General features: G+C 65.5%; 55 protein-coding genes and 5 tRNA genes (1 of these 60 only partly in view). 39 read left to right on the top strand and 21 right to left on the bottom strand.

Translation table 11 applies throughout. The features are described 5' to 3' along the window. Positions 1–47 precede the first annotated feature (47 nt). A complete protein-coding gene (locus U5A52_RS21570; protein WP_321936118.1) occupies positions 48–2,306 on the top strand; it encodes an ATP-dependent helicase in 2,259 nt (752 codons plus the stop codon). Between the two features lie 37 nt (positions 2,307–2,343). Here U5A52_RS21570 and U5A52_RS21565 read toward each other — a convergent pair whose 3' ends face one another. The 8 genes from U5A52_RS21565 to fdxA form a co-directional block, all read right to left on the bottom strand. Further along, positions 2,344–3,105, bottom strand: a complete 762-nt coding sequence (locus U5A52_RS21565) for a DUF4088 family protein (protein ID WP_321936117.1) — start codon at positions 3,103–3,105, stop codon at positions 2,344–2,346. A gap of 134 nt (positions 3,106–3,239) precedes the next feature. Continuing rightward, positions 3,240–3,563: an AzlD domain-containing protein gene (locus tag U5A52_RS21560; RefSeq protein ID WP_158758285.1), complete on the bottom strand. Its 324-nt coding sequence runs from the start codon at positions 3,561–3,563 to the stop codon at positions 3,240–3,242. After that, the gene (locus U5A52_RS21555) at positions 3,560–4,279 is read right to left on the bottom strand and encodes an AzlC family ABC transporter permease (RefSeq protein WP_321912652.1); all 720 of its coding nucleotides are present in this window, start codon (positions 4,277–4,279) and stop codon (positions 3,560–3,562) included. Before U5A52_RS21555 ends, U5A52_RS21560 begins: the two co-directional genes overlap by 4 nt. 147 nt (positions 4,280–4,426) lie before the next feature. Further along, positions 4,427–5,335, bottom strand: a complete 909-nt coding sequence (locus U5A52_RS21550) for an AraC family transcriptional regulator (protein WP_321936116.1) — start codon at positions 5,333–5,335, stop codon at positions 4,427–4,429. 28 nt (positions 5,336–5,363) lie between these two features. Beyond that, positions 5,364–5,840 (bottom strand): CreA family protein, encoded by a 477-nt coding sequence (locus U5A52_RS21545; RefSeq protein WP_321936115.1) that lies wholly within the window; start codon positions 5,838–5,840, stop codon positions 5,364–5,366. Between the two features lie 166 nt (positions 5,841–6,006). Beyond that, positions 6,007–6,082: transfer RNA gene (locus U5A52_RS21540), tRNA-Asn, on the bottom strand. Between the two features lie 69 nt (positions 6,083–6,151). Next, a tRNA-Asn gene (locus U5A52_RS21535) sits at positions 6,152–6,227 on the bottom strand. 107 nt (positions 6,228–6,334) lie between these two features. Then, a complete protein-coding gene (fdxA, locus tag U5A52_RS21530) occupies positions 6,335–6,658 on the bottom strand; it encodes a ferredoxin FdxA (protein ID WP_321912568.1) in 324 nt (107 codons plus the stop codon). Between the two features lie 326 nt (positions 6,659–6,984). Between fdxA and pncB the strand changes: the two genes are divergently transcribed. The 5 genes from pncB (at position 6,985) to U5A52_RS21505 (ending at position 12,985) form a co-directional block, all read left to right on the top strand. Further along, the gene (pncB, locus tag U5A52_RS21525; protein WP_321912566.1) at positions 6,985–8,187 is read left to right on the top strand and encodes a nicotinate phosphoribosyltransferase; all 1,203 of its coding nucleotides are present in this window, start codon (positions 6,985–6,987) and stop codon (positions 8,185–8,187) included. Positions 8,188–8,280: 93 nt separating this feature from the next. Continuing rightward, complete coding sequence (locus U5A52_RS21520; RefSeq protein WP_321936114.1) at positions 8,281–8,943, top strand: lactate utilization protein C; 663 nt, start codon at positions 8,281–8,283, stop codon at positions 8,941–8,943. Next, positions 8,933–10,369, top strand: coding sequence for a sodium:proton antiporter (locus tag U5A52_RS21515; RefSeq protein WP_321936113.1), 1,437 nt, complete (start codon positions 8,933–8,935; stop codon positions 10,367–10,369). The genes U5A52_RS21520 and U5A52_RS21515 overlap by 11 nt, the downstream gene beginning before the upstream one ends. A gap of 103 nt (positions 10,370–10,472) precedes the next feature. Continuing rightward, positions 10,473–11,462: a D-glycerate dehydrogenase gene (locus U5A52_RS21510; protein WP_321912562.1), complete on the top strand. Its 990-nt coding sequence runs from the start codon at positions 10,473–10,475 to the stop codon at positions 11,460–11,462. After that, on the top strand, positions 11,459–12,985 hold the full coding sequence (locus U5A52_RS21505) for a DNA recombination protein RmuC (protein WP_415774033.1): 1,527 nt from the start codon (positions 11,459–11,461) through the stop codon (positions 12,983–12,985). The genes U5A52_RS21510 and U5A52_RS21505 overlap by 4 nt, the downstream gene beginning before the upstream one ends. Positions 12,986–13,064: 79 nt before the next feature. Here U5A52_RS21505 and U5A52_RS21500 read toward each other — a convergent pair whose 3' ends face one another. The 6 genes from U5A52_RS21500 to U5A52_RS21475 form a co-directional block, all read right to left on the bottom strand. After that, positions 13,065–13,562, bottom strand: coding sequence for a GNAT family N-acetyltransferase (locus U5A52_RS21500; RefSeq protein ID WP_321912561.1), 498 nt, complete (start codon positions 13,560–13,562; stop codon positions 13,065–13,067). Beyond that, positions 13,562–13,837 carry a hypothetical protein gene (locus U5A52_RS21495; protein WP_028212919.1) on the bottom strand — a complete coding sequence of 92 codons (276 nt, stop codon included), beginning with the start codon at positions 13,835–13,837 and terminating at the stop codon, positions 13,562–13,564. Before U5A52_RS21495 ends, U5A52_RS21500 begins: the two co-directional genes overlap by 1 nt. 67 nt (positions 13,838–13,904) lie before the next feature. Next, a complete protein-coding gene (gene glp, locus U5A52_RS21490; RefSeq protein ID WP_321936112.1) occupies positions 13,905–15,209 on the bottom strand; it encodes a gephyrin-like molybdotransferase Glp in 1,305 nt (434 codons plus the stop codon). A 101-nt stretch (positions 15,210–15,310) separates the two neighbouring features. After that, complete coding sequence (mobA, locus tag U5A52_RS21485; RefSeq protein WP_321912558.1) at positions 15,311–15,934, bottom strand: molybdenum cofactor guanylyltransferase MobA; 624 nt, start codon at positions 15,932–15,934, stop codon at positions 15,311–15,313. A 16-nt stretch (positions 15,935–15,950) separates the two neighbouring features. Further along, on the bottom strand, positions 15,951–17,072 hold the full coding sequence (gene moaA, locus U5A52_RS21480) for a GTP 3',8-cyclase MoaA (RefSeq protein ID WP_321936111.1): 1,122 nt from the start codon (positions 17,070–17,072) through the stop codon (positions 15,951–15,953). A gap of 162 nt (positions 17,073–17,234) precedes the next feature. Continuing rightward, positions 17,235–20,489 (bottom strand): Rne/Rng family ribonuclease, encoded by a 3,255-nt coding sequence (locus U5A52_RS21475; protein ID WP_321936110.1) that lies wholly within the window; start codon positions 20,487–20,489, stop codon positions 17,235–17,237. 860 nt (positions 20,490–21,349) lie between these two features. Here U5A52_RS21475 and U5A52_RS21470 point away from each other — a divergent pair. Genes U5A52_RS21470 through U5A52_RS21455 form a run of 4 tightly spaced genes read left to right on the top strand, consistent with a single transcriptional unit; the run spans position 21,350 to position 24,528 of the window. After that, positions 21,350–22,399: an RluA family pseudouridine synthase gene (locus tag U5A52_RS21470; protein ID WP_321936109.1), complete on the top strand. Its 1,050-nt coding sequence runs from the start codon at positions 21,350–21,352 to the stop codon at positions 22,397–22,399. 33 nt (positions 22,400–22,432) lie between these two features. Then, complete coding sequence (locus U5A52_RS21465; protein WP_321936108.1) at positions 22,433–23,092, top strand: HAD-IIIA family hydrolase; 660 nt, start codon at positions 22,433–22,435, stop codon at positions 23,090–23,092. Next, a complete protein-coding gene (locus tag U5A52_RS21460) occupies positions 23,089–23,493 on the top strand; it encodes a Rieske (2Fe-2S) protein (protein ID WP_321912552.1) in 405 nt (134 codons plus the stop codon). Before U5A52_RS21465 ends, U5A52_RS21460 begins: the two co-directional genes overlap by 4 nt. A 30-nt stretch (positions 23,494–23,523) precedes the next feature. After that, on the top strand, positions 23,524–24,528 hold the full coding sequence (locus tag U5A52_RS21455) for a S49 family peptidase (RefSeq protein WP_321912551.1): 1,005 nt from the start codon (positions 23,524–23,526) through the stop codon (positions 24,526–24,528). Between the two features lie 99 nt (positions 24,529–24,627). On the opposite strand, the gene U5A52_RS21450 is transcribed toward U5A52_RS21455, so the two are convergent. Both U5A52_RS21450 and U5A52_RS21445 read right to left on the bottom strand, forming a co-directional pair. Then, entirely contained in the window at positions 24,628–25,350 is a 723-nt protein-coding gene (locus U5A52_RS21450; RefSeq protein WP_321912549.1) for an SAM-dependent methyltransferase, read from the bottom strand. Further along, complete coding sequence (locus U5A52_RS21445; RefSeq protein WP_321912547.1) at positions 25,347–25,985, bottom strand: Maf-like protein; 639 nt, start codon at positions 25,983–25,985, stop codon at positions 25,347–25,349. Before U5A52_RS21445 ends, U5A52_RS21450 begins: the two co-directional genes overlap by 4 nt. Positions 25,986–26,352: 367 nt before the next feature. Here U5A52_RS21445 and U5A52_RS21440 point away from each other — a divergent pair, with 367 nt between their 5' ends. The 22 genes from U5A52_RS21440 (at position 26,353) to nagZ (ending at position 46,744) form a co-directional block, all read left to right on the top strand. After that, the gene (locus U5A52_RS21440) at positions 26,353–26,994 is read left to right on the top strand and encodes a DUF177 domain-containing protein (protein ID WP_321912545.1); all 642 of its coding nucleotides are present in this window, start codon (positions 26,353–26,355) and stop codon (positions 26,992–26,994) included. Between the two features lie 135 nt (positions 26,995–27,129). Next, positions 27,130–27,309 (top strand): 50S ribosomal protein L32, encoded by a 180-nt coding sequence (gene rpmF, locus U5A52_RS21435; protein WP_018441573.1) that lies wholly within the window; start codon positions 27,130–27,132, stop codon positions 27,307–27,309. 135 nt (positions 27,310–27,444) lie between these two features. Further along, positions 27,445–28,584: a phosphate acyltransferase PlsX gene (gene plsX / locus U5A52_RS21430; RefSeq protein WP_201698203.1), complete on the top strand. Its 1,140-nt coding sequence runs from the start codon at positions 27,445–27,447 to the stop codon at positions 28,582–28,584. After that, a complete protein-coding gene (locus U5A52_RS21425) occupies positions 28,584–29,573 on the top strand; it encodes a beta-ketoacyl-ACP synthase III (protein WP_321912544.1) in 990 nt (329 codons plus the stop codon). The genes plsX and U5A52_RS21425 overlap by 1 nt, the downstream gene beginning before the upstream one ends. Positions 29,574–29,697: 124 nt before the next feature. Beyond that, entirely contained in the window at positions 29,698–30,636 is a 939-nt protein-coding gene (gene fabD, locus U5A52_RS21420; protein WP_321912542.1) for an ACP S-malonyltransferase, read from the top strand. Positions 30,637–30,670: 34 nt separating this feature from the next. Then, positions 30,671–31,420: a 3-oxoacyl-ACP reductase FabG gene (gene fabG / locus U5A52_RS21415; RefSeq protein WP_321936107.1), complete on the top strand. Its 750-nt coding sequence runs from the start codon at positions 30,671–30,673 to the stop codon at positions 31,418–31,420. 167 nt (positions 31,421–31,587) lie between these two features. Further along, positions 31,588–31,827, top strand: coding sequence for an acyl carrier protein (acpP, locus tag U5A52_RS21410; RefSeq protein WP_004197638.1), 240 nt, complete (start codon positions 31,588–31,590; stop codon positions 31,825–31,827). Positions 31,828–32,017: 190 nt separating this feature from the next. Then, entirely contained in the window at positions 32,018–33,259 is a 1,242-nt protein-coding gene (gene fabF, locus U5A52_RS21405; protein ID WP_321936106.1) for a beta-ketoacyl-ACP synthase II, read from the top strand. Then, on the top strand, positions 33,256–33,750 hold the full coding sequence (locus U5A52_RS21400) for a protein YgfX (protein WP_321936105.1): 495 nt from the start codon (positions 33,256–33,258) through the stop codon (positions 33,748–33,750). The genes fabF and U5A52_RS21400 overlap by 4 nt, the downstream gene beginning before the upstream one ends. Positions 33,751–33,863: 113 nt before the next feature. Beyond that, on the top strand, positions 33,864–34,463 hold the full coding sequence (gene rpoE / locus U5A52_RS21395) for an RNA polymerase sigma factor RpoE (RefSeq protein WP_158758258.1): 600 nt from the start codon (positions 33,864–33,866) through the stop codon (positions 34,461–34,463). 91 nt (positions 34,464–34,554) lie between these two features. Continuing rightward, positions 34,555–35,196 (top strand): sigma-E factor negative regulatory protein, encoded by a 642-nt coding sequence (locus U5A52_RS21390; RefSeq protein WP_321936104.1) that lies wholly within the window; start codon positions 34,555–34,557, stop codon positions 35,194–35,196. Positions 35,197–35,201: 5 nt separating this feature from the next. Continuing rightward, positions 35,202–36,263 (top strand): MucB/RseB C-terminal domain-containing protein, encoded by a 1,062-nt coding sequence (locus U5A52_RS21385; protein ID WP_321936140.1) that lies wholly within the window; start codon positions 35,202–35,204, stop codon positions 36,261–36,263. 23 nt (positions 36,264–36,286) lie between these two features. Further along, on the top strand, positions 36,287–37,810 hold the full coding sequence (locus tag U5A52_RS21380) for a DegQ family serine endoprotease (RefSeq protein ID WP_321912533.1): 1,524 nt from the start codon (positions 36,287–36,289) through the stop codon (positions 37,808–37,810). An 18-nt stretch (positions 37,811–37,828) separates the two neighbouring features. Further along, entirely contained in the window at positions 37,829–38,152 is a 324-nt protein-coding gene (locus U5A52_RS21375; RefSeq protein ID WP_321912531.1) for a glutaredoxin family protein, read from the top strand. 174 nt (positions 38,153–38,326) lie between these two features. Next, the gene (gene lepA, locus U5A52_RS21370; protein WP_321912529.1) at positions 38,327–40,120 is read left to right on the top strand and encodes a translation elongation factor 4; all 1,794 of its coding nucleotides are present in this window, start codon (positions 38,327–38,329) and stop codon (positions 40,118–40,120) included. 33 nt (positions 40,121–40,153) lie between these two features. Beyond that, on the top strand, positions 40,154–41,050 hold the full coding sequence (lepB, locus tag U5A52_RS21365; RefSeq protein ID WP_321936103.1) for a signal peptidase I: 897 nt from the start codon (positions 40,154–40,156) through the stop codon (positions 41,048–41,050). A 221-nt stretch (positions 41,051–41,271) separates the two neighbouring features. Continuing rightward, positions 41,272–42,441 carry a ribonuclease III gene (gene rnc / locus U5A52_RS21360; RefSeq protein ID WP_321936102.1) on the top strand — a complete coding sequence of 390 codons (1,170 nt, stop codon included), beginning with the start codon at positions 41,272–41,274 and terminating at the stop codon, positions 42,439–42,441. 54 nt (positions 42,442–42,495) lie between these two features. After that, a complete protein-coding gene (gene era / locus U5A52_RS21355; RefSeq protein WP_321912524.1) occupies positions 42,496–43,401 on the top strand; it encodes a GTPase Era in 906 nt (301 codons plus the stop codon). An 18-nt stretch (positions 43,402–43,419) separates the two neighbouring features. Continuing rightward, positions 43,420–44,424 carry a DNA repair protein RecO gene (recO, locus tag U5A52_RS21350; protein WP_321912522.1) on the top strand — a complete coding sequence of 335 codons (1,005 nt, stop codon included), beginning with the start codon at positions 43,420–43,422 and terminating at the stop codon, positions 44,422–44,424. Further along, positions 44,421–45,185 carry a pyridoxine 5'-phosphate synthase gene (gene pdxJ, locus U5A52_RS21345; RefSeq protein ID WP_321912520.1) on the top strand — a complete coding sequence of 255 codons (765 nt, stop codon included), beginning with the start codon at positions 44,421–44,423 and terminating at the stop codon, positions 45,183–45,185. The genes recO and pdxJ overlap by 4 nt, the downstream gene beginning before the upstream one ends. Positions 45,186–45,238: 53 nt before the next feature. After that, positions 45,239–45,649, top strand: a complete 411-nt coding sequence (gene acpS, locus U5A52_RS21340; RefSeq protein WP_321912519.1) for a holo-ACP synthase — start codon at positions 45,239–45,241, stop codon at positions 45,647–45,649. Between the two features lie 54 nt (positions 45,650–45,703). Further along, entirely contained in the window at positions 45,704–46,744 is a 1,041-nt protein-coding gene (gene nagZ, locus U5A52_RS21335; protein ID WP_321936101.1) for a beta-N-acetylhexosaminidase, read from the top strand. A 101-nt stretch (positions 46,745–46,845) separates the two neighbouring features. On the opposite strand, the gene U5A52_RS21330 is transcribed toward nagZ, so the two are convergent. The 4 genes from U5A52_RS21330 to earP form a co-directional block, all read right to left on the bottom strand. After that, positions 46,846–48,231 (bottom strand): sigma-54 dependent transcriptional regulator, encoded by a 1,386-nt coding sequence (locus U5A52_RS21330; RefSeq protein WP_321936100.1) that lies wholly within the window; start codon positions 48,229–48,231, stop codon positions 46,846–46,848. Between the two features lie 329 nt (positions 48,232–48,560). After that, positions 48,561–48,770: a CsbD family protein gene (locus U5A52_RS21325; RefSeq protein ID WP_028206671.1), complete on the bottom strand. Its 210-nt coding sequence runs from the start codon at positions 48,768–48,770 to the stop codon at positions 48,561–48,563. A gap of 312 nt (positions 48,771–49,082) precedes the next feature. Further along, positions 49,083–49,640 carry an elongation factor P gene (gene efp / locus U5A52_RS21320; RefSeq protein ID WP_321912514.1) on the bottom strand — a complete coding sequence of 186 codons (558 nt, stop codon included), beginning with the start codon at positions 49,638–49,640 and terminating at the stop codon, positions 49,083–49,085. A 181-nt stretch (positions 49,641–49,821) separates the two neighbouring features. Beyond that, complete coding sequence (earP, locus tag U5A52_RS21315; protein WP_321936099.1) at positions 49,822–51,006, bottom strand: elongation factor P maturation arginine rhamnosyltransferase EarP; 1,185 nt, start codon at positions 51,004–51,006, stop codon at positions 49,822–49,824. Between the two features lie 212 nt (positions 51,007–51,218). Here earP and uvrC point away from each other — a divergent pair, with 212 nt between their 5' ends. The 7 genes from uvrC (at position 51,219) to U5A52_RS21280 (ending at position 55,739) form a co-directional block, all read left to right on the top strand. Beyond that, the gene (gene uvrC, locus U5A52_RS21310) at positions 51,219–53,459 is read left to right on the top strand and encodes an excinuclease ABC subunit UvrC (protein ID WP_321936098.1); all 2,241 of its coding nucleotides are present in this window, start codon (positions 51,219–51,221) and stop codon (positions 53,457–53,459) included. A gap of 123 nt (positions 53,460–53,582) precedes the next feature. Continuing rightward, positions 53,583–54,173 carry a CDP-diacylglycerol--glycerol-3-phosphate 3-phosphatidyltransferase gene (pgsA, locus tag U5A52_RS21305; RefSeq protein ID WP_042261239.1) on the top strand — a complete coding sequence of 197 codons (591 nt, stop codon included), beginning with the start codon at positions 53,583–53,585 and terminating at the stop codon, positions 54,171–54,173. A 178-nt stretch (positions 54,174–54,351) separates the two neighbouring features. Then, a tRNA-Gly gene (locus tag U5A52_RS21300) sits at positions 54,352–54,427 on the top strand. 76 nt (positions 54,428–54,503) lie between these two features. Continuing rightward, positions 54,504–54,579: transfer RNA gene (locus U5A52_RS21295), tRNA-Gly, on the top strand. Between the two features lie 137 nt (positions 54,580–54,716). Further along, a tRNA-Cys gene (locus U5A52_RS21290) sits at positions 54,717–54,790 on the top strand. A gap of 101 nt (positions 54,791–54,891) precedes the next feature. Then, the gene (locus U5A52_RS21285) at positions 54,892–55,164 is read left to right on the top strand and encodes a DUF2164 domain-containing protein (RefSeq protein ID WP_321936097.1); all 273 of its coding nucleotides are present in this window, start codon (positions 54,892–54,894) and stop codon (positions 55,162–55,164) included. A gap of 86 nt (positions 55,165–55,250) precedes the next feature. Continuing rightward, positions 55,251–55,739 (top strand): GNAT family N-acetyltransferase, encoded by a 489-nt coding sequence (locus U5A52_RS21280; RefSeq protein WP_321912507.1) that lies wholly within the window; start codon positions 55,251–55,253, stop codon positions 55,737–55,739. Here U5A52_RS21280 and U5A52_RS21275 read toward each other — a convergent pair. Further along, positions 55,715–55,923 carry the 3' end of a cytochrome c oxidase assembly protein gene (locus U5A52_RS21275; RefSeq protein ID WP_321912647.1) on the bottom strand. The gene runs 661 nt beyond the window's last position, so the window shows 209 of its 870 coding nt (coding positions 662–870); its start codon lies beyond the right edge, outside the window; the stop codon is at positions 55,715–55,717. The genes U5A52_RS21280 and U5A52_RS21275 overlap by 25 nt on opposite strands.

Raw genomic sequence — 55,923 nt, 5'->3', positions numbered from 1 at the left:
TGCTCGAAACGCGCCGCGGCGTTGTCGTTAAATCCCGCCAGATCGCCATGGAATCAGGCGCTTGCGGATGCGGGGTGTATGGATATACAGTATGCGTCGCCTCTTTCCGATTCGCCACGTCCATCGTCCCAGCGCCCGCCGTGTCCACAGTTTCCGTTGCCGATTCTTCTGTCTCCAACGCCAGCCAGGCGCGTGCCGACGCAGCCACTGCCGTTTCTTCGTGGCTCGCGAAACTCAACGACGCGCAGCGCGAGGCCGTCGAGCACGGCGGCGAAGCGGGCTACGCGCCGGGCTCGGCGCTGCCGGGCCCGCTGCTCGTGATCGCAGGGGCCGGGTCGGGCAAGACCAATACGCTCGCTCACCGCGTCGCGCATCTGATCGCGGGTGGCGCCGACCCTCACCGCATCCTGCTGCTTACGTTCTCGCGGCGCGCCGCGCAGGAAATGACGCGGCGCGTGGCGCGCATCGCCGCCAGCGCGCCCGGCGCGGCCGCAGTGCTCGCACAAGGGCTTGGCTGGGCGGGCACTTTTCACGGCGTGGGCGCACGGTTGTTGCGCGAGTACGCGGATCACATCGGCCTTTCGCCGGCGTTCACGATCAACGACCGCGAAGATTCCGCCGATCTCATGAACCTCGTGCGCCACGAACTCGGATTCTCGGCGAAGGAAAAGCGCTTCCCCTCGAAGTCGACGTGCCTTGCGATCTACTCGCGCGCGGTCAACACGGGCGACTCGCTCGCCAGCGTGCTCAATCGGTCGTTCTCGTGGTGCCTCGAATGGGAGCCGCAACTGCGCGCGCTGTTCGCGGCCTACGTGGACGCCAAGCAAAAGCAGAACGTCCTCGACTATGACGACCTGCTGCTCTACTGGGCGCACATGGCCGCGGAGCCGGCGATTGCCGCCGATCTTGCGGGCCGCTTCGACCACATCCTCGTCGACGAATACCAGGACACCAACCGCCTGCAGGCCTCGATCCTGCTCGCGCTCAAGCCCGACGGCCGCGGCCTGACCGTGGTCGGCGACGACGCCCAGGCGATCTATTCGTTTCGCGGCGCGACGGTGCGCAACATTCTCGACTTTCCGGCGCAGTTCGATCCGCCCGCGCGCCAGGTGACGCTCGAGCGCAACTACCGCTCGACGGCGCCGATCCTCGCCGCTTCGAACGCCGTGATCGACGCCGCCGCCGAGCGCTTCACCAAGAACCTGTGGACCGATCGCCCCTCGCAGCAGCGCCCGCGCCTCGTCACGGTGGCTGACGAGGCGACTCAGGCGCGCTACGTCGTCGAGCAGATTCTCGAGGCGCGTGAAGCGGGCATGAAGCTCAAGCAGCAGGCCGTGCTGTTTCGCGCGGCGCACCACAGCGCCACGCTCGAAATCGAACTGGCGCGGCGCAATATCCCGTTCGTGAAGTTTGGCGGCCTGCGTTTTCTCGACGCCGCGCACGTGAAGGACGTGCTGGCGGTGTTGCGCTGGGCCGAGAATCCGCTCGATCGCGTGGCGGGCTTTCGCGTGACGCAATTGCTGCCGGGCGTGGGGCCCGCCAACGCCGCGCGCCTGCTCGACCAGGTGGCCGCGTGCACGGGCGCGTATCGCGCCGCCGAGGCGCTCGCGGCCTTCGCGCCGCCGCCGCGCGCGGCTGAGGACTGGCCGGCGTTCGCGTCGCTCATCGACAGTCTCTCCATGCGCGCCACACCGTGGCCCGCCGAATTCGAGCGCGTGCGGCGCTGGTACGAGCCGCATCTCGAGCGCAATCACGAGGACGCCCAGGTGCGTCTGGCCGATTTGCTGCAAATGGAGAGCATTGCGAGCACTTACGCCTCGCGCGAGCGCTTTCTCACCGAACTCACGCTCGATCCGCCGGACGCCACGAGCGCCGAATCCGCCGATCCGCTGCTCGACGAGGACTATCTGATCCTCTCGACGATCCATTCGGCGAAAGGGCAGGAGTGGCGCAACGTGTTCGTGCTCAATGGCGTGGACGGCTGCATTCCGTCCGATCTCGGCGCGGGCAGCGACGAGGAGCTGGAGGAGGAGCGGCGGCTGCTCTATGTGGCGATGACGCGCGCGAAAGAGGATCTGCACATCGTCGTGCCGCAGCGCTTTTACGTGCACAACCAGGTGGCGTCGGGCGACCGGCACGTATGGGCCTCGCGCACGCGCTTCATCGCCGCGCCCATGCTGCCGCTATTCGAGTCGCGCGCATGGCCGCCCGCGCCCGTGGCGGGCGCGCCGAGCGCGGCGGGACTCGCCGCCGCCGCGCATGCGAAGGTCGAGATCGCCGCGAAACTCAGGAAGATGTGGGACTAATGAGCGCGCCTGGCGGGGCGTTCTCAGCGAGGCGCGTCTAGCGCCCCTGTTCGCGCGCGGTGCCACGCTGCGGCGGCATGAAGAAGTTGCGCAGCCACGCGGCGAAGCGCGTGAAGACGTCGTCGGGCTCCTCGACGAAAATCTCGGGCTTGAGCAAGCGCAGATATTCCATGATCTGTTGCGCTTCCTGCTTCTGGAACACGCCATGCGTGACGCCGAGCCTCAAGAGCCCGCGCAGTTCACCCAGGCGCTCGCGCGCCAGGCTGCCGCTAGCCTGCTCGCAGCCGATCTTCGCTTCGTACACCCGCTGACGCAGCGACTCGGTGAGCCGCCACGCGGGCGTCTGCATCGTCTCTTCGAGCGTCTGGATGTCCTGCACGCCCGATTTGATCTGCGCAGCCAGCGGATCGATCAGCGCTTCTTCGCCTTGGGCTTCGCTCACGATGGCGGCCGCCCAGTCGCGGCACTGCTTCGAGAGTTCGTCCGGTGTCCACTCGGGCCGCGACGCAAAGCCGAAACCGAATTCGCCCGCCTGACGCATCAGGATCGAGACGACCTCGGGGAACTCCTTGTCGAGCGTGCGCTTGGCCCATGCGTACTGGCCGCCTTGCAGGAGCCGCTGGACAGCGTGCTCCGTGAGCGGCGTCATGTTGTCGAGCAGCTTCGCACGCAGGTAGTCCTCGAATTCCGGCGTGGCGAACTGCGGGTCGAGTTTGAGCGAGACGCGCAGGAACGCGTCGAAATCCTTGCGCAGCGACGCAAGCGTTTCATCCTTCAGGTTAAGGGTGATATGCCCCATTGTGGTTGCCCCGGTGTAATCCTTATCGCTTCTCGCGTGCTCTCGCCGTTCGAGCAGTGGCCTGCCAGAGCAGGCCTTGACGGGTTTAACGGCGCGCCGGGGTGAAACTTGAGCGTAAGGGGCGAGGGGACGCTCTAGCGCAGCACGACGCCTTGCCAGAGGAAGAACACGCCGAGCCCGACCGCGATGGTGAGGAGCGGCCGCTTCGTGAGCGCGCTGACAACAATGGCCGCGAGCGCGCCGACGAGCTGCGGGTTGCGCCAGGTCAGCTCGGCGCCCTGGCCGTGGGGCGAGACCGCCATCGGCACGATGATGGCCGTGAGTACGGTAACGGGCACGAAGCCGAGCGCGGTGCGCACGAGCGGCGGGAACACGAGCCGGTCGCCGAGCACGAACACCGCCGTGCGAATGACGAGGGTGATGAGGGCCATGCCGAGAATCAGGACGACGTAGTTCATTGCCCGGCTCCTGCGGTGCGTTGGACGTTGGTGGGCTTGCGGGCGGAGTCGCTTGCGGCGCGGACGCCGCGCGAGGAACCCGGGCGCGAGAGGACGACGCCCACGACCACGCCTGCGAGCACGGCGCCGAGCAGCCCGAGCTTGTACGGCCAGCCCTGCCAGAAAAAGGCGAGCGCGCCCGCGGTCGCGGCAGCGGCGAGGTAGCGCACGGCAACCAACTGTGGCACGACGATGGCGATGAAGGTCGCGACCATCGCGAAGTCGAGGCCGAGCGACTGCAGGCCCGGAAACGCCGCGCCGAACAGCAGGCCGGCCGCGGTCCAGAGCTGCCAGTTCAGGTACATCGAGACGCCCGAACCGAGGAAATGCCACGGCGAGACGTCGTCGCCGGGCGGATGGCGGCGGAAATGCGCCCACGCGACCGCGAAGACCTCGTCGGTGAGCAGGCCGCCGAGCACGAGACGCCAGCGCAGCGGCAGATGCGAGACATAGGGCGCGAGCGTTGCGCTGTAGAGCACGTGCCGCAGGTTCACGATGAACGTGGTGGCAAGAATGACAGCGAAGCTCGCGTGCGAGGCGATCAGCCCGAGCGCGATGAACTGCGCGGAGCCGGCGAACACGGCGAGCGACATGAACTGGCCGTGCCAGAGCGAAAGCGGGCCCGAGGTGACGAGCGTGCCGAAGATCACGCCGAACGGCGCGGCGCCGATCATCATGGGGATCGTGTCGCGCGCGCCGGCGATGAATTCGGTGAAGCGGTTGGGATGCGTGGTCAAACTGTCCTCCTGATACAAGGGGACAGCATAACGGCCGCCCGTGCGGGTGGCTTGTACGTTCTTGCGGCGCGAGGCGGGCTTGCGCCTTCAGAACGACTGCCAGCGCCCCGGCGGCACGCCGAACATACGCCGGAAGTGCCGTGTGAAATGGCTCTGGTCGGTGAAGCCGCTCGCCGCGGCGACGTCGGCCACCGAGGCGCCTTCGCGCAACGGGCCGAGCGCGCGTTGCAGGCGCAACTGCGTGCGCCAGGCGTGCGGCGGCAGCCCGGTCGCCTGCGTGAAGAGCCGCGTGGCGTGAAAGGGCGAGAGGCCGACTGCGTGGGCGAGATCGGCCACGCGCAACGGCATGGCGAGATCGGCGGCGAGGAGCGCCTTCATCGTTTCCACACGCGGATCGTTCGGGCCGTGCCTGAGCGCCGCCTCGCGCGTGCGGCCGTAGCGCGTGAGCAGCGTCGAGAGCGCGTCGAGCAGTGCACCTTCTACGGCGAGCAGATCGGAGCGCTGCGCATCGGAAGCGGTGGGAAGCGCCGCCAAGCCGGCGCTCGTGCTGGATTGAGCTGCGGCGCGCCGCCAGTCGGCGTCGGCTTCGAGCAGACGGTGTGCGCGCGAGAGCCGATGCGCGAGATCGAGATCGTGGATCACCTCCGTGTCGAACCACGGCAGCGGCTGCGCGCGCCCCGCGATTTCGCCGGCGAGATCGTGCAGGAAGTCGATCGGCACGTACATCACCCGATAGCTCCAGCCTTCCTCGGCGGCGCGCGAGCCCGTGTGCAGCTCGCCGGGATTGATGACCGGCACGCTGCCCGTTTCGGCGACGTGCTGCGCGCCGCGATAGCGATAGCATTCGGCGCCGCCCTCGATTACGGGGATCGTGTACGCCTCGTGCCAGTGGGGCGCGAACGTATGTTCGTTGTATTCGGCCGTGACGAGATCCGCGCCGGGCAGAAGCGGCGTGCGCCAGTAGCGGGCGGAATCTCGAAAACGGGAATCGGTCATGGTGAGGGATCCGGCTCAGATCCCCAGTTTAGCGCAGCGGAATCGTCGTGCCCGCCGGCACCGGTACGGCCGTGACGCTGTTCTTGGCGCTGCCGCTCACCACCCGGTCGCTGTAGGTCAGATACACGAGCGCGTTGCGCTTCGCGTCGACCACGCGCACGACGTGCAACGTCTTGAACAGGAACGACATGCGCTCGTTGAAGACGTCGTCTTGCTGCTTGAGCGGGCCTGTGAACGAGATCGGCCCGACCTGCCGGCACGCGATCGACGCCTCGGTCGGATCTTCCGCAATGCCGAGCGTGCCCTTCACGCCGCCCGTGCGCGCGCGGGAGACATAGCAGGTGACGCCTTGCACCTGCGGATCGTCGTAGGCTTCGACGACGACTTTGTCGGAACCGGTCACGCGGAAGTTGGTGTTCACGCTGCCGATCTGTTCGGCGTGGGCAGCGGCCGAGGCGACGAGGCTCGCGCCGGCGAGGAGGGCGGTGAGGCGGTCGGATTTCATGCGGATTCCCGAAGATGACGAATCGACATTATCGGGGAGGGAGGGGAGTGTCAGGGTGAGACTGCGAAGACATTCGGCTGCACTGACGACGCAGCCTCGCTGTATGCACAACACGCGCAGCAAAAGAAAAAGGGGTTGCGTGCAAACACGCAACCCCTCGATATTTTGGCTCCCCGACCTGGGCTCGAACCAGGGACCTACGGATTAACAGTCCGGCGCTCTACCGACTGAGCTATCGGGGAACAGCAATACAGCTACAACTCTTTACGTCATAAAAAAGCCCGTTGTGATTAACGGGCTTTTGCGAATCTTGGCTCCCCGACCTGGGCTCGAACCAGGGACCTACGGATTAACAGTCCGGCGCTCTACCGACTGAGCTATCGGGGATCAACAAAAGCAGAGAACGAGATTCTATGGGGTATGGCTAGACCTGTCAATACCCCGTCGCTATCTCTTTAAGGGCAATCCGCGATCAGCGTGCGATTAACGTGCAATCAGCGTGCGAGCAGCGCGAGCTTGTCCTTCACGTCCTTGAATTCGTCGGCTTCCGGCAGCGGGGCCTTGGTCTTGGTGATGCTCGGCCAGTTCTTGGCGAGGTCGGCATTCAGCTCGATGAACGATTGCTGGTCGCCAGGCACGTCTTCCTCGGCGTAGATGGCGTTCACCGGGCATTCCGCAACGCACACGGCGCAGTCGATGCACTCGTCCGGGTCGATCGCGAGGAAGTTGGGACCTTCGCGAAAGCAGTCCACCGGGCACACATCGACGCAGTCGGTATAGCGGCACTTGATGCAGCTTTCGGTCACAACGTGAGTCATTCAGGCAGCTCCTGCAAGCTTTTTGTATCGGGGGATGGCGGTTCGCCAAAGGCGCTATTGTAACTGATGAGGAATTACCCCAACCACGGGCCCGTAACCGTCCTTATATCGTTTCGTGATTAGTTTATATGATGGGGTGATCCGCACCGTTTTACCCCTTGCGAACAAGGGGACGTGCCGGCGGGCACGCGGGGCGCGCAGGCATTCGGGTAACATGGGCGCACCGCTGGCGCTCGCCGCCCGGAGCCGCTGCGAGGCATCTGCCGCGCAGCGAGTCCGGTTCCCGCTTCGCGGGCGCTATCCGATTGCAGTCCGGCTGGCCCATCATGATCATTACTTCGCTGCTCGATACCGATCTGTACAAATTCACGATGATGCAGGTGGTGCTGCATCATTTCCCCGCGGCCAATGTGGAATACCGTTTCCGCTGCCGCACGCCGAACGTCGATCTCGTGCCCTACATCGACGAGATCCGCAGCGAGATCCAGAAGCTCTGCAGGCTGCGCTTCGCCGAGCCCGAGCTCGAGTATCTGCGCAAGATGCGCTTCATCAAGGGCGACTTCATCGACTTTCTCGCGCTCTTTCACCTCAACGAAAAGTACATCTCGATCACGCCGTCGCCCAAGGGCAACGGCGAAATCGACATCGAGATCAAGGGGCCGTGGCTGCACACGATCCTTTTCGAGATCCCGGTGCTCGCCATCGTCAACGAGGTGTATTTCCGCAACACGCAGCATCATCCGCAGTATGAGGAGGGGCGCGAGCGCCTGCGCCACAAGATCGAATTGCTCGGCGCGAAGCCTGAATTCGCCGACTGCAAGATCGCCGACTACGGCACGCGCCGCCGTTTCTCGAAGCGCTGGCACGAAGAAGTCATCCTCACGCTCAAGGACGATCTCGGCGAGCAGTTCACCGGCACGAGCAACGTCTACTACGCGATGAAGCACAACCTCACGCCGCTCGGCACGATGGCGCACGAGTACCTGCAGGCGTGTCAGGCGCTCGGACCGCGCCTGCGCGACTCGCAAATCTATGGCTTCGAGATGTGGGCGAAGGAGTATCGCGGCGACCTCGGCATCGCGCTCTCGGACGTCTACGGCATGCAGGCCTTCCTGCGCGACTTCGACATGTATTTCTGCAAGCTCTTCGACGGCGCGCGGCACGATTCTGGCGATCCGTTCGAGTGGGGCGAGCGCCTGCTCAAGCACTACGAGGACAACCGCTGCGACCCGCGCACGAAGACAATGATCTTCTCGGACGCGCTCGACATTCCCAAGGTGCTGCGCCTGTACGAGCGTTTCGGCGACCGCTGCCGCCTCGCGTTCGGCGTGGGCACGAATCTCACCAACGACCTCGGCTATCAGCCGCTGCAGATCGTCATCAAGATGGTTCGCTGCAACGGCCAGCCTGTTGCCAAGCTCTCCGATTCGCCGGGCAAGAACATGTGCGACGACAAGGCGTATCTCGCCTATCTGCGCCAGGTGTTCGGCATCGAGCAGCCCGTGGAAGAGGAGTGCGCGGGCAAATAGGCGCGTAAAGAAGCGCACACGGAACCCGTCAATCACAAGGCGACGCCCCGGTATAATCGGCGCGTCGCTTTTCTTCATTTGACGAGGACGTTCATGGACACGACGGCCGCCCGCCGCAGCATACTCGCGCGCATTCGCGCGGCGCAGGGACGCGAGGCTACGCCCGCGGCGCACGAACGCGAAGCCGTGGCCGACTACCTCGCGCAGCATCCCGAAGGTCCGCGTCCGCCGCTCGAAGGCGACCTCGTTGCGCGCTTCGTTGGCGAGGCGCGCAAGATGTCGAGCACCGTCGACGAAGTCCAGCAGATGGCCGACGTGCCCGCCGCCGCGCAACGTTATCTCGCCGAGCGCAGCCTGCCGATGCAGGCTGTCGCGTGGCAAACGCTCGAAACCTTCGACTGGGCCGGCGCGGGTCTCGCGGTTCAATTCCGCAAGCCGGAAGACCGCGATCTCGTCGGCCTCACAGGGTGTTTTTGCGCCACGGCCGAAACTGGCACGCTGGTGCTGCTCTCCAGCCCGCAAACCTGGGCCTCGGGCGCGCTGTTGCCCGAAACGCACATCGCTGTCGTGCCCGCTTCGCGCATCGTCGCGGGCCACGAGGACGCCTTCGCGCTCATGCGCGCCGAGCGCGGAGAACTGCCGCGTGCGGTCAATTTCGTTTCGGGGCCCTCGCGCACCGGCGACATCGAGCAGACCATCATTCTTGGCGCGCACGGGCCGTATCGCGTGCATGTGATCGTCGTGCATGGCGCGTAAGCGCAACGCGGCGAGCGCCTGCGCGGGAGCGCTCTTCGCTGCACTCACACTGTTCAGCACGAGCGCACACGCTGCGACGTTCGACGGAGCCTCGCTTGGCGCGGCCTGGGCGCTGCCGTTCGCCGGCATGCTTCTGTCGATCGCGTTCTTCCCCATGTTCGCGGCCACGTTCTGGCATCACCATTTCGGCAAGATCTCGGCGGCCTGGGCGCTGGCCTTCCTGCTGCCGTTCGCGGCCACGCACGGTCCCGGCGCGACGTATCCGCTCTTCGTGCACGCCGTGATCGACGAATATCTTCCGTTCATCGTGCTGCTCGGCGCGCTTTATACGATCGCAGGCGGCATCTGCGTGTATGGGAATTTGCGTGGCTCGCCGCGCATGAATACGTCGATCCTCGCGCTAGGCACCGTGCTCGCAAGCGTGATGGGCACGACGGGCGCGGCGATGCTGCTGATCCGGCCGCTCCTGCGCGCCAACGACAATCGACGGCACAACGTGCACGTGGTCGTGTTTTTCATCTTTCTCGTCGCGAACGCGGGCGGCCTGCTCACGCCGCTCGGCGACCCGCCGCTTTTCCTCGGCTTCCTCAACGGCGTGGGATTCTTCTGGACTGCGCAGCATCTAGCGCTTCCGATGCTGTTCGTCTGCGGCGTGCTGCTCGCGGTTTTCTATGCGCTCGATAGCTGGTACTTCAGCCAGGCCGGGGAAGTGCGCGGCGCCTCGCTCGACCCGACGCCGGACACCGGCGCGCTCGCGATCGGTGGCAAGGCGAATCTCGTGCTGCTCGCGCTGCTCATCGCGCTCGTGCTGATGAGCGGCATATGGCGTCCGGGTATCGTCTTCGAAGTCGCGGGCGCGCATGTGCAGCTGCAGAATCTCGTGCGCGATGCGGGACTTGTTGCGCTCGCACTCATCTCACTTGCGTTCACGTCGAAACAGGCGCGCGCCGACAACGGTTTCGAGTGGGCGCCGATCGTCGAGGTGGCCAAACTCTTCGCGGGCATTTTCGTGACGATCGCGCCGGTCATCGCGATGCTGCGCGCGGGCGAGGCGGGTGCATTCGCCGCGCTGATCCGCTTCGTGAATGACGCGCCGGGCCGCCCCAACGAAGCGATGTACTTCTGGGCGACGGGTCTGCTCTCGTCGTTTCTCGACAACGCGCCCACGTATCTCGTGTTCTTCAATCTCGCGGGCGGCGACGCCAATGCGCTCATGTCCGGCGGTGCGAAAACGCTGGCCGCGATTTCGGCGGGCGCCGTGTGGATGGGCGCGCTCACCTATATCGGCAACGCGCCGAACTTCATGGTGAAGGCGATCGCGCAGTCGCGCGGCGTGCGCATGCCGGGCTTCTTCGGCTATCTTGGCTGGTCGGGCCTGCTGCTCACGCCGGTCTTTCTCGTGGCCACCTGGCTCTTTTTCGTCTAGCCGCAGCTGCCTGGAAGGCGCTTTCGAAAAGCGCGCGAGACTTCCCTGAGCGCCCCGTCACGCGCAACAATGACGGACAACGACTGAAGTGTGGAGAGCAACGATGCAAAAGATTCTCGTGGCGCGCCCGATCTTTCCCGATGTGATCGATCGGCTGAAGCAATATTTCGACGTGGACTGGAACAACGGCGAGGCGCTTGCCCCCGAGGCGCTGCACGAGCGTCTCGCGGACAAGGACGGCGCGCTCACCGCGGGCGACCCGATCGGCGCCGCAGCGCTTGCCGCCGCGCCGCGCCTGCGCGCGGTGTCGAACATGGCCGTGGGCTACAACAACTTTGACATGGCCGCCTTCAACGCGGCCAACGTGCTTGGCACCAACACGCCCGACGTGCTCAACGAAACCACGGCCGACTTCGGCTGGGCGCTCATGATGGCAGCCGCGCGCCGCGTGACGGAGTCCGAACATTTCCTGCGCGCGGGCAAATGGGACAAGTGGTCGTTCGACGCGTTTCTCGGCTCGGACATCTATGGCGCCACGCTCGGCGTGATCGGCATGGGGCGTATCGGTCAGGCGCTTGCGCGCCGCGCGCGCGGCTTCAACATGCGTGTGGTCTATCACAACCGTTCGCGCGTCGCGCCTGAGATCGAGCGCGAACTGAACGCCGACTATCTCTCGAAGGAAGACCTGCTCAAGCAGGCCGACCATGTCGTGCTCGTGCTGCCCTATACGGCTGAAAACCATCACACGATCGGCGCAGCGGAACTCGCGCTGATGAAACCCACGGCCACGCTCACCAACATCGCACGCGGCGGCATCGTCGACGACGGGGCGCTCGCGCACGCGCTGCGCACACGCCAGATCGCGGCGGCGGGCCTCGACGTGTTCGAAGGCGAGCCGCGCGTGCATCCGGCGCTGCTCGAAGTGGAGAACGTCGTGCTCACGCCGCACATTGCAAGCGCGAGCGAAGCCACGCGCCGTGCCATGGCGAACCTCGCCGCCGACAACCTCATCGCCGCGCTCGGCGAAGGGCCGCGCGCGGGGCAGCCGCCTAACCCGATCAACCCCGCCGTGCTGGGGAAAGCGCGTACATGAGCCCGTTTGCAGTCATGTCGCTGGCGATCATCGCACTGGCGATCGCGTTCGTCGTGACGCTCGTCGCGTTGCTGCGCGCGCGTCACGGTCATGGCGCGGGCGACACCGAGGCCACGCTCGACGCGCTCGATCAACTGAGCGATCGCCTCGCCGCCTCGACCGACACGCAGGCGCGCGCGGCCGAGCGCATCGAGCGCGAACTGCGCAACGAGATCGCGCGCACCGCCCAGAGCTCGCGCAGCGAATTCGGCGGCGGCTTCGCGCAAGTGCAGCAGGCGCTGGCAGCGCAGCTCGGTAGCATGGCAACGGTGCAGAACAGCCAGATCGACGGCTTCGCCCAGCAGCTCGCCAAACTCACGGCGACCAATACGCAACAGCTCGACGCCGTGCGCCAGAGCCTGCATCAGCAAGCCCAGGTGGCGCGCGACGAGCAGGGCGCCGCGCTGCGCCACTTCGGCTCGTTGCTCACGCAGCAGCTCGCGCAACTCACCGAAGTCAACGACCGGCGCTTCGCCGAAGTGCGCGCGACGCTCGAACAGCGTCTGAAGGACATCGAAGCGAACAACGCGGCGAAGCTCGAGGAAATGCGCCGCACCGTCGACGAGAAGCTGCACGCGACGCTCGAACAGCGCCTTGGCGAATCGTTCAAGCTCGTTTCCGACCGGCTGGAGCAGGTCCATCGCGGACTTGGCGAGATGCAGACGCTGGCGGCGGGCGTGGGCGACCTGAAGAAGGTGCTCACCAACGTGAAGACACGCGGCACGTGGGGCGAGGTGCAGCTCGAAGCGTTGCTCGAGCAGATGCTCACGCCCGACCAGTTCGCGAAGAACGTGGCGACGGTGCCGAGGAGCAGTGAACGCGTGGAGTTCGCGATTCGTCTGCCCGGGCGTGGCGTCGGCGCTGGGGAAACCGGCGAGCCGGTCTGGCTGCCCATCGACGCCAAATTTCCGCGCGAGGACTACGAGCGTCTGATCGACGCCCAGGAGCGCGCGGACGCGCTCGCGATCGAGGAGGCGGGCCGCGCGCTCGAACTGCGCATTCGCGCGGAGGCGCGCACCATCGCCGAGAAGTACGTCGCGCCGCCGCACACGACCGATTTCGCGCTGCTGTTCCTGCCGACCGAAGGGCTGTACGCGGAAATCCTGCGCCGCCCCGGTTTGACCGATGTGCTGCAGCGCGACTACCGCGTGAGCGTCGCGGGGCCGACTACGCTCACGGCGCTCCTCAACAGCCTTCAGATGGGGTTCCGCACGCTTGCCATCGAGCGTCGTTCGAGCGAGGTGTGGCAGGTGCTCGGCGCGGTGAAGACGGAGTTCGGCAAGTTCGGCGACGTGCTCGCGCGCACGAAGTCGCAGCTCGAAACCGTCACGCGTTCCATCGAGGCCGCCGAGGTGCGCACGCGCGCGATGAACCGCAAGCTGCGCGACGTCGAGGCGCTGCCGGGCGAGGCCGCCGCGAATCTGCTCGGCGACGCGCTGCGCAACGGCGAAGCGGGAAGTGAAGGCGGATTCGGCGACGAGTGAGGAAAACCGCCGCGCCAAAAGGGAACGGGCCGCCTGAATCAGGCGGCCCGTTTGCATTCGAGCGTGCAGTTCGGTTGTGTTACCCGAGCGCCGTCTCGCCAGGCGCTGCGAGCTTGTCGAGCGCGTCGCCGGTCATGCGCACCACGCGCCAGTCGGGCAGCACGGTGGCGCCGAGCTTTTCATAGAAGCCGATAGCGGGCGTATTCCAGTCGAGCACGGTCCATTCGAAGCGGGCGCAGCCGCGTTCGACAGCGATCGCCGCGAGCGCGCGCAGCATTGCCGTGCCGAGACCGGTGCCGCGTTGCGACGGCTGCACGTACAGGTCTTCGAGATAGAGACCGCGGCGGCTCAGGAAGGTCGAGTAGTTGTGGAAAAAGAGCGCGTAGCCGACGATGCGGCCGGCGTCTTCCGCCACCAGCGCTTCGGCAGCGGGGCGCGCGCCGAACAGGGCGTCGGCGAGACCATCGGCCGTGCCCGTGAACAGATGCGTGAGTTTTTCGAACTCGGCGAGTTCATACATCAGCGCGTGCATGGCGCCGACGTCGGCGGGCGTGGCGGCGCGAATCGTTGCGGTCATCACGCTTCCTCGGGCACGTCGGAGAGATGGATCTCGATGCCGCCAAAGCGCGAGGCCACCCAGTTGTACGCGTGGCAGGCGATCCACAGCAGGATGAAGCCGACGATCGCATTGAGCAGCAGCGCGCTGAAGATGGTCGAGAGTTCGACCGAGCCATAGCGCACGAACGCCACGAGCACGCCGAGCAGCACGATAGGCACGCTGAAGGTCAGGTACACGAGGATGAGCGCCTTGGCGGTCTGGCCCGCAGCGATGAACGAGATCTGTTTTTTCATAGTAGTCGGTCCGTTATGCAGGTGTGGACGTGTGGATACGTTTGATGGCCTCTGCGGCGCCGTCGCGCTAGACGAGCCCATCGAACAGCATGATGTCGACGGCGTCGCCGGCGTCGAGATCGCCGGCTTCGTGGGCGAGCACGATAAAGCAGTTCGCCTCGCTCATCGTGCTGAGTGCGCCCGAGCTTTGCGAGCCGGTCGGCGTGACGCGCCACTGGCCGCTGTTATCGCGGCGCGCAAGGCCGCGCTGGAACTCCGTGCGTCCCGCACGCTTTCTGATCGGCTGATCGCTCAGTGCCGGCACGAGCGGGACGGGCTGCGCTTGCGCGCCCGCCATCGCCATGAGCGCGGGGCGCACGATCTGGTAGAACGAGACCATGGTCGCGACCGGGTTGCCGGGCAAGCCGAACAGGAGCGCCGCGCGGCCCGCGCCCGGGCGTCCGCCCGACCAGATGCGGCCGAACGCAAGCGGGCGGCCAGGACGCATGGCGAGGCCCCAGAACGAGACGTCGCCGAGCGTTTGCAACTGGGTGCGCGTGAAATCGGCTTCGCCGACCGAGACGCCGCCGGAGGTTAGCACGACATTAGCGCTTTCGGCAGCCTTTCTAAGCGTTGCCGCGAGCGCCGCCGGGTCGTCGCGCACGACGCCCAGGTCGATCGCCTCGACGTTCAGGCGTTGGAGCATCGCGCCGAGCGCGTAGCGGTTGCTGTCGTAGATGCAGCCGGGCTCGAGCGGCTCGCCCGGCGAGCGCAATTCGTCGCCGGTCGAAAAGTAGGCCACGCGCAGGCGTTGCTTGACGTTCGCCTCGACGAGTCCGAGCGAGGCAAGCAAGCCGATATCCGAAGCGCGCAGTACGCGGCCTGCCGCGAGCGCCACGCCGCCGTGCGCGAGATCCTCGCCCTTGCGGCGCGCATTCGCGCCTCGCCTGACGACGTTCGCTTCGAACGAGATGGCGTCGCCGTGTGCCGACACGTGCTCTTGGGGCACGACGGTGTCGCAGCCCGCGGGCATCGGCGCGCCGGTCATGATGCGCACGCAGGCGAGCGCGGCGACGTCGCCCGGGTAGGCGTGACCGGCGAAGGCCTTGCCGCACACAGTGAGCGAGAGACGGCCGGAGGCGTCGGCCAGCGCCGCGCCGTCGAACGCATAGCCGTCCATCGCGGCGTTGTCGTGCGCCGGGACGTCGATGGGCGAAATCACGTCTTCGGCCAGCACGCGCGCGAGCGCCTCGCGTAGCGGCACGCGCTCGCTCGCCGCGAGCGGCGTCACCCACTGCAGCACGATGGCCTGTGCGGCGTTGACGGGCAAAGCTTGCGGATCGTACTGGCTGATGCACCCGGCGTTGCCGGAGGGATGGTTAAGCGTGGTCATCGAATGAGGAAGCGTGGCACGGCCTGTGCGGCGATCGTCCAGGCGGGCGTGCCGGCCGTGTGCCGGGGACGGCGGCTGGCCGGGCGCCGCCCGATTGCAATTCAGGCGCGTTCGAGTTCGGCCAGTTCCTGTAAGGAATTGATATTGTAAAACGCACGTTCATCGGCAAAGGCGACTTCGGCGGCCGTGTGGCGCGCGTACCACGCACGCACCTTGCGCTCGCCGGCAGCCAGAAAGGCCGCGAGGTCGTCGGCGAGCGCGGTGCGCACGAGTGCGAAGACAGGGTGCAGCGAGACCTCGCCTGCTGCATTCGTCGTGGTCGCGGTCACGATGTCCGCTTGCCGTGCCAACGCGGCGTGGCTCAGGCGCTCGGCGAGATCGGCTGGCAGCCAGGGCGAGTCGCAGGGCGCCGTGAGGAGCCAGTCGGTTTGCGCCGCGCGCAGTCCGGCGAGCAGCCCCGCGAGCGGGCCGGGGAAGTCGGGCAGCGTGTCGGCGAGCACGCGGGCTTGCCATGGCGCGCCAAGTGCCGCGTAGGCGTCGCCGTTGCGGTTCGCGCTGATCGCGAGAGCGCCCACCTGCGGAGCGAGGCGCTCAAGAACGTGGGCCGCGAGCGGCCTGCCGTGCAGCATCTGCAAACCTTTGTCGGCGCCGCCCATGCGCTGGCCGCGCCCGCCCGCGAGCACGAGGCCCGTGATCGATCCGGTGGCAATGATGCTGGCGCTCATCGGCGTCGCTGGCGTCTCAGCCGCCGATGTAGGACATTTCGATGCGCCGCTCTTCGGCGGAACCCGGCGCCTGCGCGCTCCCTCGCAATTGCGAGTAGCGGTCGGCGCGGCCTTCCCACACCTGCGCGATGGCGCCGGAGATCGCCGTGTCGGTGGCGCCGTTGCGCAACAGCGCGCGCAGGTCGTAGCCCATCGAGGCAAAAAGGCACAGGTACAGCTTGCCTTCGGTCGAAAGGCGCGCGCGCGTGCAGTCGCCGCAGAACGCGCGAGTCACGCTGGAGATCGCGCCGATCTCGCCCGCGCCGTCCGCGTAGCCCCAGCGTTGCGCTGTTTCGGCGGCAGTGTGGGGCTCCAGCGGCACGAGCGGCCACTGCTCGGCAATCCGCGCGACGACCTCGGCCGAAGGCAGCACTTCGGCCATGTTCCAGCCGTTCGAGGTGCCCACGTCCATGTACTCGATGAAGCGCAGCGTCACGCCCGTGCTGCGGAAATGCCGCGCAAGCGGCACGATCTCGCCATCGTTCGTGCCGCGCTTGACGACCATGTTGACCTTGATCGGCGCGAGACCCACGGCTTGGGCCGCCTCGATGCCGTCGAGCACGTCGGCCACTGCGAAGTCGGCGTCGTTCATGCGGCGAAAGAGGGCGTCGTCGAGGGCGTCGAGGCTCACCGTCACGCGCGTGAGGCCGGCGTCGCGCAGGGCGCGCGCCTTGCGCGCAAGCAGCGAGCCATTGGTGGTGAGCGTGATGTCGAGCGCCTCGCCGTCGGGCGTGCGCAGCGCGGCGAGGCGCTCGATCAGGAATTCGATGTTCTTGCGCAGCAGCGGCTCACCGCCCGTGAGGCGGATCTTGGTGACGCCGTGCGCGACGAAAAGCCGCGCGAGCCGCTCGATTTCTTCGAGCGAGAGCAGCGCGGAATGGGGCAGAAACGGGTAGTCCTTGTCGAACACCGCACGCGGCATGCAGTACACGCAACGGAAATTGCAGCGGTCGGTGACCGAGATGCGCAGGTCGCGCAGGGGTCTGGCGAGCGCGTCGAAGACCGCGCCAGACGGCGCGCGCACGGTCCCCGCAGCCTGACCGGGCAATGCCGGCGGCAGCGATCGAACATCGGCAACGGGGATGATGCGTCTTGTCATGGTCTCTTCGTTCTCGCGTTGTTTCGATTTTAGCCGAACCCGCGCGCACCGGCAGACGAGGGAGAACGCTGATATATCAAAAAAAAGCCCGCCGGGAAGGGCGGGCTCTTCGGGGCGCGCCGGACTCAAGGCCCGGCGCGCGGCCAGTTGCGCTTGCGGCGCTTACGGCTGACGCGAGGTTTCGACCTGCTGCATCGGCGCGCTGTCGACCGGCGGCAGCGGCTTGCGCTCGCGCGGCGCGCGCGCAGGCTTCACTAGCTGCGCGGCGGCTTGCTGGGCGGCGCGCAGCTTGTCGGCGTCGGTGTTGACCCAGACGAGACCCGCCGATTCCAGCATCGGGCGCAGCGTGTCCGCGGCGGCCTGAGCGGTCGAGGGTGCCACTGCTGCGACCGGGGCCGGTTGCTCTGCGGCCGGCTCAGGGATCGCGACGACCGCCGGAGCAGCGGCTACCACTTCTTGCACCGGCTCCGGTTGCGCGGCGGGCGCTGCCGACAGCACTTCGGTCTGCGGGGCTTCGACGCGGTCTTCACGCACGACGACAGGCTGAGTCTCGGCCTGGACCGGCTCGGCGGGGGCTGCCGGCGCGACCTGTTCGTCCGCTGCGGCAGGCGCCACAGGGGCGGCAGGCGCCACCGGTGCCACCACTGCTGCGGGTTCCTCGGCCTTCGGCTCGACCACGTGCGCGGTTTCGACGTTCACCGGTGCGGCTTCGGCCGGGGCCGGAGCCTGCTCTGCAGCGGGCGCAACGGTTTCGACCTGCGTAGTCGTCACGGCGGCGGAAACGTGAGCGGCTTCAGCGACAACGGCTGCGGCCGGCAGTGCGGTCACGACAGTCTCGACCACAGCTTCGGTGCGTGTTTCCACGACCGGCGCTTCGTGCACTTGCGCAGCAACGGCAGGCTGCTCGATGGCCGGTTGAGCCGGTGCGGCTTCCTCTTCGCCTTCCGGCGCGTCCGCGCCCGGCGTGAGGCCTGCTGCATCCGTCTCGCGCTCGCGGCGACCACCGCGGCGGCCACGACGGCGACGGCGGCGTTCTTCGCCTTCACGCGGTACGCCTTCTTCGTCGACACCCGCGCTCATCCCTTCGGGCAGCTCTTCCGTCTGCGGCGCTTCGACGCCTTCGGTGCCTGCCGATGCGGCGTCAAGACGCGCTTCCTGGGCCTCCGCGGCCTCGGCTTGCTGACGGCGACGCTGCTCGTTGCGTTCACCGCGCTCGCCGCGTTCACCACGTTCACGTCGCTCGCCACGTTCCTGGCGCTCGCCGCGTGCGGCGCCGGCTTCCGCCGTCACATCGCTACGGTCCTGGCCGCGCTCGACGCGCTCGATGCGCTGTTCGCGCTCGCCGCGTGCTTCGCGGCTTTCACGCGGTTCACGTTGCTCACGCGGTTCACGCGGTTCACGCGGTTCACGCGGTTCACGCGGCTCGCGGGCGCCACGACCTTCGCGTGCTTCACGCGGTTCACGTTGCTCGCGCGGTTCGCGTTCCTCACGGCGTCCAGCCTGCTGGCCGGTGCGTGCGCCGCCTGCGCCTTCGCCGCGGCCAGCCGCGTCGCGGCCGCCGGTGCGGCGATTGCGGTTACGGTCGCCGCCGCTCTTCTCGCCGCGCTCGGTACGCGCTTCGCGGGTCGGACGGGTTGCCTTTTCGGGTTGAGCGGCCGGTGCCGGTGCGGGTGCCGCAGCCGGCGCGCCGAAGAGGCGCTTGACCCAGCCGAAGAAGCCGCCGCCCGCGGGCGTGACGGCCACTTGCGCAGCGACGGGCGCGACTTCGGCAGTCTTGACCGGTGCGCTCGGCGCCGGACGCTCCGGCGTGATGCCCTTCACCGCGGCTTCCTGCTTGGGCTTGGCTTCGGCGGTGCGCTTGCTGTAGCCGGTTTCCGACTCGAGTTCGCGAGCCGCTTCCTCGGCCATCTTCCACGAAGCGCGCGGATCGTCGAGGCGCGCATCGTCGTGACGCAGGCGCTCGAGCTTGTAATGCGGCGTTTCGAGGTGCTTGTTCGGGATCAGAACGACGCCAACCTTGAAGCGCGACTCGATCTTGTTGATTTCCGAGCGCTTCTCGTTGAGCAGGAAGGCGGTCACTTCGACCGGCACCTGGCAATGAATTGCCGCGGTGTGTTCCTTCATCGCCTCTTCCTGGATGATGCGCAGGACCTGAAGCGCCGACGATTCCGTGTCGCGGATGTGACCCGTGCCGTTACAGCGCGGACAGGTGACGTGGCTGCCTTCCGAGAGGGCGGGGCGCAGACGCTGGCGCGACAGCTCCATCAGGCCGAAGCGCGAGATCTTGCCCATCTGCACGCGCGCGCGGTCATGGCGCAGCGCGTCCTTCAGACGTTGCTCGACTTCACGCTGGCTCTTGGCCGACTCCATGTCGATGAAGTCGATCACGATCAGGCCGCCGAGGTCGCGCAGACGCAGCTGGCGCGCCACTTCGTCGGCAGCTTCGAGGTTGGTGCGCGCGGCAGTTTCCTCGATGTCGGCGCCCTTGGTGGCGCGCGCCGAGTTCACGTCGATGGCCACCAGTGCTTCGGTGTGGTCGATCACGATCGCGCCGCCCGAGGGCAGCGGCACCGTGCGCGAATACGCCGTCTCGATCTGGTGCTCGATCTGGAAGCGCGAGAAAAGCGGTACGTCGTCGTGATACCGCTTCACCTTATTGACATTGTCCGGCATCACGATATCCATGAAGGCGCGTGCCTGGTCATAGATCTCGGTGGTGTCGATGAGGATTTCGCCGATGTCGGGCTGGAAGTAGTCGCGGATCGCGCGAATGACGAGGCTCGATTCCAGGTAGATCAGCATGGGCTGACCGGACTGGCCGGCCTGCGACGCGGCTTCGATGGCGCGCCACAGTTGCAGCAGGTAGTTCAGGTCCCACTGGAGCTCTTCGGCGGAGCGGCCGATGCCGGCCGTGCGCGCGATGATGCTCATGCCGTCCGGCAGTTGCAGCTGCGCCATGGTTTCGCGCAGTTCCTGACGGTCGTCACCCTCGATGCGGCGCGAGACGCCGCCGCCGCGCGGGTTGTTCGGCATGAGGACGAGGTAGCGGCCGGCGAGCGAGATGAACGTGGTGAGGGCGGCGCCCTTGTTGCCACGCTCTTCCTTCTCGACCTGGACGATCAGTTCCTGGCCTTCCTTGAGGGCGTCCTGAATGCGCGCACCGCGCATGTCGATGCCTTCGCGGAAATACTGGCGCGCGACTTCCTTGAACGGCAGGAAGCCGTGGCGGTCTTCGCCGTAGTTGACGAAACACGCTTCGAGCGAAGGCTCGATACGGGTGACGATCCCCTTGTAGATGTTGCCTTTGCGCTGTTCGCGCCCGGCGGTTTCGATGTCGATGTCGATGAGCTTCTGTCCATCGACGATGGCGACACGCAGTTCTTCCTGCTGTGTCGCGTTGAACAGCATTCGTTTCATTGAACGACTCCAGTGCGTTCGCGCGCGAGCCGCACGGTGCGCGGCGGCGACGCCAGGCAGCACGGTGCGGGCAGCGGCGAGCCGCGCCTTATTGTGTTGTCACAAGCACGCTGGAGCGGGAACGATGGCGGGGAGAATTGCCTTTTATGGGCGCCGGTCCGGCGTTGCGTTGCCGAGGACGGGGCCGCGTGGGCTCATGCGAAATACGTCTTCAAGAAGCGAAGAGACATGCCGCGGGTTCGCGACGGCAACGTTTTCCTGCGCTTCCGGTTCACCTGGCTGCCGTGGCCACATATGTGCCGATGGTTGTATTCATCGTGTGCACATCGCACTGGCCGTGACAGACGCCTGCCGCAGCGGCGAACCGCGCGCGCTTGCGACTGGATCAGGTTCGCGGCCTCTCAATCAGGGCCGCGCACGGGAAGCTTTTCAGGAACGCCCGCCTTCCCCCTCGGGGTGTCTCGCCACCTTTGACGTCGCCTTGTCCCGCACATTGCCGGGACGCTTCGGGCGCTCGCCGTATTTTCGCCACCAGCGCCTCCTTCGGCGGTCACTTCGACCGCGCGGCGGGACGCGCCGGATAAATTCTTTATACCAATGTTCCGTTACCGTCGGAGCCGCTCCTGACCGAACGTGCCTGTGGGCGCCGTCCCTGCCGGAGTGGTGATCCGTGCGTGCAACTCGTTGCTTCTCATCAAGCGGGGTGAGCAACCAGCCCCGGGCGCAAGTAAAATAACCGTTTATTGCTTGCAGCCTGCGCTCGCCGCGTGGTCCGAGTCCAGGATAACCCTCTTGGGGTTCGCAGGACATTTGGCCGTTTGGCCTACCATTGCGTCGGCGCTGGGCAAATTATATTCAGAATGAAAGGGTTAGGCAAAACATCCCAGAATCAGGTCGCAAGCGACCAGGTTTCGTTCGTCGAAATCGACGAGGGCGCGGCCGGTCAGCGCATCGACAATTTTCTCGTGCGCGTCTGTAAAGGCGTGCCGAAGAGCCACATCTATCGCATTTTGCGCAGCGGGGAAGTGCGCGTAAATAAGGGCCGGGTCGATGCGCAATATCGGCTCGCGGAAGGCGACATCGTGCGGGTTCCGCCGATTCGCACGTCGCAATCGAGCACGCCGGCCGGTGCCGCGCCGGTGCCGGCCGCCCAGTTTCCCATCATTTACGAGGACGACGCGCTGCTTGTCATCGACAAGCCCGCCGGCGTGGCCGTGCACGGCGGCAGCGGCGTGGCGTTCGGCGTGATCGAGCAGTTGCGCGAAGCGCGCCCGCAGGGCAAGTTTCTCGAACTGGTCCACCGGCTCGACCGCGAAACGTCGGGCGTGCTCATGCTCGCGAAGAAGCGCGCCGCGCTCGTCGGCCTGCATGCGCAGATGCGCGACAACCAGACCGACAAGCGCTATTTCGCCTGCGTCCACGGCGAATGGGCGAGTGACTGGGGCCGCCGGCGCGCCGTGAAGGAGCCGCTTCACAAGTATCTGACCCCGGAAGGCGAGCGCCGCGTGCGCGTGCAGCCGGACGGCATGCCCTCGCATACGGTGTTCAATCTCGTCGAGCGCTGGCCGGGTTACGCGCTGCTTGAAGCCGAGTTGAAAACAGGCCGCACGCACCAGATCCGCGTGCACCTCGCTCACCTCGGGCTGCCGATCGTCGGCGACGCGAAGTACGGCGACTTCGCGCTCAACAAGGAACTTGCACGCTCTGGCGCGCGGCCGGGCATCAAGCGCATGTTCCTGCATGCGCACCGGTTGAAGCTCGCTCACCCGATTACGGGCGCCCCGTTGCAGTTCGAGGCGCCGTTGCCGCCGGATTGCCGCGGCTTCGTCGATGCGCTGCGCGCGCAGCGCGAAAGCGGCGCTGGCGAAGACAGCGCGCCGGCCCGGCCTGGCGCGGCCCAACCCGAATGACACCGAATCTGACAGCGTTTGGAGAAGTCCTGCATGGCTCGAGAGTTATTTGATCTGATTGTGTTCGACTGGGACGGCACCCTGATGGACTCGACCGCCCATATCACGCGCAGCATCCAGGCGGCGTGCCGCGACCTCGGTCTGCCCGTGCCCGGCGACGAGGCGGCGAGCTATGTGATCGGCCTCGGCCTGCGTGAGGCGCTGCAGATTGCCGCGCCCACGCTCGATCCGGCCGACTACCCGCGGCTCGTGGAGCGCTACCGCATCCATTATTTGTTGAAGGACCAGCAGACCGAGCTGTTCGCAGGCGTACGCGAGATGCTCACGGAACTGCGCGACACCGGCTACCTGCTTGCCGTGGCGACGGGCAAGAGCCGGGTGGGGTTGAACCGCGCACTGGCGGATTCGCGGCTCACGAGCCTCTTCGACGGCACGCGCTGCGCCGACGAAACCTTCTCGAAGCCGCATCCGGCCATGCTTCAGGAACTCACACGTGAATTAGGGCAGGATCTTGATCGCACGGTGATGATCGGCGACACGACGCACGACCTGCAGATGGCGATCAACGCGGGCGCGGCGGGCGTTGGCGTCGCGTATGGCGCGCATGCGAGCGGCGCGCTCGAAAAGCTCGAGCCGCGCTTCGTCGCGCAGGACGTGGCCGCGCTTGCGCTCTGGCTGCGGGAGAACGCATGAGCGCGGCGCCGCAGGCACCGGCGGGCGAGCCCGTGCGCGTGTGCGCGGCCGAAGAACTCGCCGAGGGCGGCGAGGGGCGGCGCATGAACGCGACCTACGCGGGCGGCGACGCTGTGGTGTTCTTCGTGCGCTACGGCGGCGAGGTGTACGGCTATCTGAACCGCTGCGCGCACGTGCCGATGGAGCTCGACTGGGTCGAGGGCCAGTTCTTTGAGTCGTCGGGGCTCTATCTGATGTGCGCCACGCACGGTGCGATCTACCAGCCCGACACGGGCAAGTGCGTGGGCGGACCGTGCCGCGGCGGCCGTTTGCGCCCCGTGCAAGTCGAGGAACGCGACACGCCGGAGGGCCGTGCGGTATTCTGGCTGCCGGACGACGCTTTGCGTCCGACCCCAACCTGACCACTGACCTTCGACCCGTTATCCGCTCGCATGTCCGACAATCCGACCCCTGATTCGAACGAAGCGCCGCGCGCGGCTTCGTCAGACCGCGGCGCGTCCGCGCCTGGCTGGGAGCGCGAGGCGCTCGAACGCATCGCGCTGGCGGCGATCACCGAACAGCGTGCGGCGCGGCGCTGGCGGATCTTCTTTCGCTTTGCGTTTCTCGCGGTATTCGTGGTCATCGCGTGGGCGATCCTCGATCTTTCGGGCGCGCGCGTGGAGAGTGAAGGGCGCCATACGGCGCTCGTTTCGCTCGACGGCGAAATCGGCTCCGACACTCCCGCGAACGCCGAGGACATCATCAGCGCGCTGGACAGCGCCTTCGACGACGACGGCACTGCGGGCGTGGTTCTGCACATCGACAGCCCCGGCGGCAGCCCGGTGCAGGCCGGCATCATCAACGACGAGATCCACCGTCTGCGCACGAAGTACCCGGCCATCCCGCTGTATGTGGTGGTGGGCGACATGTGCGCTTCGGGGGGGTATTACGTCGCGGCCGCCGCCGACAAGATCTACGTCAACAAGGCGAGCATCGTGGGCTCGATCGGCGTGCTGATGGACGGTTTCGGCTTTACCGGACTCATGGACAAGCTCGGGGTTCAGCGGCGCCTGCGCACCTCCGGCGAAAACAAGGGCTTCTTCGATCCCTTTTCGCCCGATACGCCGAAAATGGACGCGCACGCCCAGGAGATGCTCGACCAGATCCACCAGCAGTTCATCGACGCCGTGAAGGCGGGCCGCGGCAAGCGCCTGAAGGACTCGCCGGACATTTTCTCGGGCCTGTTCTGGACCGGGCAGAAGAGCGTGGAACTCGGTCTCGCGGATGGCTACGGCGACACCGATTACGTGGCGCGCGAAGTCATCAAGGCGCCGGACGTCGTCGACTACACGGTCAAGCAGAGCCTCACCGACCGCGTGGCGAAGCGTGTGGGCGCGAACATCGGCTCGGCCGCCGTGCATTCGCTGCTGATGGGCGGAAAGCTGTCGGTGCACTGAGCGCTAACGGCGCTTCGATTTCCGGGCGTCCGCAAAGAAAATCGGCCGCTGCGCGAGGGTTGCGCAGCGGCCGATTCGTTTTTGCGCGGCGAGGCGCGTTCAGTTCGCGAGCAGCAGGAAAATCGCCGGCCGTTTTTGCAATTCGGGCGCGGGCTTCTTCTTCCAGTCCGACACGGCGCGGCTCACGATCGTCTCGGTGGGCAGCGTGAGATCGGCGGCGACGCACACGAGCGTGGAGGGCGCGCAGGTCGCGAGCAGGGCGTCGAGCAGCGTGCGGTTGCGATAGGGCGTTTCGATGAAGATCTGCGTCTGCTTGCCCTTGCGCGAGGTCTGCTCCAGTTCGCGTAGCTTTTTCACGCGCTCGTTCGCGTCGACGGGCAGGTAGCCGTGAAACGCGAAGCTCTGGCCGTTCAGGCCCGACGCCATCAACGCGAGCAGGATCGAACTCGGGCCTACGAGCGGCACGACCTTGATGCCGCGCTCGTGCGCGCGACGAACGAGCAGCGCGCCCGGATCGGCGACCGCCGGTACGCCCGCTTCGGACACGAGCCCCGTGTCGATGCCCGCGAGGAGCGGCGCGAGCAGCTTCTCGACTTCGCCTGCCGGCGTGTTGACGTTCAGCTCGCGGATGTCGATTTCCTGGATCGGGCGCGTCGTGCCCACGCGCTTGAGGAAGGCGCGCGTGGTCTTCGCGTTTTCGCCGATATAGCTTGCGAGCGTACCCGCGCGTTCGCGCACGGGCATGGGGAGGACCGCGTTGAGCGCGGCATCGTCGCCTTCGCCGAGCGTGTTGGGGATCAAATAGAGGGTGCCGAGGCTCATGCTTGCATCTCCAGCAGCGGATAGCCCGCGGCAAGCAGCATGCGCGTGAGCGCAATGAGCGGCAGGCCGATCAGGGCGGTGGGATCGTCCGATTCGATCGCTTCGAGCAGCGCAATGCCGAGCCCTTCCGCTTTCGCGCTGCCCGCGCAGTCGTAAGGCGTTTCGGCGCGCAGATAGGCGTCGAGCGCGGCATCGGGCAACTCGCGAAAGCGCACCTTCGTCACGATATCGACGGTATCCGTTTGGCCAGTAGCGGTGTCGAGCAGGCTCAGGGCACTATGGAACAACACGTCGCGGCCGCGCATGGCCTGCAACTGCTCGAGCGCGCGTTCGTGCGTGCCGGGCTTGCCGATCTGGCGGCCATCGAAGGTGGCAACCTGGTCAGAGCCGATCACGAGCGTGCGCGCGGCGCCGGCGGGCAGGGCGGTGGCCACGGCACGGGCCTTCGCTGCTGCGAGGCGCAGCGCCGTCGCCTCGGGCGTTTCGCCGGGGTGCGGCGTTTCGTCGATGGCGGGCACGGCAGTCTCGAAAGGAATGCGCAGACGTTCGAGCAGCTCGCGCCGGTAGCGCGAGCTGGAGGCGAGGATGAGGGCGGGGCGGCCCGTGCGCGGGGCCTGCGAGGGAGAATCCTGCATGTTCGATCGAAGTATGAAAACGGCTGCGAATATGACTGGAACGTGCGGCTGTGGTTTGGGGTTTTCGGGGTCGATTTCGTCTCGAAAACGGGGGCGGATTTCCCGCAAAACGTCGTCAAAGGCGCCCGAAAACCGCGCTCGCACAGACACTTGCGTACGCGAGCTTAAGTGTTTGACTCGCAAAGATAAAGGCGATATGATTTTGGGCTTTTCATCGGTATGCTCTCGTCGCACGTCTTGTGCGGGCGCCTGTGCCGATGGTCAATGCAGGCCAGTGCGGGCCGGTACAAGCTGGATTGCTGCGAGCCGCTGTCGGCTTTCGCGCATCGCTCGCCGGTTACCCGGGCCGTGAAGCAGGAGAGCGCACATGACCGAACATTCTGGTAAGCCTGCTGGCGCCGAACTGAATCCGCGTGACTTCGATCTCTTCGAATTCGCGCGTAGCGAGCGCGAGGCAGCGGGCGTCGTGCGCGTCTCGCAACTGCCGCGCATGTTAAACGAAGTCCCGGCCGAGGCGCCAGATCGCGATAGCGCGTTCACCTGGCAGGCTGCGGGCTTTACCCAGCAGGAATTGCAGGACAACGGCACTGAAGGGCCGCAGCCATACCTGCGCCTTGCCGTTCACGGTGGTGCGTGGCTCACGTGCCAGCGGTGCCTGGCTCCGTACGAGCAGGCATTCAATGCGGATGCGACCTTCCGTATCGTCCAGACGGAAGAAGAGGCGGACGAGTTTCCGCTCGACGACGATGAAGTCGAAGTGATCGTGGGCTCGCGCCATTTCGATCTCGTCGACTTGATCGAAGAGGAGCTGTTGCTCGCACTGCCGCTGGTGCCGAAGCACGAAGTCTGTCCGGAGATTCACGAAAGTCTCGCCTCGGGTCCCGACGGCGCGGAGGGCGTGGATTCCGTGGACGACGTGCCGGAGCAGGAAATCGAGCCGGAAGAGCGCGTCAACCCGTTTGCGGCGCTCGAATCGCTCAAGAAGGACGGTCCCGGCAGTAAGCACTAAGGTCAGCCTTAGTCGGCTGCGCGGGGCAGGCAGTACCAGACGCGTGGGCCTGAGCCCGGAGTCCGGCCACCCCCCCAAGGGTGGCGGCGGCCGGATCGGGCTGTGTTAGAATTCGGAAAATTTTCAGGAGTTATCATGGCAGTTCAACAAAACAAGAAGTCGCCGTCGAAGCGCGGTATGCACCGCTCGCACGATTTCCTCACGGGCGCGCCGCTGGCCGTCGAGCCGAGCACGGGTGAAGTGCATCTGCGTCACCACATCAGCCCGAACGGCTACTACCGCGGCAAGAAAGTCGTCAAGACCAAGAACGACTAATCGTTTCAGCGTGCGGCGCATGGCTTGCAGCCTGGCGCCGCATCTGACGATCCCGTTCGCTTGACCATATTTCGGCTCGGCAAAAAAGGCGGCATTCAACTGCCGCTTTTTTATGCCTGAAATCCGTCGCATTCCATGACTGTTACGCTCACGATAGATTGCATGGGAGGCGACCACGGCCCGTCTGTGACGGTGCCTGCCGCAGTCCATTTCGTCCGCTCGCACCCCGACGCGCATCTCATGCTCGTGGGTGTCGAGTCGGCGGTTCGCGCCCAGTTGAAAAAACTGAAGGCGGCGGACCATCCCGCGCTTACCGTCGTGCCCGCCACCGAGGTCGTCGAAATGGACGATCCGGTCGAAGTCGCCCTGCGCAAGAAAAAAGATTCGTCGATGCGCGTCGCGCTCAATCGCGTGAAAGAGGGCGAGGCGCAAGCCTGCATCTCGGCCGGCAACACCGGCGCGCTCATGGCCGTTTCGCGCTACGTGCTCAAGACGCTGCCTGGCATCGAACGTCCGGCTATCGCCTTTGCGCTGCCCAATCCGCGTGGTTACACGACGATGCTCGACCTCGGTGCGAACGTCGACTGCGAGCCGCAGCATCTGCTGCAGTTCGCAGAGATGGGCCACGCGCTCGTTGCGGCGCTCGAGGGCAAGGATCGCCCAACCATCGGGCTCCTGAATATCGGCGAAGAAGTCATCAAGGGCAATGAGACCATCAAGCGCGCCGGCGAGCTCCTGCGCGCGAGCACGCTGAACTTCCGCGGCAACGTCGAAGGCAACGACATTTACAAGGGCACCGTCGACGTCATCGTCTGTGACGGTTTCGTTGGGAATGTCGCGCTCAAGACGTCTGAGGGCCTCGCGCAGATGCTCAACGACATGATCAAGGAAGAGTTCGGCCGCTCGTGGCTCACCAAGCTCATGGCAATTGCCGCTCTGCCCGTGCTGATGCGCTTCAAGAAGCGCGTGGACCATCGCCAGTACAACGGCGCGGCGCTGCTGGGCTTGAAGAGCCTCGTCATCAAGAGTCACGGCTCGGCCGATGCCTACGCGTTTGAGTGTGCGATCAATCGCGGGTATGATGCCGTCAAAAATGGCGTGCTGGAGCGCCTTGCGCGCGCCATGGAAGAAAACGCCGGTTCGCTCGAACAGGCGGCAGACGAGCCCGGCGGCGCCCAGAATGTGCAAGCCGCGCAGGCGGGGCAGGCGACTAGCGCGCCCAGCCAGGCAGCGGGCGAAGTACCGCCCGGCGCCGCATCATCCTCGAAGGCATAATGGCTCAATCGACTCTCTATTCCCGCGTGATCGGCACGGGCAGTTACCTTCCGCCTGATCGCGTCACCAACCAGGAACTGGCCGAACGGCTCGCCGCAAAAGGCGTCGAGACGAGCGACGAGTGGATCGTGGCCCGCACGGGCATTCACGCGCGCCACTTCGCCGCGCCCGACGTCACGACGAGCGATCTCGCGCTTGCGGCGTCGCAGCGCGCGATCGCGGCGGCCGATGTCGATCCGCAGTCGATCGACCTCATCATCGTCGCCACTTCCACGCCCGATTTCGTGTTTCCGAGCACGGCCTGCCTGTTGCAGAACAAGCTCGGCATCCGCAATCACGGTGCGGCGTTCGACGTGCAGGCTGTGTGTTCGGGCTTCGCGTACGCCGTTTCGGTGGCCGACAGCCTGATCCGCAGCGGCCAGCACCGCACGGCGCTCGTGGTCGGTGCGGAGACCTTCTCGCGTATTCTCGACTTCAATGACCGCACCACCTGCGTGCTGTTCGGCGACGGCGCCGGCGCGATCGTGCTGCAGGCGTCGAACGAACCGGGCGTGCTGTCGAGCGCGCTGCACGCCGACGGCAGCTACGCGCACATCCTGTGCACGCCGGGTAACGTGCATGGCGGCGTGATCGCGGGCAACGCGTTCCTGCACATGGACGGCCAGGCGGTGTTCAAGCTTGCTGTGAACGTGCTCGAAAAGGTCGCGATCGAGGCGCTCGACAAGGCGCAGCTCACCGCCGACCAGGTCGACTGGCTGATTCCGCACCAGGCCAACATCCGCATCATGCAGGGCACCTGCCGCAAGCTCGGCCTGCCCGCCGAGCGCATGGTGGTGACGGTGGGCGAGCATGGCAACACCTCGGCGGCCTCGATTCCGCTCGCTTTCGACGTCGCGGTGCGCGACGGCCGCATCAAGCGCGGCCAGAACGTGCTGATCGAAGGCGTGGGCGGCGGCTTCACCTGGGGCGCTTCCGTCATCCGCTTCTAAGCATCCTGAGCGGGCTTTCGCGCTCCCGCAGCCGGGCTGTGCGCACGACATGCACGTTGTGCGCAGCCGGCGGCGGTTCATCCGAGCGCATTGCCCACCCGTATTGAACGAATTTGGGGACGTTATGAAATTCGCGTTCGTTTTTCCCGGACAAGGCTCGCAGGCCGTCGGCATGCTCGACGCCTTCGCCGATAACGCCATCGTGCGCGAGACGCTGCAAGAAGCGTCCGACGCGCTCGGCCAGGACCTCGGCAAGCTGATCGCCGAAGGCCCCGCTGAAGAGCTCAACCTCACCACCAACACCCAGCCGGTCATGCTCACCGCCGCCTACGCCGTGTATCGCGCGTGGCAACAGGCGGGCGGCCCGGCGCCGGCGATCGTCGCGGGCCACAGCCTCGGCGAATACACGGCGCTCGTCGCCGCCGGCGTGCTCGCGTTCCGCGACGCCGTGCCGCTCGTGCGCTTTCGCGCCCAGGCCATGCAAAGCGCGGTGCCGGTGGGCGAGGGCGGCATGGCCGCCGTGCTCGGCCTCGACGACGACACGGTGCGTGCAGTCTGCGCCGAAGCCGCGGCTGCAAGCGGCGGCGTGGTCGAAGCCGTGAACTTCAACGCGCCGGCGCAAGTCGTGATCGCGGGCCACAAGGGCGCGGTCGAGAAGGCCTGCGAAGTCGCCAAGGGCAAGGGCGCCAAGCGCGCGCTGCCGCTGCCGGTTTCGGCGCCGTTCCACTCGTCGCTGCTCAAGCCCGCCTCGGATCAGTTGCGCGACTACCTCGCGAGCGTCACGCTGAACGCGCCGCAAATTCCCGTGGTGAACAACGTCGACGTGGCCTTCGAAACCGATCCTGCGAAGATCCGCGACGCGCTCGTGCGTCAGGCCGCGGGCGCGGTGCGCTGGGTCGAGTGTGTGCAGGCCATCGCCGCGCAAGGCGCGACGCACGTGGTCGAATGTGGTCCGGGCAAGGTGCTCGCGGGCCTCACCAAGCGTATCGACGGCAACCTGGTCGGCGCCTCGGTGCTCGATCCGAAGTCGCTCGACGAAGCGCTCGCGCTTCTGAAGGCCTAAGCGCCTACGTCACCACCGCTAACGGATTCAAACGATGGAAAAGACTCTCGACAATCAAGCCGCAATCGTGACCGGCGCCACGCGTGGCATCGGCCGCGCGATCGCGCTGGAACTGGCGCGCCAGGGCGCGACGGTGATCGGTACGGCCACGAGCGAAGCCGGCGCGCAGGCGATTTCGGCCGCTTTCGAAGAAGCGGGCCTGAAGGGCCGCGGCGCCGTGCTCAACGTGAACGACGCCGCGGCGGCAGAAGCGCTCATCGACGCAACGGTCAAGGAATTCGGCGGTCTTGCGATCCTCGTGAACAATGCGGGCATCACGCAGGACAACCTGGCGATGCGCATGAAGGACGACGAATGGGATGCGGTCATCGACACGAACCTGAAGTCGGTGTTCCGCCTCTCGCGCGCCGTGCTGCGCCCGATGATGAAGGCCAAGGGCGGCCGCATCATCAACATCACGTCGGTGGTGGGCTCGTCGGGCAACCCGGGTCAGGCCAACTACGCGGCCGCGAAGGCCGGCGTGGCGGGCATGACGCGCGCGCTTGCACGCGAGATCGGCAGCCGCGGCATTACCGTGAACTGCGTCGCGCCGGGTTTCATCGACACCGACATGACGAAGGACCTGCCGGCTGAGCAGCAAGCCGCGCTCAAGCAGCAGATTCCGCTGGGCCGCCTTGGCAGCCCGGACGACATCGCGCACGCGGTCGCGTTCCTCGCGTCGCCGCAGGCGGCCTATATCACGGGCACGACGTTGCACGTGAACGGCGGCATGTATATGTCTTAACCGGATTCAGGTACTATCCGCGCCTTGATGCGCTTGTGTAAAAACCTTGCTCAAGCGCCGTCGCGGATAGCCTTCCGGAACCTTGAGCGCCGCTTTTCAGCCAGGTCAAACCTGATAAAATGCGCGCACTCGCATTCATGAGCTAACTTTTTTCCCTTGGAGGGGTAATGGACAACATCGAACAGCGCGTCAAGAAGATCGTCGCCGAGCAACTGGGCGTCGCCGAAGCTGAAATCAAGAACGAAGCTTCGTTCGTGAACGATCTGGGCGCCGACTCGCTCGACACCGTTGAACTGGTCATGGCTCTGGAAGACGAGTTCGGCATGGAAATCCCGGACGAGGAAGCCGAGAAGATCACGACGGTTCAGCAAGCGATCGACTACGCTCGCGCGAACGTCAAGGCCTAAGCGCCCGATTCCCGCCTGGGCCGCGCAACGCTTGCGCTGGCGGCCCGCGAGGACGCTCGCCCGTGAAACCGCATACGCCTGCCGCACTCGCTGCGGGGCATCTGCTGGTCAACTAGCCACAGGGCTCACAGGAGCATTTCCTGTGGCCTCTGTGGCTTTTGTTTTTGTCATCTATGGATAAGGGGTTACCGTGAGCCGTCGTCGAGTTGTTGTTACAGGCCTGGGGCTGATTTCGCCTGTTGGCAATAATGTTGCCGACGGCTGGGCCAATCTGGTCGCCGGGAAGTCCGGCATCGCCAACATCACGAAGTTCGACGCGACGAACTTCTCGACCCGTTTTGCCGGCGAAGTGAAGGGCTTCAACGTTGAAGACTACATGCCGGCGAAAGAAGCGCGCCATATGGATACGTTCATCCATTACGGCATCGCTGCGGGCATGCAGGCGATCCAGGACAGCGGTCTCGAAGTCACTGAAGCGAACGCGGAGCGCATCGGCGTGAACGTCGGCTCGGGCATCGGCGGCCTGCCGATGATCGAAGTCACGCAAACCGAACTGCTCAACCGCGGTCCGCGCCGCATCTCGCCGTTCTTCGTGCCTGCCTCGATCATCAACATGATCTCGGGCCATCTGTCGATCAAGTACGGCCTCAAGGGCCCGAATCTGGCAATGGTCACGGCTTGCACGACCGGCTTGCACTGCATTGGTGAAGCGTCGCGTCTGATCGAATACGGCGACTGCGACGTGATGATTGCGGGCGGCGCGGAATCGACCGTTTCGCCGCTGGGCATCGGCGGCTTCGCGGCCGCGCGTGCGCTCTCGCAGCGCAACGACGATCCGGCAACGGCGAGCCGTCCGTGGGACAAGGACCGTGACGGTTTCGTGCTCGGCGAAGGCGCAGGCGTGATGGTGCTCGAAGAGTACGAACACGCGAAGGCGCGCGGCGCAAAGATCTACGCGGAAATCGGCGGCTACGGCATGAGCGGCGATGCGTATCACATGACCGCTCCGCTCGAAGACGGCGACGGTGCGCGCCGCTGCATGCAATACGCGATGCGCAACGCCGGCGTGAACCCGGGCGAAGTGAACTGGGTCAGCGCGCACGGCACCTCGACGCCGCTCGGCGACATCGCGGAAACTACCGCGATCAAGCGCGCGTTCGGCGACCACGCGAAGGAACTCGTCGTGAACTCGACCAAGTCGATGACGGGCCACCTGCTGGGTGGCGCGGGCGGTCTGGAGTCGGTGTTCACGGTGCTAGCCGTGCACAACCAGGTGTCGCCGCCGACGATCAACATCTTCAACCAGGATCCGGCATGTGACCTGGACTACTGCGCGAATACCGCGCGGGACATGAAGATTGACGTCGCGCTGAAGAACTCGTTCGGGTTCGGCGGCACGAACGGCACGCTCGTCTTCAAGCGTCACGCTTGATTCCGCAAGACGAGACAGCGGCCGCGCCGAACCCTTCGGCCGGCCGCGTTCCGGCTTTCCCCTCGCGGCGCTCGCTCGCGCCGCTTCTTTCCCTGCGTCCCTCTCTCGCGCTGCAACTGCTCGTTGCCTTGGGCCTGAGCGTGGCCACAGCCGCCGTCTACGCGGCGCTTGCGCCATGGCTCGGCGGCTGGCAAGCGTTGCCTGTCACGCTGGCGTTCCTCGCGACCGCTGGTCTCGTGGCTGCGGCGTGGCGTCGCAAGCAACCGGCATTCATCGAAATCGGGTCAGATTACCTGGCGGCGTATTCACGCGATGGCGCCTGCCTTGCGGCCGGGCGCCTTGCCGGTGCGGCGCAATGGGGTACATGGCTGCTCGCACTCGTCGTGGAGCAGGGTGCACGCCGCGCGACGATTCTCGTTGCCGCCGATGCTGTTGCCGCGGATACCTTCCGTACGCTCGCCGTGCGCGCGCGCAGCGCGGCCGGCCGCTGAGCTTCCCTTCGCTGTAAAGCTTGTAACCGCTGTTACTCGCATAACGTGAGACCGTGGCGAGGACGCTACAATGGTGCCCCCATGTCTCCTTCATGTGCTAACGGATTTTTCAGGTGAGCGAAAAAGAAATTGATCAGGTTCTGGTCGAGCGCGTGCAACAAGGCGACAAGGCCGCGTTCGAGCTCCTGGTCTCGAAATACCACCGCAAGATCATCCGGCTGATCTCGCGCCTCGTGCGGGACCCCGCCGAGGTCGAGGACGTGGCCCAGGACGCCTTCATCAAGGCTTACCGCGCACTACCGCAGTTTCGTGGCGAATCGGCTTTCTATACGTGGTTGTACCGGATTGCTGTCAATACGGCGAAGAACTACCTTGCGACCCAGGGAAGACGCGCGCCGACTTCTACTGAGGCAGATGCAGAAGAAGCGGAAACTTTCTCGGACGCCGATCAACTAAGGGATATCAATACGCCCGAGTCGATGTTGATGAGCAAGCAGATCGCACAGACGGTCAATGCTGCGATGGCGGTTTTACCGGAAGAGCTGCGCACCGCCATTACGCTTCGGGAAATAGAAGGCCTAAGCTACGAAGAGATCGCCGAAATGATGGGGTGCCCGATCGGCACCGTCAGATCGAGAATTTTCCGCGCTCGGGAAGCCATTGCGGCAAAATTGCGTCCGCTGCTGGACACTCCGGAAGGCAAGCGCTGGTAAGAAGAACAACCAGTTTCGCCCCGGGCGGCGACGCGATTCATCAGAATGAGTAGGTGTCACCAGGGACGTCTGTCAGGAAATGGGGAGCATCATGGGTTCGGTCTCGATGCAATCGGTATCAAGCTCGCGCGGCGAGCGTCTGTCCGCCTTCGTCGACGGTGAAGCGTCGGCGCAGGAGCATCTGAACGGAAAATATCTGGAACTCGACGGCGAAGGGCGCGCAGCCTGGTCGGAGTACCACCTGATCGGCGACGTGCTGCGCTCTGACGATCTGGCACTTAGCCAGGCCGCGAGCCGCGCTTTCATGACGGGTTTCGCAGCGCGTTTCGAAGCGGAGCCGCATCTGCTCGCACCGGCCGCGCTGCCGCAGGTGCAGGCTGGCCGCAATGAGCGCGTGGGCCGTATTCTGGCGCTGCGCCGCCGCGTGGTGCCGTCGTTGGCCGTGGCCGCCGCCGCTGCTACGCTCACGTGGATCGTCATGCCGCAAATGCGCGGCGTGGGCATGGCCGGTGCGCCGCAAATCGCCGCCGTCCAGTCGCAGGGCGACGGCGTGCAGCGCGTGGCGATGAACACCACGCCGGCGCCTCTGACCGGCGCTCAGGACGGTAATATCATCCGCGACGCGCGCCTCGACGAATACCTCCAGGCGCATCAGCAGTTCGCGCAGCAGCCGGTTATGTCGGATTCCATGCCGTACATCCGCTCAGCCGCTCTCACCACGCAAGGCCAATAAGTTTGATGCAGACATTGCGGTTGAATAAAAAGACGATCTGGGGGCGGTTGCCGGCATTCCTGTGCTGCGCAGCCGTGATGTTGACCGCTCTGTCTGTCGCCCCGCGTGCCCACGCGCAAGGCGCGTCCGCGGCCGATGCCGCCACGCGCCAGAGCGCGGCGCAGTTGCTCGACCGCATCCAGCAGGCTGCTCAGCAGCAAAGCTACGAAGGCACCTTCGTCTACCAGCGCGGCGAGTTCGTGCAGTCCTCACGCATCACGCACTACGCCTCGAAGCAGGACGGCGAGTTCGAGAAGCTCGAAAGCCTCGACGGCAAGCCGCGCACGATGCTGCGCCACAACGACGATCTTTATACCTTCGTGCCCGAGCGCAAGCTGCTCGTCGTCGAAAAGCGCCAGAACAAGGACGCTTTCCCGGCGCTGCTCTCCACCAGCGGTGACCAGGTGCTGGGCGTGTACGAGCCGAAGCTGCTCGGCAACGACCGTGTGGCGGGCCTCGACAGCCAGGTGATCCAGCTCGACCCGAAGGACAATTTCCGCTTCGCCTACAAGCTGTGGGCCGACGCGAAAACCGGACTGCTGCTGCGTTCGCAGATGCTCGACCCGTCGAACGGCCAGGTGCTCCAGCAACTCGCGTTCACGCAGGTACGCATCGGCGGCCCCGTCGACAAGACGCCTATCGTGAACGGCATGCGCAATATCGAGGGCTGGAACGTGGTGCGTCCGCCGCTCCAGCCGGTCGATATCGAAGCGCAGGGTTGGTCGTTCGGCCAGGCCGCGCCGGGCTTCCAGAAGATTCGTGAAGTGCGCCGGCCCATGGCCGCACGCGACGCCAGCGATCCGCCTATTCCGGTCGATCAGGCTGTGTTCTCTGACGGACTGTCCACGCTTTCCGTCTTTATCGAACCGGTGAAGAACAACAGTCGCAAGGAAGGCTCGGGCAGCAGTGGCGCGACCCACGTGCTCGTGAAGCGCAACGGCGATTACTTCATCACGTTGCTCGGAGAAGTGCCCCAGACCACGTTGCAGCAGTTCGCGTCTGCCATAGAATACAAGGCTCCCAGGTAACTCCTCCTTCGGCTGACTTCGATATGACGATTCTCCCGCTGCGCAAATTCTTCGCGGCCGCGGTCGTGGCGGCATGCCTGCCGTTCGCACCGCACGTGGCATCGGCGGCGCCAGCTGCCAACCTGCCCGATTTCGCCGACCTCGTGGACAAAGTGGGACCATCGGTCGTCAATATTCGCACCACCACACGCGTCTCCACGGCGCAGCGCGGCCTCCCGCCGGGGATGGATCAGGGCGACATGTCGGAATTCTTCCGCCGCTTCTTTGGCATCCCGCTCCCGCAAGGGCCGCAGGGTGGACAAGGCGGCGGTCAGGGCGGCGGCGGTCAAGGAGGAAGTCAGGGCGGTGGCGGTTCCGATTCGGGCCCGGACAGCGGCAACGATACCGAACAGAACAGCGGCGTCGGCTCGGGCTTCATCCTTTCGAGCGACGGCTACGTGATGACCAATGCGCACGTGATCGATGACGCGGACAGCATCTATGTGACGCTCACCGACAAGCGCGAATTCAAGGCGAAGCTGATCGGCGTGGACGATCGCACGGACGTCGCCGTGGTGAAGATCCAGGCCGCGAATCTCCCGGCCGTGACGATGGGCGATTCGAACAAGGTGCGCGTGGGCGAGTGGGTCGTGGCGATCGGTTCGCCGTTCGGCCTCGAGAACACCGTAACGGCGGGCATCGTGAGCGCGAAGGGGCGCGATACCGGCGACTATCTGCCGTTCATTCAGACCGACGTGGCCGTGAACCCCGGCAACTCGGGCGGGCCGCTCATCAACATGCAAGGCGAGGTGATCGGCATCAACTCGCAGATCTATAGCCGCACCGGCGGCTTCATGGGCATTTCGTTCGCGATTCCGATCGACGAGGCGATGCGCGTGGCAGATCAACTGAAGTCGACGGGCAAGGTCACGCGCGGCCGCATTGCCGTGGCGATCGGCGAAGTGACGAAGGACGTAGCCGACTCGCTCGGCTTGCCCAAGGCGCAAGGCGCGCTCGTCTCCAGCGTCGAGCCGGGCGGCCCGGCCGACAAGGCGGGCATCCAGCCGGGCGACATCATCCTGAAGTTCAATGGCGCGAGCGTCGACGCCGCGACCGACTTGCCGCGCATGGTTGGCGACACGAAGCCGGGCACCAAGGCGACTGTGACGATCTGGCGCAAGGGCGCGACACGCGATCTGCCGATCACGATCGCCGAGATGCAGACCGACAAGAGCGCGAAGGCCGACCAGAAAAAGGCGCCCGATCCCAAGCCGCGCGCGATGGGTGCGCTCGGTATCGCGGTGGTCGATATCCCCGCCGACCAGCTCGCCCAGCTCAAGATCAAGGGCGGTGCGATGGTGGATTCGGTGGACGGCCCGGCAGCGCGCGCCGGCCTGCAAAAGGGCGACATCATTCTGCGCGTGGGCGACACGGATATCACGGGCGCGAAGCAGTTCCAGGACGTCACAGCGCATCTCGACCCGCAGAAGATGGTGGCGGTGCTCGTGCGGCGCGGCGACAACACGCAGTTCGTGCCGCTGCGCCCGCGCGCACCGGGTCAGAAGTAACGCGCGGTGCGCCCGCCCTTGCGGTCTTCGCCGGCGTCGCCGGGCGCGCTCGAGCGTGCGAGCGCGCACCTCGTGCTGTACGGGCGCGCGTGGTGTCATCTGTGCGAGGACATGCGCGTCGCGCTCGAGCCGCTTGCCGCGGCGGCGGGTGCGCGGCTCGACGTGATCGATGTCGATTCCGACCCCGCGCTGCAGGCCCGTTACGACGAACTCGTGCCGGTGCTGCTTTGCGACGGCATCGAGCTGTGCCATTACCATCTCGACGAGGCGCGCGTGCGCGCGACGCTCGGGCTCGCCGCCGACGCGCCGGGCGCGCTGCTGAAGCCGCCGAGCGGTGCGTGAAACGCGCGTGCGGTGGGCCGCGCAACATGCAAGCCCGCCATGACACATCCGTTACATCAGCGGACGGTTCGCCCGTGGGACCCCTTTTCGGCTAAAATAGTCCGGTTTTTCATCTGTTTACGAGGCGTGCCACGCAATCGTTGGGGCGCGCCTTTTTCGCTTGATCGGCACTGAATGGATCATATTCGTAACTTCTCGATCATTGCGCACATCGACCATGGCAAGTCGACGCTCGCCGATCGCATCATCCAGCTGTGCGGCGGCTTGTCCGACCGCGAAATGGAATCGCAGGTGCTCGACTCGATGGATCTCGAGCGCGAGCGCGGCATCACCATCAAGGCGCAGACCGCCGCGCTCTCGTACAAGGCGCGCGACGGCAAGGTCTACAACCTGAACCTGATCGACACGCCCGGGCACGTCGACTTCTCGTACGAGGTGAGCCGCTCGCTCTCCGCGTGCGAGGGCGCGCTGCTCGTGGTGGACGCGAGCCAGGGCGTCGAGGCGCAGACGGTGGCGAACTGCTACACCGCGATCGAACTCGGCGTGGAAGTCGTGCCGGTGCTCAACAAGATTGACCTGCCCGCCGCCAACCCCGAAAACGCCATCGAAGAAATCGAGGACGTGATCGGCATCGACGCGACCGACGCCACGCGCTGCAGCGCGAAGACCGGCCTCGGCGTGGAAGATGTGCTCGAAGCGCTCATTGCCAAGGTTCCGCCGCCCAAGGGCGATCCGGAAGCACCGCTGCAGGCGCTCATCATCGACTCGTGGTTTGACAACTACGTGGGCGTGGTGATGCTCGTGCGTATCGTCAACGGCACGCTGCGTCCGAAGGACAAGATCAAGCTGATGGCCACCGGCGCGCAGTATCCGGTCGAGCACGTCGGCGTGTTCTCGCCGAAGTCGCGCAACCTCGATTCGCTGTCGGCGGGGCAGGTGGGCTTCATCATCGCGGGCATCAAGGAACTCGCCGCGACGAAGGTGGGTGACACCGTTACGCTCGCCACGAAGCCGGCGTCCGAGCCGCTGCCAGGCTTCAAGGAAGTGAAGCCGCAGGTGTTCGCGGGTCTCTATCCGGTCGAGGCGAACCAGTACGACGCGCTGCGCGAATCGCTCGAAAAGCTCAAGCTCAACGACGCTTCGCTGCAATACGAGCCGGAAGTTTCGCAGGCGCTCGGCTTCGGCTTCCGCTGCGGCTTCCTCGGTCTCTTGCACATGGAAATCGTGCAGGAGCGTCTCGAACGCGAGTTCGACATGGACCTCATCACCACGGCACCAACCGTGGTGTACGAAGTCGTGCAGGCGGACGGCACCCTGATCAAGGTCGAGAACCCGGCGAAGATGCCGGAGCCCTCGAAGATCGGTGAGATCCGCGAGCCGATCGTCACGGTCAACCTGTACATGCCGCAGGACTATGTGGGTTCGGTCATCACGCTCTGTACGCAGAAGCGCGGCAACCAGATCAACATGCAGTACCACGGCCGCCAGGTGCAGCTCACGTACGAAATTCCGATGGCGGAGATCGTGCTCGACTTCTTCGACCGTCTGAAATCGGTGTCGCGCGGCTATGCGTCGATGGACTACGAGTTCAAGGAATACCGCAGCTCGGACGTCGTGAAGGTCGACATGCTGATCAACGGCGACAAGGTCGATGCGCTGTCCGTCATCGTGCACCGCACGCAGTCGCAGTACCGCGGGCGCGAAGTGGCGGCGAAGATGCGCGAGATCATTCCGCGCCAGATGTACGACGTGGCCATCCAGGCCGCGATCGGCGCGCACATCATCGCGCGCGAGAACATCAAGGCGCTGCGCAAGAACGTGCTGGCCAAGTGCTACGGCGGCGACATCACGCGTAAGAAGAAGCTGCTCGAAAAGCAGAAGGAAGGCAAGAAGCGGATGAAGCAGGTCGGCTCTGTCGAGATTCCGCAAGAGGCCTTCCTCGCCATCCTTCGTGTCGAAGATAAATAAGTAACGCGAATAAGCCGGACAACGGATCTCTACATGAATTTTGCGCTGATACTTTTTGTGCTCGTTCTCTTGACGGGCGTTGCGTGGGTTGCAGACAAACTGGTGTTCATGCCGCGTCGGCGCCTCGCCGCCGATGCGGCGGTCGCGGAGTTCGACCGTCAACAGGAGCGTATCGGCGAGCGTTTTGCCGATGAAAACGCGCCTGCCACGCGTCAGAACCTGCGCAACGAAAAGCTGCGCCAGCCGTGGTGGCTCGAGTACACGGCGAGCTTCTTTCCCGTCATCCTGATCGTGTTCCTCGTCCGCTCGTTCGTCGTGGAGCCGTTCAAGATTCCGTCGGGTTCGATGGTGCCGACGCTGCTCGTGGGTGACTTCATCCTCGTGAACAAGTTCGACTACGGCATCCGCCTGCCGATCACGAACACGAAGGTCACGCAGGGCCGGCCGCTCGAGCGCGGCGACGTGGTCGTCTTCCGCTATCCGAAAGACGAGTCGGTCGACTACATCAAGCGCGTGATCGGCCTGCCGGGCGACGTGGTGTCCTATCAGGACAAGCAGCTCACGATCAACGGCAAGCCGGTGCCGGAAGTGCCGCAAGGCGACTTCTTCGACGAAGAGCGCATTGGCTACGCGAAGCAGTTCACGGAAGACCTCGGCAACGGCCGCAAGAACAACATCCTCAACAACCCCGCGGTGCCGCCGTTCATCGTGGGCGCTGAGGACTACCCGTATCGCGACAACTGCCAGTACAACGCGCGCGGCGTGATCTGCAAGGTGCCGCCGGGCAACTACTTCATGATGGGCGACAACCGCGACAACAGCGCGGACAGCCGCTACTGGGGCTTCGTGCCCGATGCGAACATCGTGGGCCGCGCGTTCTTCATCTGGATGAACTTCAGCAACCTGCGTCGCATCGGTTCGTTCGAGTAATGTGTGTTTGATCGACGTGCGATGCACGTTGATCACGCTGCGCGAAGAAGCCAAAGAAGCCGCAACAAAAAGCGCATGCGCGAACACGAGTCTTGCTCGCATAACTCGCATCGCATCTTCGCGCGCTACTTGAAGAATCCTCGGTAACGTCGCTTCATCACGGTTTTTCGCCCGCCGCCCCCTGTTTTCGCCGGGGGCGGCGGGCGCGTTATACTCTCCCCATGCCCCAATCTCCGTTGGAAAGCCGTTTGCGCTACGAATTTCGCAATGCGGAATTGCTGCGCCAGGCTTTAACCCACCGCAGTCACAGTGCCACGCATAACGAACGCCTCGAATTCCTCGGTGATTCGGTTCTGAATTGCGCGGTGGCTGCCCTATTGTTCCAACGTTTTGGCAAGCTGGACGAGGGCGACCTTTCGCGCGTGCGCGCGAATCTGGTCAAGCAGCAGTCGCTCTACGAGATCGCTCAGGCCCTCAATATTGCCGACGGCCTGCGTCTCGGCGAAGGCGAGCTTCGCAGCGGCGGCTTCCGCCGCCCGTCGATCCTTGCGGACGCGCTGGAAGCGATCTTCGGCGCGATCTTCCTTGACGGCGGCTTCGACGCCGCGCAGACGGTCATCAAGCGCCTCTACGTGCCGATCCTCGATCACATCGATCCGCGCACGCTCGGCAAGGATTCCAAGACGCTGCTGCAGGAGTACCTGCAAGGCCACAAGATCGCGTTGCCGACCTACACGGTCGTCGCGACGCATGGTGCGGCGCACAATCAGCAGTTCGAAGTCGAATGCACGGTGCCGAAGCTCGACGTGAAGGTGTCGGGCTCGGGCGCGAGCCGTCGCGCGGCGGAGCAGGCCGCGGCGAAGAAGGCGCTCGACGAGGTCATGGCCGCGGCGCCGGCGCTGGTTGCGAAGCCGCGCCGCTCGAAGGGCGCGCGAGCGCCCAAGCCGGAGCCCGAGGTCGTCCCGGGCGTGACGGGCGTGCAGGGCGCGCTCGATCTGCGCTCGCCGGAGCGCCGTGAGCGCGCCTCGGCGCGCAGCGAGCGTCCGGTGCAAACCGCGGCGGCCGAAGGCGCGCCGCTCGCGGTGATCCGGGCCGCGCACGTGCAGGAGCGCCCGGCGGAGAAAGCCGAACGCGGTGCGGAGAAATCGGGCGACAAGCCAGCGGGCGACAAGTCAGCGAGCGACAAGCCAGCCGATAAAGCGGCGGGCTTCGATGCCGTACCGAGCGCCGGCGCCATTGGCCACCGTTCGCCCCCCGTGAAGGCCGAATCGGCGCTGCGCACCGTCGAGCGCGCGCAAACCGCGACGTCCGGCGGCACCAGCACCAATGCCGAGACGCATGCCGAAGCCAGTACGGCTATTCCCGTGCGCGCGGCCGATGCCGGCCACTGATTCCACCGAGGCGCGCCGCGCGCGCGTCTCCCGTTTTTCTATTCCGGTCCGATCATGAACGCTCCCACTTCCACTCCTGCCGGTTTTCGTTGCGGCATGGTCGCGATCGTCGGCCGTCCGAACGTTGGCAAATCGACGCTGATGAACGCGCTGGTCGGCCAGAAGATCAGCATCACGTCGCGCAAGGCGCAGACCACGCGCCATCGCATTACCGGCATCAACACGATCGACGACGCGCAGTACATCTTCGTCGATACGCCGGGCTTCCAGACGCGCCACAGCACGGCGCTCAACCGTTCGCTCAACCGCGCGGTGACTTCCACGCTCAGCTCGGTCGATGCCGTGCTGTTCGTGATCGAGGCCGGCAAGTTCGGCCCCGACGATCAGAAGGTGCTCGACCTGATTCCGCCGAATGCGCCTACGATCCTGATCGCCAACAAGATCGACCGCGTGAGCGACAAGGCCACGCTGTATCCGTTCATCCAGCAGGTGCAAGGGCTGCGCGAGTTCCGCGAGATCGTGCCGCTCTCGGCCATGAATCCCGACGACATCAAGCGCCTGCTCGTGACTCTCAAGCCGTATCTGCCCGAAGGCGAGCCGATCTACGGCGAAGACGATCTCACCGACCGCAGCGAGCGTTTCCTCGCCGCCGAAATCCTGCGCGAGAAAGTGTTCCGCTGGACCGGCGACGAACTGCCGTACACGAGCACGGTGCTGATCGACAAGTTCGAGCAGGAAGGGCGCCTGCGCCGCGTTTTCGCAACGATTCTCGTCGAGCGCGACACGCAGAAGGCGATGGTGATCGGCCAGAAGGGCGCGAAGCTCAAGCAGATCAGCACTGATGCGCGCCTCGACATGGAAAAGCTCTTCGACGGTCCCGTCTATCTCGAAACCTTCGTGAAGGTGAAGAGCGGCTGGGCCGACAACGATGCCGGGCTGCGCGCCTACGGTTACGAGTAAGCACGACGGGCACCGCGTATGAGTGACGGCGCAGCCGGAACCCTGCACGACGACTGGCCCGCGCACGACGAGGCGCAGGCCGACGAGGCATTCGCACCGGGCGAAGCGTCCGAATCCCGCGGCACGCGGCGCTCGCCCGCAAAAGGCACGGCGCTTGCGCGCAGCACGAAGGCATCGAAAGGCGCCGCCACGCGCAACGCGATGACCGAAGGCGCCGACGCCACGCTCGAAGGCCGCGCCGAACCGCGGCCCGCCCGCAAGACCACTGCGCGCTCGCAACTGCCGCGCGCTTCACGCAGCACGACCCCCGATTACCGCATCGCCGAGCAGCCGGCTTTCGTGCTGCACAGCTATCCGTACCGCGAGACGAGCCTGATCATCGACGTGCTTTCGCGCGATCACGGCCGCGTGGCGCTCGTCGCGAAGGGCGCGAAGCGTCCGCACTCGGCGTTGCGCGGCGTGTTGCAAACGTTCCAGCCCCTCGCGCTTTCGTGGACCGGCAAGGGCGAGGTGCGCACGCTCACGGGCGCCGAATGGGTCGGCGGCATGTTGCCGCTGACGGGCGACGCGCTTCTGTGCGGCTTCTACGTGAACGAACTGCTCGTGAAGTTCATCGCGCGCGAAGACCCGCATCCCGAACTCTTTCGCCACTACGTCGTCACGCTTACGCGCCTCGCGCACGACGAGCCGCCCGTGCAGGTGTTGCGCTCGTTCGAGCGCGTGCTGTTGCGCGAGGCGGGCTACGCGCTCGCGCTCAACCGCACCGTGAACCGCAAGGCCGTGGTGGCTGAAGGCCGCTACGTATTCGATCCGGAGCGCGGCGTGCGCGACGCATCGGACGAATGGCCCGCGCAATGGCCCCTGCTTTCGGGCCAGACGTTGCTCGACATGGAAGAGGACGATTACCATCGACCCCAGACGGTTGCGCAGAGCAAGGCGCTCATGCGTTTCCTGCTGAACACTTACCTTGGCGGCACGCCGCTCGCGACGCGCCAGATTCTGATCGACTTGCAGAACCTATGAGCTTCTTTCTCACTTCGCCCAACGTGATCGACCTCGGCGTGAACATCGACCACGTCGCCACGCTGCGCAACGCGCGCGGCACCGCTTACCCCGACCCGATCCGCGCAGCGTTGCTCGCCGAAGAGGCGGGCGCCGATGCGATCACGCTGCATCTGCGCGAGGATCGCCGCCATATCGTCGACGCCGACGTGCGTGCGCTGCGCCCGCAACTGAAAACGCGCATGAATCTCGAATGCGCGGTGACGGCCGAGATGCTCGACATCGCGTGCGAGATCAAGCCGCACGACGTCTGCCTCGTGCCCGAAAAGCGCGCGGAACTGACGACCGAAGGCGGCCTCGACGTCGCAGGCAACTTTGACGCTGTTGCCGCCGCCTGCCGTCAGCTTGCGGATGCGGGCTGCCGCGTGTCGCTTTTCATCGACCCGGACGAAACGCAGATCCGCGCTGCGCACGAAACGGGCGCGCCCGTGATCGAGCTGCACACGGGCCGCTACGCCGAAGCGCACGACGCCGGCGAGCAGGAGCGCGAATTCGAGCGCGTGGTGACGGGCGTGAACTGCGGCAACAGTCTCGGACTGAAGGTGAACGCCGGCCACGGCCTGCATTACACGAACGTGCAGCAGATCGCGGCCATCGACGGCATCGTCGAGCTGAATATCGGCCACGCGATCGTTGCGCACGCAATCTTCGCGGGCTGGGAGAACGCCGTGCGCGAAATGAAGGCGATCATGGTCGCGGCGCGCCTCGGCACGCGCGGCTGATTGCAGCCCCGCGCTTCGCGCTCACGCAATCGATCTATCTCGACGGGAGTCTCATGGCGATCTACGGTATCGGCACCGACATCATTCAGGTGAGCCGCGTGGCGGCGGTCATGGAGCGCACCAACGGGCGCTTCGCGCCGCGCGTGCTCGGCCCGGATGAACTCGCCGTGTACGAGGCGCGCAAGGCGCGCTCGGAAGTGCGAGGCCTCGCGTACCTGTGTACGCGGTTTTCCGCGAAAGAAGCGTTCTCGAAAGCGATTGGTCTCGGCATGCGCATGCCGATGACCTGGCGCGCCATGCAGACCCTCAACGAGCCCGGCGGCCGGCCCGTGATCGTCGCCTCGGGCGAACTCGCGCGGTGGCTCGACGAACGCGGCATCACGGCGCGCGTGAGTATCACCGACGAGCACGACTACGCGGTGTCGTTCGTGATCGCCGAAGTGAACGCCGCAGTCAACGGCTGATATCCATTGCCGTGCGTCGCGCGGCATCTACGCACAACTCAGCAAAACTCATCGATGAAGAATAATCCCGGGCCGGTAATGCTCGACGTGGTGGGCACCACGCTGAACGACGACGACGTGCGCCGCCTCGCGCACCCGATGACCGGCGGCGTGATCCTGTTCGCGCGCCACTACGAGAACCGCGCGCAGCTCGTCGCGCTGACCGACGCCATTCGCGCGGTGCGCGAAGACTTGCTGATCGCCGTCGATCACGAAGGCGGCCGCGTGCAGCGTTTTCGCACCGACGGCTTCACGGTGCTGCCCGCCATGGGGCGCCTTGGCGCGCTGTGGGACAAGGACGTGCTGCTCGCGACCAAGGTCGCGACGGCCGTGGGCTATATCCTCGCGGGCGAGCTGCGCGCGTGCGGAATCGATCTGTCGTTTACGCCTGTGCTCGATCTCGGCTATGGGCAGTCGAAGGTGGTGGGGGACCGCGCGTTCCATCGCGACCCGCGCGTCGTCACGTTGCTCGCCAAGAGTCTCAACCACGGACTGTCGCTTGCGGGCATGGCCAATTGCGGCAAGCATTTTCCGGGTCATGGCTTCGCGACGGCGGACTCGCACGTCGCGGTGCCCGTCGATGAGCGTCCGCTCGAGGCGATCCTCGGCGAAGATGCGCTGCCTTACGACTGGCTCGGCCTCTCGCTCACGGCGGTGATGCCGGGGCACGTGATCTATCCGAAGGTCGATTCGAAGCCCGCGGGCTTCTCGCGCATCTGGGTCGAGGAGATTCTGCGCAAGCGGCTGCGCTTCACCGGCGCGATCTTCAGCGACGATCTCTCGATGGAGGCCGCGCGCCAGGGCGGCACGCTGACCGAAGGCGCGCGCGCCGCGCTCGAAGCGGGCTGCGACATGGTGCTGATCTGCAACCAGCCGCACGAGGCCGAAAAGGTGCTCGACGCGTTGCGCACCACCGAGCCGCGCCGCGCCGCCAAGGCGTCGGACCTGCGCATCAAGCGCATGCGCGCGCGCGGCAAGGCGCTGCGCTGGGACAAGCTGGTGGCCGACCCAGGGTACATCGAGGCGCAGGCATTGCTACGCAGCGTGCTGCCTTGACGCCCTGATTGCCGCGCCGGCAAAACGAAAAAGGCGGTCCTCCGGAAACGAAGGGCCGCCTTTTTACATGCCGGGCGCCGGGAGCGTTTGGCTTCGTGGGCTCAGTTCAGCCGCATACGCTGCAGCTTGTTGTAGAGCGTCTTGGGGCTGATGCCGAGCAACGACGCGGCGCGGTGCCGCGTACCGCCTACGGCGTCGAGCGTCGCGCGGATCAGCATCTCTTCCACGTCGGCGAGCGGCGTGCCCACGGTCACCTGCACGCGGCCGCCGTTCATGTCGCGCGGCCCCGCGCCGCTGCTTTCCTCGGCCTGCAAGGTTTCCAGCACCTCGCCCGAGGCGTGCCACGCGCGCCTCACGCGTTCGTGCAGCTCGCGCACGTTTCCGGGCCAGTCATAGGCTAGGCACTCGCGGATGAACGATGGCGCGACGAGCCGCGTCGCGCCGGCCAGACCGTGCGACTGGGCGTCCTGATTGAGCTCGTCGACGCACGCGAGCGCGAGCAGGGCGGCGTCGTCGTCGCGCTCGCGCAACGGCGGGAGCGGGATCGCCGCTGCGTCGAGACGCATCCACAGATCGTTGTGCAGCGCGCCTTGCTGGACGGCGTCACGCGGCACCGCGCGGGTGGCGGCAATCAGGCGGAAATCGGTGCCCACCTCGCTGCTGCCGCCCACGCGCATGAAAGTTTGCGAATCGAGCGCGCGCAGCAGCGTTTCCTGCTGCTCGCGCGTAAGGTCGGTCAGCTCGTCGATAAAGAGCGTGCCGCCGCTCGCCTGATCGACGAGGCCTGGCTCGCGCTGTTCCGCGCCTGTGAACGCGCCGCGTTCATGGCCGAACAGCACGCTCGCGAGCGGACGTCCGGCGGCCGCTTCTGCCACGAGCGAGTGCGCGTCGCACACGACGAACGGCCCTTTGCGGCGGCGGCTCAACTGATGCAGCGTGCGCGCGGCGACTTCCTTGCCCGTGCCGGCTTCGCCGTGCACGAGCAGCGCCGATTCGGTGGGCGCGAGCTGTTCGAGCGTGTCGTAGACATGCTGGATCGCGCTGCTGCGTCCGAGCATGGGCCCGAAGTGGCCCATCTGGCGCAGCGCGGCGCGCAGCGTGCGCACTTCTTCGGTCAGCTCGTAGGGACGCGGAATGCGTGCGAGCAGGCTGCGCAGGCGCGGAATGTTGACGGGCTTGAGCAAATAGTCCCAGATACCGTGGCGCAGGCCTTCGATCGCGCTTTCGACCGTGGCGTTGCCGGTCATGACGATCACGGGCAGCGCGCCGCCCGGCGGCTGCGCGGGCAAGTACGGAAGCAGTTCGAGCCCGCCGCCGTCGGGCAGGTTCAGGTCGACGAGTACGACATCGGGAATGAAGCGGGCAAGGGCGGCGCGCGCTTGCGCGAGCGTGGCAGCAGTGTCGACGGAGAACCCGTCGGCCGACAGGATCGCTGACAGACCTGACAGGCTATTGGGATCGTCTTCGACAATCAGGGCATGTGGCATGGCGGTAGCGGCTTACGGATGAGCGCATTCGCGCCGGCGCTGCGCACGCTGGGTAGCGCGCGCGCCCCGGCAGACAGCCGCGCGGCGCGGGCAAGCGCGGCACGATGCGAAAGATTTCACCGAGATCACGGAGATGTCTCGTAGCAGGGTGTTCAGTTCCGGTCCTCCCAGTTGTGCTGCGCCAGAGCGGGGGCGCGACGGCTATGCCCGGCAGCGTGGCGGCCGGGCAGCAGCACAAGGCCGAAGCGCGTGGCGCCTGGGCGTGCGTGCAACCCCCTGTTTGCCTGCAAGTGGGCGGCGACCGTACCGGCCGTGCCGCGGACGCGGCCTTAGTCGCGCGGCCGGTGTGCGTCGAACCAGCGGCGCACTTCCAGTTCTGCCTCGTCACGCGTCTTGCCGTAACGTTCCTGGATGAGCCCGGCGAGTCGGTCCGCACGGCCTTCGGCTTTCGCGAGTTCGTCGTCCGTCAACTCGCCCCATGCCGCTTTGGCCTTGCCGATCAACTGCTTCCACTTGCCTTCAGCAATGTCGTTATTCATTTGCTTCTCCTGATAAAGGGAAAGAGTGTGGAACGCATGCTCTCTCACCTCACAGCAGAAACCGTGCCGCGGGAGTCAATCTGACCGGCGCGCGCTGCGCTTGCTTGCCACCTGCTTGCGGCAGGCGGCAAGTACGCAATCCGTTGCGCATAACCGGTAAGGTTTTCCGTGGCAGTCTCAAACATACACGTTCAGCAAAAAAAGAAAAAGCGCCCCGAGGGGCGCTTTCACGACGCTTGCCGCCTTGCCCGCCAAGGCGGGCGGGGCAGGCGTTCTTGCGCTGCAGTATGCCGCGGTTACCCGCAGTTACATTTAAGCGCGGCTGCGGTACTCGTTCGTACGCGTGTCGATTTCGATTTTGTCGCCGATGTTGCAGAAGAGCGGCACTTGCAGTTCGAACCCGGTGTTCAGCTTGGCGGTCTTCAGGACCTTGCCCGACGACGTGTCGCCCTTGACAGCCGGTTCCGTGTAAATGATTTCGCGCACGAGCACGGTCGGCAGTTCGACCGAGATGGCCTTCTCGTTGTAGAACACGACTTCGCAGCCCATGCCGTCTTCGAGGTAGTTGAGGGCGTCGCCCATCATCTCGCCTTCGACTTCGAACTGGTTGTAGTCGGCGTCCATGAACACGTACATCGGGTCGGCGAAGTACGAGTACGTCACTTCCTTGCGATCCAGCACGACGACGTCGAACTTGTCGTCTGCCTTGTACACGGTTTCCATGCCGGCGCCGGTCAGCAGGTTCTTGAATTTCATCTTCACGACGGCGGCGTTGCGGCCCGACTTGTTGTATTCGGCCTTTTGCACGACCATCGCGTCGTTACCGATCATCACGACGTTGCCGACGCGGAGTTCCTGTGCGGTCTTCATAATAAAAAACTGTCCTGTCCAGATTGAAGTAGCTTCGAGTGTGCTCGACGGCAAACGTCGCAAGCGGATTCGGTTGGTGTTGCGGGTGCTGCGGTTGCAACTGCTGCGACCCTCATTCGCGTATGTGCGATGTGGGGCGCGAAACTCGAAGCGCTTGAGACGGCTGCCGTCGGATAACCGCTTATTTTAACTGAGTTTTTGCGAATTCGGCGAGATTTCCGGCGAGATCGCCGACCTGCCCGAGTTCGGCGGCCCAGGCGTTCGCGCGCGCCGCGTAGACGGGCAGATGCTGCGCGAACTCGGCCCAGTCCGGCGTGCCGCGGCCATTCCACGCATGCCAGAAGCGTTCGAGCGCGGCGCGCGGCGCCTGCGGCAGCGTGCGGCCGTAGTGCGCGAGCGCTGCGTCGAGTTTTGGCAGATGAGCATCGTCGGCTTGCGGATAGATGTGCCAGACAAACGGTCGCGCGGCCCATTGCGCGCGCACGAACGAATCTTCGCCGCGCACGAAGTTCAAGTCGCTCGCCCAGAGCAGTGAGTCGTAACCGCGCTGCTCGGTGAACGCCAGCGCGTGCGCGTGCAGCGCGCCGCGCGTGGCCTGAGCGCCCGCGCCGAACGCCGGCTCGCCGAAAAAGCGCGCGAGCGCGCCGGAGATGCGGCCCTCGGGCACAAGCAGAACCACTGGCTTTGCCCCGTCGCGCCATTGCTCCAGCAGGTGATCGACGGCTGGATTCTCGTAGGCGAAAAGCGAGATCACGGTGGCTTCCGGCCCCGGAGGCGCGCCGCCCGTGGCGCGCTGCCACCACGCGGCGCGGGCGTCTTGCGAGCGCTCGAAGTCCGCGCGCGCGGCGTCGAGCGTGCGCTCCTTCAGTACGCCCCCCGTGCCGGGCCCGAGACCAGGAAAGAAGAAGTGCTTGGCGAGCGCGTAGCGCGGGTGCGGCGAGGGCCGCAGGTGGAAATCGGCCACCCAGTCTTCTGCGCTCAGATATTCGAGGTTGAGCCAGACGGGTTTGCGCTCGCGTTCGGCCATCGCCGCGACGTACACGGGCGGCAGCTCGCACGCAAACGCTTCGATCACGACATCGGCGATCTGCAGCGTCTCGCCCGCATGCTCGGGCTCGTGCCAGTGTTCGACGAGCACGCCCTCGACCGATTGCGTGGCGCGGCTCGCGTCTAGCGCGGGGCAGAGCTTCTGGAACGCGTGCAAGTCGTCGACGAACAGGCGTACCTGCCAGCCGTGCTCATGCGCGAGCTGGCGCGCAAGCCGCCAGCACACGCCGATGTCGCCGAAATTGTCGATGACGGCGCAAAAGAGGTCGCAGGCGATGGCGCTATCGCTAGCGGCGGCGGGAGTGTGGGCTTCTGTCATGGGTAGCTTGGGTGGCGCGCGACGCGGCGCAAACATGACTGCCATGCCTCAGGCGGGCGTAGAACGCCCGGCTGGCAAGTTCGGCACGGGTTCCGTGCGGCATGGAATGATCTAAACTTGCGATTCTAGGACACAGCCATGAACGCGTCGCGACGGCGGCGCGCTGTGCAACGTCTCACCTCTCTCGACGCACCGCCCGTCCCCGAAACTGGATGACCGACACCGACGTTTTCGACCCGAAAAAGGCGCTCGCGCAGCTGCCGCATCTGCCGGGCGTATATCGCTACTACGACGCGCAAGGCGCGGTCCTCTACGTCGGCAAGGCGCGCGACCTGAAAAAGCGCGTGTCGAGCTACTTCACCAAGACGCAGCTTTCGCCGCGCATCGCGATGATGGTCACGCGTATCGCGCGCATCGAGACCACGGTCACGCGTTCCGAGGCCGAGGCGCTGCTGCTCGAAAACAATCTCATCAAGGCACTCACGCCGCGCTACAACATCCTGTTTCGCGACGACAAGTCGTATCCGTTTCTCAAGATCACCGGGCACAAGTTCCCGCGCATGGCGTACTACCGCGGCGCGGTCGATCGCAACAACCAGTACTTCGGGCCGTTTCCGAGCGCCTCGGCCGTGCGCGAGAGTATCCAGATCCTGCAGCGCGTGTTCCAGTTGCGCACCTGCGAAGACTCGGTGTTCAACAACCGCACGCGGCCGTGCCTGCTGCATCAGATCGGCCGCTGCACGGCGCCTTGCGTGGGGGCGATCAGCGAAGAGGATTACGCGCGCGATGTGAACAACGCATCGCGCTTTCTGCTGGGCCGTCAGAACGAGGTGATGAAGGAACTGGAGACGAAGATGCATGCGTTTGCCTCGGAGCTGAAGTTCGAGCAGGCGGCATCCGTGCGCAACCAGATGAGTTCGCTTTCGACCGTGCTGCATCAGCAGGCCATCGAAACGGGCAGCGAGAGCGACGTCGACATTCTTGCCGTGGTGGCGCTGGGCGGGCGCGTGTGCGTGAATCTCGCGATGGTGCGCGGCGGCCGGCATCTGGGCGACAAGGCGTATTTCCCGACGCATGTGGAGCGCGCGCTGACCGACGAAGAGGGCGGCGTTGCCGAGGAAATCGACAGCGACACCGTGGTTGCGGCGAGCGCGCTGAAGTCGCTGCCCTCGCTTGCGCGCAAGACGGTGGAGGATTACGTCGAAGAAGCGCAAGAGGCCGACGCTCGAGACGATGCGGCGCTCGAAGCCGATCCGCTCGCCATCGCGGCCGACCTCGCAGAGGATGAAGACGACGCGAGCGACGATGCAGGCGATGCCGAATCCGATACCGCCACCGCGCCCGCGATCGAGTCGCAAGCGGGCACGCGCACGAAGCGCGAGATCGGCGTTGAATCCGAAGTGCTCGACGCCTTCATTGCGCAGCACTACTTCGGCAACCGCGTGCCGCCCGTGCTGGTCGTGAGCCATCCGCCCGCAAACCGCGAGCTTGTCGATGTGCTGAGCGAACAGGCCGGGCACAAGGTGACGCTGCTGCGTCAGCCGCAAGGTCAGAAGCGCGCGTGGCTCGCCATGGCCGAACAGAACGCGCGGCTCGCGCTCGCGCGCCTGCTCTCCGAGCAGGGTTCCCAGCAGGCTCGCACGCGCACGCTCGCGCAACTGCTCGGGCTCGAACTCGACGACCTCGCGCATTTGCGCATCGAGTGCTTCGACATCAGCCACACGATGGGCGAGGCGACGCAGGCGTCGTGCGTGGTCTATCACCATCACAAGATGCAGTCGGCCGAATATCGCCGCTACAACATCACCGGCATCACGCCCGGCGACGATTATGCCGCCATGCGTCAGGTGCTCACGCGCCGCTACGAGAAGATGGTCGCGCAAGCGGCGCGCGCCGAAACCGAAGAGGCGCCGCCGCCCGTGCCGGCCCCCGATCCCGCCGACCCGAATGCAGCGTCCGAAGCCGCGGAAGCCAGCGAGGCAGTCGAAGCCCCGCCGCCCGGTAGCATGCTGCCCAACATCGTGCTGATCGACGGCGGCAAGGGGCAGGTCGAGATCGCGCGCCAGGTGTTCACTGAACTGGGTCTCGATCCGGCGATGCTGGTGGGCGTGGCGAAGGGCGAGGGGCGCAAGGTCGGTCTCGAAACGCTCGTGTTCGCCGACGGCCGTGCGCCGCTCGAACTCGGCAAGGAGAGCGCGGCACTCATGCTCGTCGCGCAGATTCGCGACGAGGCGCACCGCTTCGCCATCACGGGCATGCGCGCGAAGCGCGGCAAAACGCGCCAGACTTCGCGTCTCGAAGAACTGGAAGGCGTGGGGGCGAAGCGCCGTCAGCGCCTGCTCGCGCGCTTTGGCGGCCTGCGCGGCGTGATGGCGGCCAGTGTGGAGGATCTGGCGAGCGTGGAGGGCATCTCACACGCGCTCGCCGAGCAGATCTACCAGCAGCTTCACTGATGCGGCGGCCTTGCGGGCCGGGTGCGGCCCGGCCAATCCTTACGGTTGCTTGTGGCAGGTGCGGCGACGCGGCACAATTGCATCTCCCATAATTGCATCTCCCCCGACAGATAGCGCCAGCCGATGCCGTTCAATATTCCGATTCTCCTGACCTGGCTGCGGATCCTGGCGATTCCGCTCGTGGTCGGCGTGTTCTATCTGCCGCAGACAATGCTTTCCCCGATGCAGCAGAACGTACTGGCGATGCTGCTCTTCGTGCTCGCGGCGCTCACCGACTGGTTCGACGGTTTTCTCGCGCGCAAGTGGAATCAGACGTCCTCGTTCGGTGCATTCCTCGATCCCGTCGCAGACAAGCTGATGGTGACCGCGGCGCTACTCGTGCTCGTGCATCTGCAGCGGCTTGACGCCGTGATCGCGCTCGTGATCGTCGGACGCGAAATCGCGATTTCGGCGCTGCGCGAATGGATGGCGCAAATCGGCGCGTCGAAGAGCGTGGCCGTGAATTCGCTCGGCAAGTTCAAGACCGCGTGCCAGATGGTCGCGATACCCATGCTGTTGTTCTACGCACCGCTTACGCTCGGCGGCGTGACGCTGTTCGACTCGCGCGTGTGGGGCGCGTGGCTCATCTATGTGGCGGCGTTCCTCACGATCTGGTCGATGCTCTACTACATGAAGCTCGCGTGGCCGCAGATCCGCGAACGGGGAAGCCTGTGAGCGGCGTGGTGTGAATCCCATGTGTCTTTTTCCAAAAAGATCACACGAAGGGGTTGACACGATTCTGCGGGTTATACATAATCTCACTTCTCCGCTGCACGACGCAGTAGCAAGCAAGCAGATGCGGTGGAGATATCAGAAGATAAGCCGAAGTTAGGCATATATCTGAAGCGAATATGCGGGAGTAGCTCAGTTGGTAGAGCGCAACCTTGCCAAGGTTGAGGTCGCGAGTTCGAGACTCGTCTCCCGCTCCAGAATTTAAGGTGCGGCGTTTTGTAGTAGAAAAAACGAAGCGCTGAAGCAGGAAAAATGCAGTAAAGCAGGACATTTGCGGGAGTAGCTCAGTTGGTAGAGCGCAACCTTGCCAAGGTTGAGGTCGCGAGTTCGAGACTCGTCTCCCGCTCCAAATGCCAAGGGGAAGCAACGCTTCCCTTTTTGTTTGGCAGGCTTGCATCAGTATCAAGCCATCAAACAAATCTGTCCGGTCGTTGCGGGCTCAAGCAGTTTGCCTGATGTTCGCCGCGTTCCAGTCAGTCCGCTTCTGGCGCGATAGCAAAGCGGTTATGCAGCGGCCTGCAAAGCCGTGTAGGCCGGTTCGACTCCGGCTCGCGCCTCCAGATGCAAAACAAAAGCCACCTTCGGGTGGCTTTTGTTTTTTGCTGCGCGCTCGCGCACGTGGCGCACAATAGCCGGCACCCATCCTCTCCGGTTGCCCGACATGTCCATCGAACTCCCCGAAGACGCGCGCAGCGAAGCGATCGCCTCCATTCAGCGCTATTTCGACGCGAACATGGAAGAGCCGATCGGCAACATCGCGGCGGGCGCGCTGCTGGGCTTCTTTCTCGAAGAGATCGCGCCGGCGATCTACAACAAGGCCATTGCCGACGCGCAGGAGAGCATGCAGGCGCGCATCGTCGATCTCGAGATCGATCTGCATGAAGAGCCGTTCCAGTACTGGCGCAAATACGAAGCGCCGCGCCGGCGAAAGTGAGCGCCGCCTGAGTCGCGGGTTTGTAGCATGCGCGGCGCGCGGCATAATCGTGGTCATTCACTATGCTTCGATGGAAATCGCAGACCATGACCGTGCAGTCCGCCGCCTTGCCGCTACCCCAATTCGACTGGCAATGGAAAGCCTTCGACGCGCTCGACGCGCGTGAAGTCTACGCCATGCTCAAATTGCGCTCCGACGCGTTCGTCGTCGAGCAGAACTGTGTGTATGGCGATATCGACGGTCTCGACTTCGGCGCGTGGCATCTGTTCGCATGGAGCGAAGAGGGCGGCGAGCGAGCGCTCGCGGGTTATCTGCGCGTGCTGCTACCCGATGCAGAGGATGCTGATGTGCGTATCGGCCGCGTGGTGACGTCGCAGAACCATCGCGGCATCAAGCTCGGCAACGCGCTGCTCGAACGCGCCATCGCGCAGATCGCGCGCCAATGGCCGGACGTCGCGATGCGTCTGCATGCCCAGGCGCATCTGCAGAAGTTCTACGGTGCGTTTGGCTTCTCACCCGTTGGCGAGATTCACGACGAGGACGGCATTCCTCACGTGTGGATGCGCTCGGCCTGATTCGATGTTGGTCGCGCGCCGCGCCGGTGCTGCGGCAAACGTCCGCGCGCGGATAGGCGCATCCAGTGGCGCAGCGCGATCAGTGCGCCGACCACACTCATCATCGACCCCGGAATCCACAGCAGCAGCCCGCCGATCTGCTGGTCGCGCATGGGCGAAAGCCAGGTGAATGCGCGGCCGCAGA

Source organism: Paraburkholderia sp. J8-2, from assembly GCF_905220195.1.
Lineage (GTDB): Bacteria > Pseudomonadota > Gammaproteobacteria > Burkholderiales > Burkholderiaceae > Paraburkholderia.
Note: the sequence above shows the minus strand (reverse complement) of the source record. Positions and strands in the feature narration are given on the sequence as shown.

Coding starts and splice junctions, on each gene's coding strand:
- U5A52_RS21470 (WP_321936109.1), top strand. CDS start 21,350: ATGAAAGGGTTAGGCAAAACATCCCAGAATCAGGTCGCAAGCGACCAG.
- lepA (WP_321912529.1), top strand. CDS start 38,327: ATGGATCATATTCGTAACTTCTCGATCATTGCGCACATCGACCATGGC.
- U5A52_RS21330 (WP_321936100.1), bottom strand. CDS start 48,231: ATGCCACATGCCCTGATTGTCGAAGACGATCCCAATAGCCTGTCAGGT.
- U5A52_RS21440 (WP_321912545.1), top strand. CDS start 26,353: ATGACCGAACATTCTGGTAAGCCTGCTGGCGCCGAACTGAATCCGCGT.
- rnc (WP_321936102.1), top strand. CDS start 41,272: ATGCCCCAATCTCCGTTGGAAAGCCGTTTGCGCTACGAATTTCGCAAT.
- glp (WP_321936112.1), bottom strand. CDS start 15,209: ATGACCACGCTTAACCATCCCTCCGGCAACGCCGGGTGCATCAGCCAG.
- pdxJ (WP_321912520.1), top strand. CDS start 44,421: ATGAGCTTCTTTCTCACTTCGCCCAACGTGATCGACCTCGGCGTGAAC.
- recO (WP_321912522.1), top strand. CDS start 43,420: ATGAGTGACGGCGCAGCCGGAACCCTGCACGACGACTGGCCCGCGCAC.
- U5A52_RS21545 (WP_321936115.1), bottom strand. CDS start 5,840: ATGAAATCCGACCGCCTCACCGCCCTCCTCGCCGGCGCGAGCCTCGTC.
- U5A52_RS21555 (WP_321912652.1), bottom strand. CDS start 4,279: ATGATGATCGGCGCCGCGCCGTTCGGCGTGATCTTCGGCACGCTCGTC.
- acpS (WP_321912519.1), top strand. CDS start 45,239: ATGGCGATCTACGGTATCGGCACCGACATCATTCAGGTGAGCCGCGTG.
- U5A52_RS21500 (WP_321912561.1), bottom strand. CDS start 13,562: ATGACCGCAACGATTCGCGCCGCCACGCCCGCCGACGTCGGCGCCATG.
- mobA (WP_321912558.1), bottom strand. CDS start 15,934: ATGAGCGCCAGCATCATTGCCACCGGATCGATCACGGGCCTCGTGCTC.
- fabD (WP_321912542.1), top strand. CDS start 29,698: ATGAAATTCGCGTTCGTTTTTCCCGGACAAGGCTCGCAGGCCGTCGGC.
- U5A52_RS21285 (WP_321936097.1), top strand. CDS start 54,892: ATGTCCATCGAACTCCCCGAAGACGCGCGCAGCGAAGCGATCGCCTCC.
- pncB (WP_321912566.1), top strand. CDS start 6,985: ATGATCATTACTTCGCTGCTCGATACCGATCTGTACAAATTCACGATG.
- lepB (WP_321936103.1), top strand. CDS start 40,154: ATGAATTTTGCGCTGATACTTTTTGTGCTCGTTCTCTTGACGGGCGTT.
- U5A52_RS21460 (WP_321912552.1), top strand. CDS start 23,089: ATGAGCGCGGCGCCGCAGGCACCGGCGGGCGAGCCCGTGCGCGTGTGC.
- U5A52_RS21465 (WP_321936108.1), top strand. CDS start 22,433: ATGGCTCGAGAGTTATTTGATCTGATTGTGTTCGACTGGGACGGCACC.
- earP (WP_321936099.1), bottom strand. CDS start 51,006: ATGACAGAAGCCCACACTCCCGCCGCCGCTAGCGATAGCGCCATCGCC.
- U5A52_RS21455 (WP_321912551.1), top strand. CDS start 23,524: ATGTCCGACAATCCGACCCCTGATTCGAACGAAGCGCCGCGCGCGGCT.
- U5A52_RS21280 (WP_321912507.1), top strand. CDS start 55,251: ATGACCGTGCAGTCCGCCGCCTTGCCGCTACCCCAATTCGACTGGCAA.
- U5A52_RS21475 (WP_321936110.1), bottom strand. CDS start 20,489: ATGAAACGAATGCTGTTCAACGCGACACAGCAGGAAGAACTGCGTGTC.
- U5A52_RS21380 (WP_321912533.1), top strand. CDS start 36,287: ATGACGATTCTCCCGCTGCGCAAATTCTTCGCGGCCGCGGTCGTGGCG.
- U5A52_RS21510 (WP_321912562.1), top strand. CDS start 10,473: ATGCAAAAGATTCTCGTGGCGCGCCCGATCTTTCCCGATGTGATCGAT.
- uvrC (WP_321936098.1), top strand. CDS start 51,219: ATGACCGACACCGACGTTTTCGACCCGAAAAAGGCGCTCGCGCAGCTG.
- U5A52_RS21425 (WP_321912544.1), top strand. CDS start 28,584: ATGGCTCAATCGACTCTCTATTCCCGCGTGATCGGCACGGGCAGTTAC.
- U5A52_RS21565 (WP_321936117.1), bottom strand. CDS start 3,105: ATGGGGCATATCACCCTTAACCTGAAGGATGAAACGCTTGCGTCGCTG.
- U5A52_RS21385 (WP_321936140.1), top strand. CDS start 35,202: ATGCAGACATTGCGGTTGAATAAAAAGACGATCTGGGGGCGGTTGCCG.
- pgsA (WP_042261239.1), top strand. CDS start 53,583: ATGCCGTTCAATATTCCGATTCTCCTGACCTGGCTGCGGATCCTGGCG.
- U5A52_RS21570 (WP_321936118.1), top strand. CDS start 48: ATGGAATCAGGCGCTTGCGGATGCGGGGTGTATGGATATACAGTATGC.
- U5A52_RS21560 (WP_158758285.1), bottom strand. CDS start 3,563: ATGAACTACGTCGTCCTGATTCTCGGCATGGCCCTCATCACCCTCGTC.
- U5A52_RS21450 (WP_321912549.1), bottom strand. CDS start 25,350: ATGAGCCTCGGCACCCTCTATTTGATCCCCAACACGCTCGGCGAAGGC.
- fabG (WP_321936107.1), top strand. CDS start 30,671: ATGGAAAAGACTCTCGACAATCAAGCCGCAATCGTGACCGGCGCCACG.
- acpP (WP_004197638.1), top strand. CDS start 31,588: ATGGACAACATCGAACAGCGCGTCAAGAAGATCGTCGCCGAGCAACTG.
- U5A52_RS21505 (WP_415774033.1), top strand. CDS start 11,459: ATGAGCCCGTTTGCAGTCATGTCGCTGGCGATCATCGCACTGGCGATC.
- U5A52_RS21550 (WP_321936116.1), bottom strand. CDS start 5,335: ATGACCGATTCCCGTTTTCGAGATTCCGCCCGCTACTGGCGCACGCCG.
- U5A52_RS21445 (WP_321912547.1), bottom strand. CDS start 25,985: ATGCAGGATTCTCCCTCGCAGGCCCCGCGCACGGGCCGCCCCGCCCTC.
- U5A52_RS21520 (WP_321936114.1), top strand. CDS start 8,281: ATGGACACGACGGCCGCCCGCCGCAGCATACTCGCGCGCATTCGCGCG.
- era (WP_321912524.1), top strand. CDS start 42,496: ATGAACGCTCCCACTTCCACTCCTGCCGGTTTTCGTTGCGGCATGGTC.
- efp (WP_321912514.1), bottom strand. CDS start 49,640: ATGAAGACCGCACAGGAACTCCGCGTCGGCAACGTCGTGATGATCGGT.
- U5A52_RS21325 (WP_028206671.1), bottom strand. CDS start 48,770: ATGAATAACGACATTGCTGAAGGCAAGTGGAAGCAGTTGATCGGCAAG.
- rpmF (WP_018441573.1), top strand. CDS start 27,130: ATGGCAGTTCAACAAAACAAGAAGTCGCCGTCGAAGCGCGGTATGCAC.
- fdxA (WP_321912568.1), bottom strand. CDS start 6,658: ATGACTCACGTTGTGACCGAAAGCTGCATCAAGTGCCGCTATACCGAC.
- U5A52_RS21495 (WP_028212919.1), bottom strand. CDS start 13,837: ATGAAAAAACAGATCTCGTTCATCGCTGCGGGCCAGACCGCCAAGGCG.
- U5A52_RS21515 (WP_321936113.1), top strand. CDS start 8,933: ATGGCGCGTAAGCGCAACGCGGCGAGCGCCTGCGCGGGAGCGCTCTTC.
- U5A52_RS21390 (WP_321936104.1), top strand. CDS start 34,555: ATGGGTTCGGTCTCGATGCAATCGGTATCAAGCTCGCGCGGCGAGCGT.
- nagZ (WP_321936101.1), top strand. CDS start 45,704: ATGAAGAATAATCCCGGGCCGGTAATGCTCGACGTGGTGGGCACCACG.
- moaA (WP_321936111.1), bottom strand. CDS start 17,072: ATGACAAGACGCATCATCCCCGTTGCCGATGTTCGATCGCTGCCGCCG.
- plsX (WP_201698203.1), top strand. CDS start 27,445: ATGACTGTTACGCTCACGATAGATTGCATGGGAGGCGACCACGGCCCG.